The following is a 57671-nucleotide window of genomic DNA, read 5'->3' as shown; positions in this document are numbered from 1 at the left end:
GACACCGATGTGCGGGGGGCGCTGCGGATCGCGCACCGACGCGAAGTGGTTCGCCCGGCGGGCGGCCTGCGCGACCAGCTCGCGGTAGCTCCACCGGTCATCGCCGATGATCAGGCCGGGGCCGTCGTCCGCGGCCCGCGCCCGCAGCAGCTGTGCGGCTGTCGTCCCTGTTTGCGCACCCTGTGCCAAGGCCGTACTCCCACTTTCCACGTCGACTTCGGATCCGGTCCCACCGTCACGTTGCCTCACCACCAGCCGGCGGCGCCACCAGATACCGGCGGTCTCGACCGTCCGCCCGACCACTGGCGGTCTCACCAGATGCCGGCGATGGCCTCCAGCATGGTGTGGTCGGTCGGCTCGACGATCACGGTGCTCAGCGGGCCCTCCCGCCAGGCGGCGAGCTGGTCGGCGATCCGCGCCGGCGGACCCACCAGGGCCAGGTCGTCGACCAGGTCGTCGGGGACGGCCGCGCACGCCCCGGCCCGGTCACCGCCAAGGAACAGGTCCTGGATCCGGTTCGCCTCCTCCACATAGCCGTAACGGGCGACGAGATTGGCATAGAAGTTCTTCGTCTTCGACCCCATGCCGCCGATGTGCAACGCGATCCGCGGGCGGACCTCGTCGCGGCAGGCCTCGACGTCGTCACCGACGCAGGCGAGCACCGTCGGCGCGATCTGGAAGCCCGCGGGGGCGGCGGCGAGCGCCTCACCCCAGGCGTTCTTCCAGTGCCGCGGGCTCCACAGGTACGGCAGCAGACCATCGGCCTCGGCGACCGTCATCGCGACGTTCTTCGGCCCGAGCGCGGCGATGAGAATCGGCGTCTGCGGCGCACCCGGCAGCTGCGAACGCAGCGCCCGCCCCTGGCCGGTGGACCCGGGGCCGGTGTAGGGCACCTGGTAGACGGATCCCTCGAAGGCGACCTTGGCGGTGCCGGCGAGGGCCTGACGCAGGATGGCCAGGTACTCGCGGGTCATCTGCACCGGCGGGCGGTACGGCACGCCATGCCAGCCCTCCACCACCTGCGGCCCGGACGCGCCAAGGCCGAGGATGAGCCGGCCCCCGGACAGCTGCTGCAGGGTGAGGGCTGTCATCGCGGTGGCGGCCGGGGTCCGGGCCGGCATCTGCGCGATCGCGGTGCCCAGTCGCAGCCGGGTGGTGATGCCGGCGATGAAGGCGAGCGGTGTGAAGGCGTCGGCACCCCAGGCCTCGCCGGTCCACACCGAGTCATAGCCGGCCTGTTCGGCCCGGCGTGCCACCTCGGCGAGCGAGGCGCCCTTACCGCGGATTCCAGCCAGGCTCAGGCCAAGCGTTACTTCTGTCACGTATTTGACGCTAGCCCGACGCAAAACTCGATGTCAATGTCAACGTCTGGCACCGGAGCATGCCTGCCCACCTCCGCTGCCCACGAACGCTGCCCACGAGGACCTGCCGCACCGCGGCCGGCTCGGCGGCGGTGCGGGCGCCGTGGCGGGCGGGCGCCGTGGCGGCCGGGCGGACGCCGCGTCCGTTGTCCCGCCAGGACCGGACCCGTTATGGTCACGCTGTCCATGATGGCCTGGGTTCGCGGCCGGGATTGGACTTCCGCGGTCGCCCCTACCGGCGGCTGCCCACAGCAGGCAGGGCATGGGTCCCGATTTCGGGACACGCACGGACGCGGGTTCCCGGCTGGGAACGGCGTCCCGGGGCAGGAGGACACTGTGGATCTGACAGGACGTTCGGCGATCGTCACCGGCGGGGCCGGCGGTCTCGGCGCCGCGACCGTGCGGCATCTCGTCGGCCTCGGCGTGAAGACCGTGGTCTTCGACCTGCACGACGGCGGTACCAAGGAGGTCGCCGACAGCATCGGGCCGGACGCCCTCGCGGTCAGCGGTGACATCAACGACGACGACGTGGTGCAGTCCGCGATCAGCGCGGCCCAGTCGCTGGGCACCTTCTCGATCGTCGTGAACGTCGCCGGCGGCGGCATCGCCGCCCGCACCCTCAACCGCGACGGAACGCCGCACGACAAGGACTCGTTCGTCCGCGTCCTGCAGCTCAACGCGGTCGGCACGTTCAACGTCACCCGGCTGTCCGCCGCGGCGATAGCCCACAACACCCCGACCGAGGACGGCGAACGGGGCGTGATCGTCAACACCGCCTCCATCGCCGGCCTGGAGGGCCAGGTCGGTCAGCTGGCCTACGCCGCGGCCAAGGCCGCCATCCTCGGCATGTCGCTGCCGTTGGCTCGTGACCTCGCCCCGTCCGGCATCCGGGTGAACGCGATCGCGCCCGGCACCATGGGCACCCCGATCATGCTCTCCGCGCCCGAGGGGTTGAAGGAGAAGCTGACCTCCAGCATCCAGTTCCCCAAGCGGATGGGCCGGCCGGAGGAGTTCGCCCTGCTGGTCGAGTCGATCGTGCGCAACCCCTATCTCAACGGCGAGAACATCCGTCTCGACGGCGCGCTGCGCTTCCCCCCGAAGTAGGACCTCCCCCGGCCCGGGGCTGTCCTCGCTGCCGCCGGTCTCCCCGTGCGGACGTGGAGACCGGCGCGGACGGCCCGACGCGGACGACCCGGCGACAGCTGGACCTGCGGCGTTACGGGAACGCCCGGGGTCGGCCGCGGGTCGGTTGCGGGTGGCAGGGGCGCTGGCTACTGTCGATATCAATATCGACATCTGCGCGGATGGGCGGCGTGTCGCGCCGCGGCGGTGCCGTCGGCGGGCGCGTGGCCGGTTCCCCCAGGGAGGATCCCCGTGACCGAAGCAGTGATCGTTTCGACCGGCCGCACGGCCATCGGCCGAACCCGCAAGGGCACCCTCGTCGGCCTCGACGCCTTCGACCTCGCCGAGGCGGTCATCCCGGTTGTGCTTGAGCGCAGCGGGATCCCGGCGCAGGACGTCGACGACATCGTCCTCGCCGAGTCGATGCAGGGCGGCGGGGTGATCGCCCGCAACGTCGCCGTCCGGCTCGGTCTGAACGACGTGCCGGGCCTGGCCGACAACCGGCACTGCGCGGCCGGCCTGTCCGCGGTCTCGATCGCCGCCGGCAGCATCCGCGCCGGGATGGACCAGGTCGTCATCGCCGGCGGCACCGAAAGCCTCACCAACGCCGCTCCCAGCGTGAAGTTCGACGCCGAGGGCAACCAGACGCTGTGGCGCCCCCCGTCGCACCCCGAAACCCCCGAGGCCCCCGCGTTCGACATGTCCATCACCGTCGGCGAGAACACCGCCCGCGAGATGGGCCTGACCCGTACCGACGTCGACGAGTGGGCGGTCTACAGCCACGCCCGCGCGATCGCCTCCATCGACGCGGGCGCGTTCACCGAAGAGATCATCCCGTTGGACGTCACCCGGCCCGACGGCAGCGTCGTGCGCTTCGACACCGACGAGCACCCGCGGCGTGGCACGACGCTGGAGCGGCTCGCCTCGCTCAAGCTCATCCACCCGGAGCTCGGCGACGCCGGCACCGTCACCGCGGGTAACGCCGCCGGTCTCAACGACGCCGCCGCGGCTGTCACCGTGACCAGTGACTCCTACGCCGCCGCTCACGGCATCACCCCGCTGGCCCGGATCCGCTCGTGGTCCGCCGTCGGCATCGAGCCCGCCCGCACCGGCATGTCCCCCACCCTGGCCATCCCGAAGGCACTCGACCGGGCCGGTCTCACCCTCGCCGACATCGACCTGTTCGAGATCAACGAGGCGTTCTGCTCGGTGCCGGTCGCGGCGGTGCGCAAGCTCGGGATCAACCCGGAGATCGTCAACGTCAACGGCAGCGGCGCGAGCCTCGGCCATCCGATCGCCGCCACCGGCGCCCGGATGGTCGTCACCATGCTCGGCGAGCTGCGCCGCCGCGGCGCGACCCTGGGCGTCGTGTCGATGTGCGCCGGCGGCGGCATGGGCGCCGCCATGGTCCTCGAGCTGCTCTGATCCTGGGCCCGCGCCGGCTCCTGTGTGTCGGCGCGGGATTGCCGGTCCTGTTCCGCCGGAGGCGCGATACGCGTTCCGCCTCCGCGGGCAGGCCACACGGGAGGCCGGCCACGAACCGGAAAGGGCGTCCCGCCCTGGGCGGGACGCCCTTTCGCGTCAGGGGGACGTCCCCGTCAGGTGGTGAGGATGGAGACGGCGGCGGTGCCGGGGGCGCCGTAGAGCTGGGCGTAGCCGACCCGGGGGTTGCCGGGGACCTGGCGGTCGCCGGCCTGGCCGCGCAGCTGGCGGACCAGTTCGTGGATCTGGCGCAGGCCGGAGGCGCCGATCGGTTCCCCGTTGGCGATCAGACCACCGTCGGTGTTGACCGGCAGCCGGCCGCCGATCTCGGTGGCGCCTTCGGCGAGCAGCTTCTCCTGCTCACCGTCGGCGCAGAAACCGTTCTCGGCCATGTGGATGATCTCGGCACCGGCGTCGGTGTCCTGCAGCTGGATGACGTCGACGTCCTGCGGGCCGATGCCGGCGGCCTCGTAGGCGGCCCGGCTGGCGTAGACCGTCGGCGCGACGTCCTCCTCCACCGCGGCCCACGAGCTGTGCACCTCGTAGGCGCCGTAGCGCCGGGTGCGCAGCGCGGTGGCCCGCAGGTAGATCGGGTTCGAGGTGTAGCGGTGGGCGATGTCGGCCCGGCACAGCACCACGGCCGCCGCGCCCTCGTCCGGCGAGCAGAACATGTACTGGGTCAGCGGGTAGTTGAGCATCCGCGCCCCGAGGATGGTCTCCTCGTCCAGCGGCTTGCGGCGGAACGCGTTGGGGTTGAGCACCCCGTTGCGCAGGCTCTTGTTCACGACCTTGGCCAGGGTCGCGTGTGAGATGCCGTGGTCGTGCATGTAGCGGTTGATCTTGATGCCGAAGAACTTCGTGGTGAGGAACTGGCCGGCCTCGCCGTACCAGGACGGCGCGCTGTAGTACTCCGGGTCGGCGGTGAACGCGCCCGGCAGGTGCTTGTCCATGCCGACGGCGACACCGAGCTCGTACTTGCCGTAGCGGATCGCGTCGGCGGTGAGCTCGAGGGCGGTGCCGGCGGTGGCGCAGCCGTTGTAGACATCCATGAACGGGATGCCGGTGAGGCCGAGCAGGCTGATCACCGCGTCCGGGTTGTCCACCTCGTTGCTGCCACCGAACGCGAACTGCACATCCGACCAGCTGATTCCGGCATCGGCGCAGGCGGCCCGCACCGCCTGCGCACCCATCTCGATCGCCGACTTCGGCCCGAACCGGCCGAACGGGTGAATGCCCACCCCGACGATGGCGACGTCGTGCATGTCAATCTCCTCGATCCAGGGCTGGGACGACTCGTGCGCTGGGACGGTTCTTGGGTCAGGACTCGGTCGGCGCGAAGGCGTGGATCACGACCTCGGTACCGTCCGCGTCCGTACGGAACGGCACGACCACCAGTTCCAGCTCCATGCCGAAACGCAGCTTCTCCGGGTCGGCCTCGGTCAGCCGCGTCTCGACCCGGACCTCGTCGCCGAGCTGGACGAGCCCCACCCCGTAGGGTCGGAACGTCTCCTCGGTCTCCCCGCCCGCGTACGGCGCCTTGGGCAGGAAACCCTGGATGGTCCAGGCCACCAGGGTCCCGCGCCGGGGCAGCAGACGCTCGGCCATGTCGGGGTTGCCACAGCGCGGGCACGACGGCTTGCGCGGAAACGTCACCGCCTGGCAGACCGGGCAGCGGCTGCCGATCAGCTGCGGCTCGTCGGCCGGCCAGGTGAACACGTCGGGGGCGAACGCTACCTTGGTCACGCCATTCTCTCCTCGCCTCGGCGACCGTCCGGCTCCCGCCGTGGCGCCGTTCGCCTGTCCTACAGTTCGGACTTGACCTTGGTCTTCATCTGGTCGAGGTTCACCAGGATCGGGTAACCGGAGACGCTGAGCGCGTTGCCGTGGCCGGTCTGGTGGACGTCGAACACCGACTGGATCGCCGCGTAGAAGCCCTGCACGTCCAAGGTCTGGTTGACCGCGCGCTTGGCCTGGCGCAGGCCGAAGGGCGGCATCTTCGCGATGCTGGCGGCCAGCTCCCGGGTCGCGGTGTCCAGCTCGGCGCGGGGCACGACCCGGTTGACCATGCCGACCTTCTCCGCCTCCTCGGCGGTGATCGCCCGGCCGGTGAACAGGATCTCCTTGGCCTTGCGCGGCCCGAGCTCCCAGGTGTGCCCGTGGTACTCGACCCCGCCGATGCCCATCGCCACCACCGGGTCGGAGAACTTCGCGTCGTCCGCGGCGATGATGAGGTCACACGGCCAGCACAGCAGCAGCCCGCCCGCGATGCAGCGGCCCTGCACGGCCGCGATCGACGGCTTCGGGGTGTTGCGCCAGCGCAGCGTGTACTCCAGGTAGCGGCGCGACTCGTACTGGATGATCTCCTCGAGGGTCATCTTCCCGTGCCCGTTCGCACTGCCCGCGCCCTTGATGTCGTGCCCGGAGGAGAAGTGCTTGCCCTCCCCGCGCAGGATGATGACGGCGACGTCGTCGTCGGCGGCGGCGGCACGCCACGCCTCGTCGAGCTCGTCGAGCAGCTCGGGATTCTGGGCGTTGGCGACCTCAGGCCGGTTGAGCGAGATGGTCGCGATCTTGTCGGCGACCTCGTAGCGAATGAACACCTGCAGCTCCTCAGCCGCGCGTCGGGCCGACCAGCTCGATACCCGCATCGCGATGTTGCCCCTGGTAGGCACTGCCCGTAGCGGACGTTGCCCCTTGTGATGTTCTACTGGTCCGTGTCCGTGGCTCTACTGTTCTTCATAGCGTGCCCGTAGCACCCGACGCAGCACCTTCCCGGACGGTAACCGGGGGATCTCGTCGGTGAACATGACGCGGCGGGGCCGCTTGTACGACGCGAGCCGCCCGCCCACCAGCGCGATCAGCTCGTCCGCGGTGACCGGCGCCCGGGTGCTGACGGCGGCGATGACCGCCTCCCCGTCGGCGGCGTCCGGGACGCCGAACACGGCGCAGTCGGCCACGGCGGGGTGTCGGTGCAGCACCGCCTCCACCTCGGCCGGCGCCACCTGGAACGCCCGCACCTTGATCATCTCCTTGCGCCGGTCGGTGAGCCGCACCCAGCCGTCCGCGTCCACCTGGCCGAGGTCGCCGGTGCGGTACCAGCCGTCCACCATGACGTCCGCGGTCGCCGCGGCCGGCAGATAGCCGGCCATCACCGACGCCGACCGGGCCTGCAGCTCGCCGGTGGCGCCGACGGGCAGCACGACGCCGCTGTCGGGGTCCACCACCCGCAGTTCGACGCCGTCCACCGCCTGGCCGACGCTGTCCAGCGGCGCGCCGGTGAGCGACGTGCGCCCCGGCGGGGTGCAGGTGAACAGCGGCACCTCGCTGGCCCCGTAGGCCGTCACCCACCCGACCCCGGTGCGCGCCGTCACCGACTCGGCGACACTCGGGGTGACCGGGGTGGCGCACCACATGATGTAGCGCAGCGACGACAGGTCGAACGACTCCAGTGTCGGATGTCCGGCGATCGCCAGGGCGATCGGCGCCACCGCCATCTCGATGGTGACCCGGTCCGCCTCGATGGCACGCAGGACCCGGTCGAGGTCGAACCGGCGGTGCAGACGCATCCAGGCACCGGCCGCCCACACCGTGGCGATGTTGAGGATGCCAAGGATGTGCGACGGCGGCGTGGCGATCTGCATCCGGTCGGCGCCGGTCATTCCCAGCGCACGCCGCCAGTGCCCGACCGCCGCGTCGAAGGACGCGTGGGTGTGCCGCACCGCCTTGGGCAGCCCGGTCGTCCCGGAGCTGAACACCAGCAGCGCCTCGGCGTCCGGGCGCGGCACCGGCCAACGGGGCGAACCCGTGGCCGACCCGGCCGCCGGCCGACTCGGTGTGACCGCCTCGATCGGCTCGTCCAGGTGCAGCATCGGCATGGCGGCAGCGAGCCCGGGGTGGTCGCCCACGGCGTGGCGCGGTTCGGTGAGAGCGAGGGCGTCCTCGACCTCACCGGCCCGCCACGTCGGGCTGAACAGCACCGCCGCCGCACCGACCCGCCACAGCGCCCGCACCGCGACGACGAACTCGGGCCGGTTCGACGACATCAACGCCACCCGGTCACCGGGGCGCACCCCGCGGGCGACCAGGCGACGGGCCAGCCCCTCGGTCAGCGCCTCGAGCTCGGCCCGGCCGTAGCCGCGCTCGCCGAAGGCAAGGACCACGCGATCTGTCACCAGATCCCCCTTCGCCTGCGCGCCAGGGCGCCGGCCGGGTGGCCCGTCGACCCACCGGGCCGACGGGCCAAAGCCCCTGTCAGACCGGGATGAGCCGGGACATGTTCCCGCCGAGGATCTTGGCCTTGACCTCCTCGCTGACATTGGTCAGCTCGGCGGCGAAGCTCGCGGGCTCCGCCAGGCCCTCGGGGTGCGGGTAGTCGGAGCCGTAGAGCACCCGGTCCTCACCGAGCAGCTCCACCAACTTCGACATGTCGTCCTCCCAGAACGGGCTGATGTGGATGTTGCGGCGAAGGACCGTGATCGGGTCCTCCTCGAACATCTGCGGGCCCTTCTTGTACACGTTCTTCAGGCTCGCGATCAGCGGCTCGACCCAGGAGGCGCCGTTCTCGACGAAGGCGATCTTGAGCTGGGGGAACCGGGTCAGCGTGCCGTGGCAGATCAGTGAGGAGACGGTGTCCTCGATCGGGCGCCACTGGTTGACCATCCGGAACGCCTCCGGCTTGAAGGGCAGGTACTCCTTGTTCGCGCCCTCCCAGTCGTCGGTGTAACGGTTGTAGCCGCTGTCCGACGAGTGGAACCCGACCAGGATGTCGGCCTCGACGACCTTCTTCCAGAACGGGTCGAACTCGGGCAGACCGAAGGAGCGCGAGTAGCCGTAGGTCGGCACCGGCGCCGGGCGGATGAGGATGGCGCGGGCTCCGCGCTCCACCACCCATTCCAGCTCCTCGATCGCCTTGTCGACGATCGGCAGGGTGATGACCGGGGTGGCGAAGATCCGGTTCTCGTAGTTGAACGACCAGGTCTCGTGCATCCACTGGTTCAGCGCGTGGATGACGACGTGGGTCAGTTGCGGGTCGTCCCGCATGCGCTCCTCGAGCAGGCTCGCGAGCGTCGGGAACATCAGGGTGCGCTCGACGCCCTGCTCGTCGAGCAGCTTCAGGCGCGCCTCGGGCTCGCGGAACGCCGGGATCGAGCGCATCGGCTTGCCGATGATCTCCCGGTAGGACTTGCCCTCCGGGTTGCCGATGCGGAAGTACTCCTCCTGCGCGCCGGGGCGTGCCACGACGCTGAACGTCGGGTTCGGGATGTACTCGCTGATCTGACCCTTGATAGCGATCTTGGTACGACCGTCGACCTCGACGTAGCGCACCGCGCTGCGGTACTGCTCCGGCAGGAACTTGGTGAACGCCTCCTCGGTCTCGTACATGTGGTTGTCGGCGTCAAAGATCGGATAGGGCGACGGACTCGACGTCATGTGGGCCTCTCCTTGCTGATCAGATGGTGGACGTGGGAACCGCGGACGCTGTCACGAGCCGGTTGCGGCCAGCAGGGCGCGCGCGGATGCGCTGGGGTCGGCGCGGGACTCGCGCCACCACGCGCCGAGCGTGTGGGTCAGCTCCGCGGACGTGCCGAGCAGCGCGTCGAGGGCCAGCACCCGGCTGTGGAAGTGATGGTGGTCGTGTTCGGCGGTGAATCCGATGCCGCCGAACACCTGCATGGCCCGTTCGCAGATGCGCCGGCCGTTGCGCCCCGCCAGCGCCTTGACGACCTCGTCGTGACGCTCCGGTGCCGCGGCGTCGAGCGCCACGGCGGTCGTCACGACGCTTTCCAGGGCCACGCTGTCGGTCTGTGCCCAGGCCAGCAGATGACGGACCGCCTGGAACGTGCCGATCGGCCGGCCGAACTGCTCTCGGGAGGCGGCGTAGGCCACGGCGAGCGCGAGGGTCCCCTCGGCGGCGCCGAGGATCTCCAGCGACGTGCCGATCCGGCCGAGACAGACCGCCCGGGCCCGCACGGCCGCGGCCTCGGCCTCGGCTATCGCCGGGGTGAGCGCCGCGTCGTCCACCCGGACCTCGTGCAGGGTGAGGCGACCGGGCACGGTCACCGGCACGAGCTCGGTCTTCTCGGCGGCGATGACCGACGCGCCCTGACCCGGCCGGTCGACGAGCAGCGTGCGCCCGGCGACATCACCGACGGCGAGCAGCCGCTCGCCACGGGCCGAACGGCGGACGATCACGGCGACGAGGGTGCCGGGTTCCGCCCCGGCCGCCGCCAGATACGGCTGGGCGATCAGGGCACCGAGCGCCGCGGTGTCCGCGAGCTCGCGGCCCTGGGCGCGAAACAGCGCCAGGGCGGCCCCGCGGGCGTCGCGGTCGTCGAACTCGGCCAGCAGATCCCACCAGCCGAGCGCCTCGAGCGGATCCTCACCGGGCCCGGTGCCGCGCAGCGCGGCACCGGCCGCCTCGAGGAACTCGCGGTCCGGTGACTCCACGACCGACGTCATGGCAGCCGCAGAATCTGCTTGGCGATGGTGTCGAGCTGCATCTGCTGCGACCCTCCGTAGACGGTGACGATGCGCGAGAACAGATAGTCCTGGCGGTTCACCGCCACATGGTCGTCCTGCACGCCAACAGCAAGATCCGGGTCGCTGGCGAGCACCCAGTCGTTCACGGCCTGCTCGCTGGCGGCCAGCATCAGCTTCACGAACGCGGCCCGAGGACCGAGCACCGTGTCCGCCGCGTGCGCCCGCACACCACCGAAACTGCTGGCGCGGACGGCGGCCAGATCAAGCAGAGCGTTGCCCAGCAGCGTATCGCCCGCCGGTCCGCCCAGCGAGAGATTGTCAAGCACCTCCCGCGTCAGGAAGTTGTGCCGGAACCAGCCGAACGTCCCGCGCTCGTGGGCGAGGATGTGCATCGCCACCCGCCAGCCGCCGCCGATCTCCCCGACCAGGCGCTCCGGGCCGACCAGCACCTCGTCGAAGGTCACCTCGGCGAGTTCGTCGGTGCCGTTGGCCTGTTCGATCGCCCGCACCTCGACGCCGGGATCCTCGAGGTCGACGATGAAGGCGGACAGCCCGCGGTGGCGTGACTCGGTCGTCCCGGTCCGGGCGAGCACCAGACACCACCGGGCGTAGCGGGCCCAGCTCGTCCAGATCTTGCGCCCGGTGATGGCGTACCCACCGCCGTCGCGTTCGACGGCCCGGGTGCGGGCGCTGGCCAGGTCCGAACCCGCCTCGGGTTCGGAGAAACCCTGGGACCAGACCTGTTCGCCGCGCAGGAACCGGGGCAGCGCCTCGGCCATGAAGGTCGGGTTACCGAGTGCCACGAGCGTGGGCAGAAGCACCTCGAGATGCTCGTAGAGCGCCATCGCCGGCAGCCCGTGCCGCGCCAGCGCGTCCCACATGACGGCTCGGTGCACGATGTCACCACCGAAGCCGCCCAGCTGCTCGGGCCACCCGTAACGGGCCCAACCCTCGTCGTACAGAACACCCATGAGCGCGGAAGTCACGGCCACCCGCTGGTCGTACGCGGCGATCGGACGCGAAGCAGCCTCCAACGCCGCCGGCCGGGTGGCCAGCCAGTCGTCGAGGGCAGCGGCGTACGAGCACGCATCGTCACGAAGCGGACCGCTTCCACTGCTGGCAGTTATATGCAACATTGACGTCAATATAGGAACCCGCGAACCTCGAAGCAACGTCGAAGTTCCCGGGTCGTCTTTCAAGGAGTGACGTGGTCGAGCACGAGGAGCCGGAAGCCCCGGTACTCATTGAGGATCGGGGCCCGGTCCGGGTTGTCACCCTGAACCGTCCTGCCACCCTGAACGCCTCCGACGAGGGGCTGCACACCGCTCTCGCCGAGGTGTGGCCGGCCATCGACGCGGCGAGCGAGGTGCGGGCCGTCGTCCTCACCGGCGCTGGCAAGGCGTTCTCCGCCGGTGGTGATCTCGCCCTGCTTGACCGGATGGTCACCGACCCCCGGCTGCGCGCCAAGGTGATGGCCGAGGCCGCGGCGATCGTGCGCGGGATGACCTCGGTGCGGGTGCCGATCATCGCTGCCGTCAACGGCCCGGCCGTGGGCCTGGGCTGCAGCCTGGCCGCGATGAGCGACCTGGTCGTGATCGAGGAACAGGCTTTCCTCGCCGACCCGCACGTCCTGCTCGGCCTCACCGCGGCCGACGGCGGCGCACTGGTCTGGCCGCTGCTGATCAGCCTGCAGCGGGCCAAGGAGTACATCCTGCTCGGCGACCGGATTCCCGCGGCCGAGGCGCTGAACCTGGGCCTGGTCAACCGGGTGGTGCCCCGCGGCGAGTCGGTGACCACCGCGGTCGAGCTCGCCAACCGCCTCGCCGCCCTGCCGCCCCAGGCGGTCGTCGAGTCGAAAAAGCTCATCAACAGCGGCTTGCGCCAAGCAGTGGCATCCTTGTTGTCCGGTGGGCTCGACAGCGAATCGGAGTCCTTCGACGAGCCGGCCTTCCAGAAGAACCTGGCCCGGATGTTGAGCAGGACGGGAGCAGCCTGATCGTGGCGGACGGCAACGACAACGGCTCTGACGACAGCACGGGGACGGGCACCGGCGGCAGTGGTGGTGCCCGCACCGCGCGCTACCCGCGGTTGTCGGGGGTGCGGGCCGAGCTCGGTGAGCGTTACCGGGCCGAGGGCCAGTGGGACGAGCGCCGCCTCGCCGACGGCATCGAGGCCGCGGCGGCCAGCACTCCGGACGCACTCGCCGTCGTCGACAACGAGGTGCGCCTGAGCTACGCCCAGCTCGCCGCCGCGGTCGCCGGCGGGGTGTCCACGCTGGCCGCCCGCGGGGTCCGCCCCGGCGACGCCGCGATCCTGGTCACCGGCAACACCCATCAGGGTGTCATCGCCTACCAGTCCCTGCTGCGGGCCAGGACGACCGTGGTCGGGCTGGACCGGCGCAGCGGTGCGGCGGAGGTGCGCTTCGCGCTGGAGGCACTCCCGACCGATCCGTGGATCCTCGTGCCCGACCGGGAGGCCGAACGACTCGGCGAGGCCCTGGCCCTGGCCGGGGACCGGGTGCTGTCGCTGGAGCTGTTCGGCGCCGAGGTCGACCCGTCGGTGCCGGCGGCCACCTGGACCGAACCGAACCGCGACCGCGCCACGATCATCATGTTCAGTTCGGGCACCACCGGCCGGCCCAAGGGCGTCGTCCACTCGTTGAACACCCTCACCGCGGGCCTGTTCAACCTCGAGCGGTCCGTCGCCCACGACCACGTGGCGACGTTCCTGGTCAGCCCGCTGACCAGCATCACCGGCCTGATGCAGCTGCAGCTCGCGGCCGATCGGCACGGCACCCTGCTGCTGGAGGACCGCTTCAGTCCGACGGCCACCCTGGCGCGGATCAACGCCGAGGAACCGACGCTGCTCGGCGGCGCCCCGGTCATCCCCCAGCGGCTGCTGACCGCCGCGGCCGAGGCCGGGCCCGACGTGCCGGTGCGGCTGCGCCGGCTCACCCTCGGCGGCTCGATGCTGCCCCGCCCGCTGCTCGAGCTCGCCACCGACCGCTATGGCATCGAGATCGTGCGCATGTACGGCTCGTCCGAGGCACCGGTGTTCTCCGGCAGTCTGCCCGACGACCCGCGTGAGCGGCGGCTGGCCGACGACGGCGTGCCCATCCGCGGCGGTGAGGTGCGCATCGGCTCGTCGGAGCACCCGCAGGAGGGCCTGCTGCGTGGTCCGAACCTGTTCCTGGGCTACCTCGACCCGGCCGATGACAAGGGCGCCTTCGAGGACGACTGGTACCGCACCGGCGACCAGATCGACGTCACCGACGGCCGGCTGACCGTCGTCGGGCGGCTCAAGGAGATCGTCAACCGCAACGGGTTGAAGATCTCGCTGAGCGAGCTCGACGAGGCGTTGCTCGGGCTGCCGGGCTCGACCGAACACGCCACGTTCGGCCTGCCGGACCCGGCCACCGGCGAACGCCTCGTGGTCGCCGTCGCGGTCGCCGACGGCGCGAACGTCACCCTGCAGGACGCGATCTCGCATCTGCTGGAGCTGGGTATCGCCAAGCGCAAGCTGCCCGAGCAGCTGGTGCGCTGGAAGGGTCCGCTGCCCCGCACCGCCTCAGGCAAGATCGTCCGTTCCCGTCTGGTGATGGACGCCCCGGCGATGGACAGCGATCTGGCCGAACGTCTGCGCGAGGCCTGACCCGCGCGGGATCCGACCCACCCGTGGCCCGGATCACCGGGGTCACGGGTCACACGGGTCTCGGGATCACGGGGTCGCCGTCCGTCATGGCGCCACCATGACCGGTCGGCGGCGCGGGCCGTAGGGCGGCGGGTGGCCCGGTCGCGGGCGCCGCCGCTGGGGGGCGGCGGCGCCGGCCGCTCTTCGCCGCGTACATCGCCCGATCGGCACGCCGCAGCAGCTCCTCCGGGCTCTCCAGCGGACCGGCCGCGGCCACCACCGCGAGCCCGACACTCACGGACACCCGACGGTCGTGCCCGTGGACCCGCAGCGGGGTGTACATGGCCTCGCGGACCCGCTGTGCCGTGAGCTCCCCGACCGCCCGTGGGTCGTTTCCGAGATCGCGCAGCAGCACGGCGAACTCGTCCCCACCGATGCGGGCGGCGAGATCCCCCCGGCGCACCGCGCCGCGTATCCGGCCGGCGACCGCGCGCAGCAGTTCGTCACCGGCGGCATGGCCCAGGGTGTCGTTGACCGCCTTGAAGTCGTCCAGGTCGCAGTACAGCAGCCCCACCGGCGTTCCGTGCGCCCGGTGGTCCTGGACCGCGTCGGCGACCTCCGCGTCGAACAGCATCCGGTTTCCCAGACCCGTCAGCGGGTCGTGCAGCACCTGGTAATGCAGCTCCTGCTGGGCGACGCGCACACTGACCAGGAGCCGGGTGTTCTGGGCGACGGTCACCATCTGCCGGATCAGCACGAGCCCCACCAGCGCGATGAACAGCGCCAGGGTGACTCCGCGCAGGGCGTCGCCGCGCGCCGCGGTCGCCACCACCAGCCCGGCGACGGCGCTCAGCGGCAGGTACGGCAGGTAGACGTGCGCCCACACCGCGAGCTGGTCGCCCCATGACCGGCCGGGCGTGCCCGGCGCGGACGTCAGGCCCGGGCCGGGCCGCCTGCGCCCGGGCGGGACCAGCATGGCGAGCCCGAGCAGCGGCGGACCGAGCGCCAGCCCCACCCAGGCACTCGCGGTCTGGTTGATCTCCACCCGCTGGATCAGCGCCCACTGGACGCTCGCGCCGGTGGCGACCGTGATGCACAGCGCGCCGGCCGCGTACATCACGACCGCCCGGGGACTGCGGGGACGGCCGAAGGTGAGCAGCAGCAGCAGGGCGAACAGCTGGGCGGCGCTGCCGAGGATGGTCCCGAGCCCCAGCCAGTACCTGGCGGCGGACAGTCCGCTGCCGTGCAGGTCGCCGAGCACCTCCACCCACAGCAGCAGAAGGACGGACCCGGCGATGAGCAGTCCGTCGAGGAGCATCAGCAGGTAGCGACCCAGGTCGGGCTTCGCCCGGCGCGGGTCGGCCGCGTCGCGCCGGGGCTCTCCCGGCAGTGCCAGCACCGCCAGGAACGCCAGCCCCACCGGCACCAGGTGCACCGCGTTCAGGCTGGTGTAGTGCACCCGCCGGTCGTGGTCCACGCCGAAGACCACGATCCACTGGATCGCCCCGACCACGACGAAGACCAGCGCTCCGGTCAGCAGCGCCCGCCAGCGCCGCTCCTCCCGGCGTGTGCGCAGCACCGCGACCACGCCCAGCAGCAGCGACCATCCGCTCAGGACCAGCGGCCCGAAGATCTCGAAGGGACGCCGACTCCCGCCGTCGAGCGCGGCCTGGGGGACGAGGACGGCGGCGACCAGCACCGCGGTGGCGCACGCGAGCAGGACGAAGGCCCGACCGCCCAGTGGCGCCGCGGGCGGGAGAGCCAGCGCGACCCCTGACGTGGACGGCGCGCCGGGCGAGGCCTCCGGGTCGGTCGCGAGCGGAACACCAGCACGACGCATGGACGGCGTCCTCCCTCCCCGCCCAGCATCACCCGGCACAACGGCCCGCGCACGCCAAAACCCTACGATACGCGATCACATGGTGACGCCCTGACGCCAGACGCCCGGCCCGCCATCGATGATCAGTCTGGCCGCCCGCTCACATCGCCGTCCGATGGTCGCCGGTGCCGGGGCGCACGGGCATCGGCCGGACCATCGCGTCCACCGTGAACGACGCGACCAGCGCCCCGTCCTCGGTGTACACCCGGCACTCGCTGTGGGTCATTCCCCCGTTGGCGACAGTCGAGTGATGGTGATAGCGCAGCCACTGGTCGGCGTGGATATCGGCGTGCAGCGACAGTGCGATCGCGTTGATACCGGTGGACAGGCTGCGGTGGGCCTGCCACTGGCCGACTCCGGCGTGCGGGCGCATCGCCGCCGAGATCGAGATGTGCCCGGTGAACTGGGCGAGCAGTGCCGCGTGCAGCGGCTGGTCGGCCGGCACCGCGCGAAAGCGCACCCAGGTGTCGATGGTCGGCGGCCCGACCGGCGCCGCCGGATCGTCGTCGTACTCCCCGGCCGGGATCCGCAGATCCCGGCCGGTGACCGCCATGTCGAGCGGCTCGGACTCGTAGGGCCCCGGGGCCGGCGGTGCCGGCGCCGCGTGGCGGAACACGTCCTCTCCGGTGACGTCGAGCAGCAGCGTCCCGGACGCGCGCCGCCGGCCACCCTGGTCGACGTGCGCGATGACGGAGGTGAAGCTGCGACCGTTGTTGAGCTCCTCGAGCTCGAACGCCAACGGCTCGCGGGCGTCGGCGGCCCGGTAGAACACCATGTGCGCCGACACGACGCGGCGGCCCGGCGCATGCCGGCTCGCGGCGACGATCGCCTGGCCGAGCATCTGGCTGGCCTCGACCACGGGCCGCCCCGGGCTCGACAGGAACCCGCTGACGTACCGGCGCTCGCCGTCCGGGCGCACGTCCAGAATGTCGACCAGATCCGCGACGTCACCCCAGATCGGGAACTGCTTGACGGTGACGTCGCGCGGATCGTCCCCGTCGACCCCGTCGACGATCTCGACGAGCGCCCGGTCATGGTCGAACGTGACCAGCCCCGCGAGCCACTCCAGGCCGGCGGCCGGCTCGGTGGACAGCCACGCCACGTCCTGCCCGTCGACGACCGCGCCCGGCACCGGCGGCGCGCCCCAGCCGCGCAGCGCCGGCGGCACCTTGCCGTCGATCGACCAGGTCTGGGCGCCGCCCCGGACCGGGCAGGTGGCCGGCGTCGACGTCGGGGTGAACAGGTCGAGCCGCACATCCTCGCGCGGGAAGTACAGCGCGGACGTCCCGTCCGGCTGCCGTCCCCGCACCGTCGCGGTCGACTCGGCGATCAGCTGGTCCCCCCACCAGGCCCGGGCCCGCAACGGGATGGGGACGGCGACGAGGGCCGGTGCGCCGGCCTCGGCCGGTTCGGAGGCCGCCTGCTCTGGAGCTGTCATGATCTCACTCTCCGTCGACGTGGACAGATGGACCTGCGTGAACGGCTGGACCTGCGTGAACGGCTGGACCTGCGTGAACGGCCGGGCCGGGGTGGACGGCCGGGCCGGGGTGGACGGCCGGGCCGGGGTGGACGGCCGGGCCAGCAGGAAGAAACGGACTGGTCTCGGAGGAAGGATCGGAGACGCCCCGGGCGGTCGGCAGGTGCGGGCGGGCCGGGAACGTGCGGGCCGTCGCGAGGATGGCCAGGACATCGGTGGCCTCGTCCCGCACCTCGATCGTGGCGACCACGCCCCGCGCCACGGCCGACCCGTTCCCGCCGGTCGCTGCCCCGGCCGCTTCTTCCCCGGCCACGCTGGCCGTCGCGACGGCGGGGCCGCGGCGGACCGGACGCAGGTACCGGATCCCCAACGACGCCAGCGTCGTGCCCGGCGGGGACACCCGCGGCGGCAACGAGAACAGCGCCTCCTCCATGAGCACCGGCACCAGCCCGCCGTTGAGCGTGCCGGCGGCGTTGGACATGTCCGGTCCCACCCGCATCGACACCACACCGGGCACGACCGGCTCGCAGCGCAGTCGGGTGGCGATCGGCTCGCGCAGCCGGCCCCGGAGGTGACGCATCGAGTCCAGGGCCCACCCGCCGGGCGGCATCCGCAGTGCCGGGTCGGGCGCCGGGACGAAGATGCTGCTGCCGATACCGAGCAGGCGGCCGTCCTCGCCGACGAAGTCGATCGCGGACACCAGGACCGTCTGGCCCGACTTGACGGTCCGGCCGATTCCCCGCACCGTCTGGCCGCCCGCCGGGATCTCCTGGAACAGGTGCACGTCGAGCGCGAGGGTGACGGGGACCCGTGGGGCGATCTCGCGCACCCCCAGCAGGCCGAGCACCACGTCCGCGAGAGCGGCCAGCGCCGAGGCCCGCAGCCATGGCGTGCCCGGCACGGCGAGCTCGGGGACCGCGGGCAGCAGACCGTGCAGCTCGTCGCCGACCTCCTCGACCGTCAGAGCGAGTTCGCCGATCACGTTCGAGGTCCCCTTGCCGGCGCCGGCCGTGCCCCGGCTCACCGTCGCACTCACCGCTGTGTCGTCACTGTCGGCCGTCCCGTCATCGCCATGTCGCCGCCGCTCGGCGGTCGCCCGCCTGCTCCCCGCCGCGCGGTCGCTCTGGTCCCCGCCGCGCGGTCGCTGCTGTGTCGTCCTCGTCGGGCCGTCGTCGGGTGCGCGCGGCGCAGGCGCGCGGCAGGCCGATCCGACGGGGCCGAACCCGTTCGACTCTAAGGTCAGGGATGAGGTCGATGTCGAGTTTGCCGCCTGCGGCGGGCCCGGCCAGGTGGCGACCCGTGGGTTACCCGGACCCCGGAGCGGGGAACTCCCACGACCACCGGGCGACAGGGTTGTCGCACCGGGCCAGCCCGGCGGGCTGACCATCACGCCGGATCGGCCAGGTCATCGCGCGGGATCGGCCGACCTCCCCATCGGCGTTGACATCGCTCGTCGCGGTGCGATGTCATAGGCGCGACGACCGGGGATCATGATTCGGCCGGAGCGACACCGTCCAGAACCCGCCGCAGCAGCGGTTGCCGCCCGTCCCCTTCGGCGCCGGAGACCCCCTGTCCGCGGTGGTCCGCGGACAGGCCGCACCGCCCGGGTCGCGACGAACCGGATACCGCCGGCACCTGATGTCAGGTGTCATCCGGACGTCGCCGCATCCGATCTGACTGAAGAGCCGGCCGACGCGTGGCCGGGCCGCGCCGGTCGCTGTGACGGCCGACGGTCACAGCAGGCGTCGAACGAACTGGAGGGTCTCCCATGGGCAAGCTTGATGGCAGGGTCGCATTCATCACCGGAGCCGCCCGCGGCCAGGGCCGCAGCCACGCGGTGCGCCTCGCCCAGGAGGGCGCGGACATCGTCGCGGTCGACATCTGTGAGCAGATCGAGACCGTCACCTACCCGCTGGCCACGCCGGAGGACCTCGCCCAGACCGTCAAGGAGGTGGAGGCGCTCGGGCGCAGCATCGTCGCGGTCAGGGCCGACGTCCGCGAGCGCTCGCAGCTGCAGGCCGCCCTGGCCGAGGGGATCGCCCGCTTCGGCCGGCTCGACATCGTCCTCGCCAACGCCGGCATCTGCCCGTGGAAGGACATCACCCTGCTCAGCGGGTTCGTCGACGGCACCGACGTCGACCTGATCGGTGCGATGAACACCGTCGCGGTCAGCCTGCCGCATCTGAAGTCCGGCGCGTCGATCGTCATCACCGGCTCCACCGCCGGGATGATGAAGGGGACCACGGAGAACCTGGGCAACAGCGGTGGCGTCGGGTACGCGTGGGCCAAGCGGGTCATCTTCCAGTACACCCAGACCCTCGCGCTGCAGCTCGCGGCCAGCAGCATCCGGCTCAACGCCGTGCACCCCACCAACACCAACACCCACCTGCTGCAGAACGACGACATCTACAAGGCGTTCCGGCCCGACCTGGAGAACCCGACCCGCGAGGACGCGGAGCTGGCGTTCCCGGCCATGCAGGCGATGCCGATCCCCTACATCGAGCCGAGCGACGTCAGCGACCTGGTGCTCTTCCTCGTCTCCGACGAGTCGAAGTACATCACCGGGCAGAACTTCCGCATCGACGCCGGCGCCATGCTCAAGGGCGAGTCGGCGATCTGACCGGGCCAGCCATGACCACACCATCGTCCACCGGCAGCACGCCCGCGACCGCCAGCCCCACGCCCGCCGTGGAGCTCGACGGCCGGGTCGTGCTGGTCACCGGTGCCGCCCGCGGGCAGGGCCGGGCGATCAGCGAGCGGGTGGTGGCGGCCGGGGGCCGTGTCATCGCCGGTGACGTCCTGCCCGACGTGCACGAGCTTGCCGACGCCCGGCCGGACGCGGTTCATGCCGTCTCCCTCGACGTCACCGACGCGGCGGCCTGGGCGCAGGCCGTCCAGGGCGGCCTGGATCGCTTCGGACGTCTCGACGGTCTGGTGAACAACGCCGGTGTGCTGCGCCGCGAGTCCCTGGAGCGGGAGAACCCGGCCGACTTCGAGCGGGTGTGGCGGATCAACTGCCTCGGGCCGTTCCTCGGCCTGCAGGCGGTCGCCCCGCACCTGCGGGCCGCGGGCGCCGGCGCGATCGTGAACACCGTGTCGGCCGCGGCGGCCACCGCCTGGACGTTGCACAGCGCCTACTCGTCGTCGAAATGGGCGCTGCGCGGCCTCACCAAGGTCGCGGCCCTCGAGCTCGCCCCGTACGGCATCCGGGTCAACGCCGTGCTCCCCGGGCCGGTGCTGACCCCGATGGTCATCGGCGATGGCGACCCGGTGGCCGAGAAGCGGCTGGCCGCCACACCGCTGGGCCGCGCCGGCCTGCCCACGGACATCGCGGAGCTCGTCGTCTTCCTGCTCTCCGACAGGGCCGCCTTCATCGCCGGCGCCGAGATCGCCATCGACGGCGGCCAGACCGCGGGCGTCGTCCTCACCCTGCCCGACCAGCAGTAGGCCGCTGACCGGCCAGAACACCTCGCCGGCCAGAACTGTCCGGACCGGCCGGAGCGCCTGACCACCAGGAGCGCTCCGGCCGGCTGCTGTGTTACCTCGCGGGCCGGGTGAGCTCGCTGGCGTTGTCGTGCATGATGCGCCGCTGGTCATCTGCCGAGAACGAACCGAGGCCGCCGAGGAAGTCCTTCGGCTCGGCGAGTCCCTCGGCGTGCGGCCAGTCGGAGCCGAACAGGATCCGCTCGACCGGCAGGTGCACGGCGAGCTCCGCCACGTCGTCCTCGACGAACGGGGCGACCCAGCAGTGCTCGATGAACTGGTCGACCAGCGAGCCGGTGAACATCCCGGGGTTCTGGCCCTGCATCACCCGCAGACCGTGCAGCAGTGAGCCGACCCAGGTGCCGCCGTTCTCGATGAACGCGATCCGCAGGTCGCCGAACCGCTCGAACAGGCCGTGGGCGACCAGGGCCGCGGCGAAGTCGTGCACGAGTCGGTGCTTCATCAGCATCTTCAGGAACGGCTCGTCGCGCGTGATCGCGTTCGTGTCGCCGCCGCGGCTGGTCTGGTGGTAGCCCCAGCTCCGCGCGATCGCGGCCTCGACCTCCCGGTAGCCGTCGTCGAACCCGGCGTGCGGGGCGACGACGATCCCGGCCTCCTGGACCCGGGCCCAGAACGGGTCGAACCGCGGATCGGCGGGTGACCGGTAGCCCTCGGGGGTGAACACCGGCCCGTTGCGGATGCTCACCACCCGCGCGCCCCGCCCGACGCACCACTCCAGTTCGGTGACCGCCCGGTCCAGGTCGGACAGGGTCAGGAACGGCACGCCGAAGATCCGGTTCTGGTAGGCGAAGCCCCAGTCCTCCTCGAGCCACCGGTTGAACGCCCGCAGCACCTCGATGGACGCCTCGATGTCGGGCTGCATCGGACCTTCCACGCACACCGCGTGGGACGGGAACATCCAGACGGCGGCCAGGCCCTGTTCGTCCATGCGGCGCAGTCGGGCGTCCCGCTGGAACCAGTCGGGATGGTCCGCCGGTGCCTCGCAGGCCAGTTCCGCGCCGACCGAACCCTTGTCGCCGCGTCCACCGAAGTAGTCGTAGAGCGCGCCGGGACGGGGACGGGGATGCACGTCGCCCGGCCCGGGCAGGATCGGATGGGCCCGATCACCGAGGAGGTAGCGAATCTCGCCGTCTCGCTCGACGACCCGCAGTCCACGGTCGAGAAAAGCCGGATCGCGATGCCGGGTGAAGGCGTCGCTGGATTCCCAGTAGTGGTTGTCGGCGTCGAAAACTGCGGCTAATCCGGAAATGTCGGTCACGTCAAAATCCTTCTGCTGTCTGGTCGAACCGGATCGGTCGGATCTGCCGGATCGGTCGGACGGTCATTCGGTGCCGTGTCGCAGCAGCCGACCGGGAGTGGTCTGTGTGCATTCACCGTCGACAAAGGTGGTCGTGCCGTTCACCACGATCCGGTCATAGCCGGTGGCCTTCTGGATGAGCCGCCATTCACCGGCGGGATAGTCCCAGACCCGCTCGGCGGGAAGGCTGTCCACCGTGTCCGGGTCGTAGACGATGACGTCGGCGGGCGCGTCCTCGGCGAGGAAACCGCGGCCCTTGAGGCCCGCGGCCTGCGCCGGGTAGGCGGACAGCCGCCAGTGCGCCTGCTCCAGCGACATGATCTCGTGCTCGCGCACCCACAGGCCGAGCAGCTCACTCGGGTAGCGGGCGGTGGTGACGAACTTGGTGTGCGCGCCGCCGTCGCTGACCCCGGGCAGCGAGACCGACCCGGTGGCGATCTCCTTCATGGCCTGCGGCGGCGTGCGCAGCAGCGGCGTGGCGAAGCCGACCCGCAGCTCACCGGCGACGGCCAGGTCGAGCATCGCGTCGATCGGGTGCTTGTTCTCCCGCGCGGCGATCTCGCCGATGGTGTAGCCCTCGTAGGTGTCCTTGAGCGTGCGGGCGTCCGCGACGTCGCTGGAGATCCAGTGGCACTTGATGTCGGCGAGCACGTAGCCGGCGCCGAACAGACCACCGCGCTCGGCGTGCACCTGCTTCATCTGCGCCCGGCGCCGCGGGTCGGCGAGCTTCACCCGCTTCTCGGCGACCGTGCCGATCAGCGCCTCCTTCCAGCAGGGAATCGCATCCGCCAGGTTGTAGTCCTCCAGGGTGAACTCGGAGGCGAAGTTGGTCGTGAGCGCCTGGGCGAAGACCCGCAGGCCCTCCTGCTCGTTGAGCTCGGTGAGACGGGTCAGGGCGTCGCGGTGCGACATCTGCTGGCCACCGTGCTGGTTGAGCGCGCCGTCGGCGAGCAGGGCGTTCCAGATGATCGGCCGCCCGCTCTCGCGGGCCATGAACGCCGCGGTCTCCAGCGGCGAGGTCACCTGCGCCACCCCGCGCCCGAGCGCGCCCAGGGCCTGGCTGAACGCCCGCAGGTCCCGTTCGCTCATCAGGTCGGTCACCATGGGGGTGCCGTCGTAGTCGAGCTGCACGTTGCCGACGTCCCCGAGGATCTGCGCCGACAGACCGCAGCCACCGACCTCCATCCCCTCGATCAGCAGCTTGCACATGAGCTGCAGCTCCTCGTCGGTGACGGGCCGGCCCTTGGCCACGTCCAGACCGACGACATAGCCGTAGAGCGGGGCCAGCGGCACGAAGGACATCACGTTCACGCCCTTGGGCGTGCGCTCGACGCTGTCGAGGAACTCGGGGAAGGTCTCCCAGTCCCACGGCATGCCCTGGCGCATCGTCTCCATCGGGACGGCCTCGTTGCGCGACAGGCTGAGCATCGCCCGCTCACGGTCGACCGGCTTACAGGGGGCGAAGCCGAACCCGCAGTTGCCGATGACGACGCTGGTGACGCCGTGCCAGCCCGACATCGTGCACCACGGATCCCAGAACAGCTGGCTGTCGTAGTGGGTGTGCAGGTCCACCACGCCCGGTGCCACGACCCGGCCGGTGGCGTCGACGACCTCCGCGGCGTCGGAGGAACGCACCTTTCCGATGTGGACGATCTTCCCGTCGGCGATGGCGACATCCGCCCGATACCGCGGCGTCTGTAACCCGTCGATGACGGTTCCACCCTTGATGACCAGATCGTAGATCGCCATTACACGGTCCTCCCTCAGGCCGTCGTGCAGGCCGTTATGACTTCGGTCTCACCATGGAGATTGCCTTGATAGTGAGTCCCGAAAATCATCCCGTCAAGGGAGTTCCCACGTTTCTCTGTCGAACCGGTCGAACACACTGGGGATCAATTCGACAACAGACCAGAACAGCCGCCGACAGGAGGAAGGGAATAGCGAAAAGCCGCCCTCGAAAACAGCGGAAAAAATACCCGGAGAAACCGGGAGGACACGGTGCCGGACCAACCGAAAGCCCGCCCGGCCCGTACCCGCGGGTCGGCTTCGGAAAAGCCACCCGGTCAGCTCACGGCATGGTCCTCCGGTTTCAGCCGAGCGGTCATCGCCCAGTAGTCGACAAGTCGCCAGGGGCACAGGACGTACACCCGGCCGTCGGCGGCCTTGTACCAGGAGTGCTCGATCGAGGGGTGGCCCCACATCAGCGTGCCGATCTCGGCCTGGAGATCCTCGGCGTAACGGGCGTAGGCCGTCGGTGTCGGTTCGATCGACCGCCGACCGCCGGCCAGCAGCGCCAGCGCGTCCCCGACGTAGCGCATCTGGCATTCGGTGAGGAAGATGACGCTGCCGGCGTGGGCGAGGCTGGTCGCCGGACCGCCGAGGATGAACAGGTTCGGGAAGTCCGGAACCGTGATGTTGAGGTAGCCCGCGGGTCGCCCCTGCCAGACGTCGGTCAGCGACACCCCACCCCGGCCGACGATCTCCATCGGCCAGAGCACCTCACTGGCCCGGAACCCGGTCGCCATGACGATGACATCGACCTCGTGGCGTCCGGCGGTGGTGACGACGGCATCCGGTTCGACCCGCAGGATCCGGTCGTTGACCAGGTCGACGTGAGGGCGTCGCAGGCAGCGCAGCCAGCTGCCGTTGTCCTGCAGCATGCGCTTGGCCATCGGCGGGTAGTCGGGCGTGACCTTGCGGGCGAGGTCGGGATCGTCACCGACCTGCTCGTCGATCCAGCGGACGAAGGCCTCGCGGCGGGTGGCGCTGAACGCGTTGGCGGTGCGCGGGAAGTCGGGCCACTCGGGGTCCACCCGGACCAGCTCCAGCAGCCGATCGCTGGACTGCCACATCAGCATGAACCGGTACCACCGGCCGTAGCCGGGCAGGTGGCGCATCGCCCACCGCTCCCCCGGCCGGATCTGGTCGTGGTAGCGCGGGTTCGGCGCCATCCACTGCGGGGTCCGCTGGAAGACGGTGAGCCGCTCGACCTCGTCGACGACCGCCGGCCCGAGCTGGAACCCGCTGGCCCCGGCGCCGATCAGCGCCACCCGCCGGCCGCCCAGGTCGACCCGCTCATCCCACTGCGCCGAGTGGAACGCCGGGCCGGCGAAGTCTGCGAGCCCGGGGATGTCGGGGATCAGCGGTCGACTCAGCAGGCCGACCCCGCTGATCAGCGCACTCGCGGACGCCGTGTGCGTGGTGCCGTCCGCGGTGCGGTAGGTGACCTGCCAGCGCGCGCCGTCGTCGTCCCAGACGGCCCGCTCGACCTCACAACGCCAGCGGACGTGCTCACCGATGCCGTGCTCGTCGAAGCGGGCGCGGAAGTAGCGGTAAAGCTCGGGTTGGCGGGCGTAGTACTCGCTGAAGCTGTCGTTCGGACCGAACGAGTAGTTGTAGTAGTGGCTGGCGACGTCGACCCGGGCGCCCGGGTACCGGTTCTCGTACCAGGTTCCGCCGACGTCGGCGTTCTTCTCGAGGATCGTGAACGGGATACCGGCCTCCTTGAGCCGGATGCCGGCGAGCAGGCCGGACTCGCCGCAGCCGATGACGAGAACGCCGAACCCCGGGTCGAGCGGAACCCGCTCGGGGTCGGGCAGCCGGATCGCCCGTGGGTTGCGCCCCTCGAGATCCATCTCGTCGCGGTACATCGCCACGTAGTCGTCGGGCACCGGCTCGCAGGCGATCCAGTTCATGATCTCGTGTACCAGGGCGGGGTCGAGCTCCTTCGCCGGGGGGCAGCCGGCGTCCCGCCAGGACCGGATGACCGCCAGCGCGTCGCGGCGCAGCAGCGCCTTCTCGTCCTCGGTGAGCGCGCCCTGGAACTCGTTGTGCACCCACTGCCGGGGCCGGATCGGCCCGCGCACAGGGGCGGGGTCACCGGTGAGCCCGACGAGGACGGCGGTGAGCGCCGGAACCGAGACGTCCTCGAGCGCCGCCGCGATCTCGTCGTCTCCGTCAGTGACAGGTTCGACGTGCAGATGACCGTGCGCCATGAATGTCCTTCCACGCCAACCCGCAGATCCTTCGCTTGTGCACCGCACAGCGTCGTACGTGGCACTAATGGGTGTCAACGGCTACCGTGGCCCCATGCCGGTGACCACCCGACCCCTCGCGGAGGTGAAGCGGCAGGCGGCACTCGAGCATGTGCTCACCGCTGCTCGCCGGTACGTGATCGAGAACAGCGTCGACGCGACCATGGACCAGCTCGCCGAGGCGTCCGGGGTGAGCCGGCGCACGCTGTTCCGGCTCTTCGGTACGCGCGAGAAGCTCATCGCCAGCGCCTTCCAGGCCGCGATGACGCACTACCTGCGGTCACTGCCGCCTTTTCGCGGCGACGTCGACCAGTGGCTGCGGGCGACCTGTGAGACGGCCCACCGGATGAACGCCTCCATCGGCCCCGGCTACTGGGAGATGGCCGCCCGCACCGATCTGCCGCCGGACCTCGCCACGTTCCAGCGGTCCACCCGGCGCGACTGGAACGACCGGATCCTCGAGATCGCCGCGACCCTGTGGCACGAACAGGGCCACCGCGGCCCTCCGCCCGACGCGCTGCTCACCACCGTGGGAGCCCATCTGAGCTCCCATTTCACCGCCGCCGTCATCATCGACGCCGGCCGCGACTGGCAGACCGCCAGCGCCCTGGCCCATGCCGCCATCACGGGAACCATCGGTTTCCTCTCGGCCCCGGGCCAGGTCACACAGCTCGACAGCCCGGCAACGGCGGAGCAGGTTTCGGGGGGGTGCGCGCACCCATGACTGACTCCGGTCGCCTGGCTGACTCCGGTCGCCAGGACGCGACGTCCGGGCCGGCGGCGGCCGACCGCAGCGCGGGATGGGTGGCGTCGTGGTCGACGTCGATCGCCGGCCCGTTCGGCCCGCTCGCCCCGCCCGGCGCCGCGGTGGCGGCGTACATGCCGCAGCCCGATCTCTCCTTCGCCCTCACCTGCCCCGTCACCGACGGCGCCCGCGACCAGACCATCCGCATGATCGTCAAGCCGGACGTGTGGGGCACCGTCGCCCGGGTGCGGCTGTCCAACGCGTTCGGCCCGAACGCCGTGACCTTCGGCGCCGCGTCGGTGGCATTACGGGAGTACCAGGCGAACCTGGTCGAGGGCACCTCGGTCGCCCTGACCTTCGAGGGCCGACCGGAGGTGACGATCCCGCCCGGCGAGCGCAGGTTCAGCGACCCGGTCGCCCTGCCGTTCGTCGACCGGATCACCCCACGCTGGCTGGCCGGTCGCGAGCTCGCGGTCAGCCTCGCGGTGCGCGGCGCGTCCGGGCCGATCAGTGCCCACTCCGACGGCCTGGTCACCGGCTATCTGAGCCCGCCGGGTTCGGGCGACCAGACCGGCGCGCCGGATGACCACGCCTACCCCTACACGATCAACTCGGTGCTGTTCGTCGAGGCCGTCGACATGTGGCTACCGGATGCCACCCTGGTGGTCTGTGCGTTCGGTGACTCCCTGACCGACGGCACGTTCTCCACCCACGGCGGGTACGACCGCTGGTCGAACGCGATGTCGCGCCGGTTGCACGCCGCGCTCGGCGACCGGGTGAGCGTGGTCAACCAGGGGATCGGTGGCAACGCGGTGGCCGCGGCGATGATCGGGCAGCCGGCGACGGTGCGGGTCCACCGGGACGTGCTCGGCCTGTCCGGGCTCGACGTGGTGGTCTGGCTCGAGGGGATCAACGATCTGGGGATCGGCCGGGGCACCCCGGGGCCCGTGCTGGCCGGCTACCGGCAGGTGGTCGACGTGCTGCACGACGCCGGGGTGCGGGTGGTCGGCGCGACGATCCCCCCCGCGCTGGCCCCCGGTGGCACGCCGCCGGCGGACAGCCCGCTGCGGTCGGTTGGCGCGGAGCTGGTCGCCCACATCGGCGGCCGTCAGGTGGACCGGTACCGCCGGGAACTCAACGAGTTCATCCTCACCAGCGGTGTCTTCGATGCCACCGCCGACCTGGCCGCCGCCGTGACCGACCCGGCCACCGGGACGCTGCCGGCGCCGTTCGTGCCCAGCAGCGCCGGTAGCGCCGGCGACTACCTGCATCCCAACCGGGCGGCCTACCAGGTCATGGGTCGGGTGGCCGCGGACGCGGTGCTCACCCTGGCGGCCGTCAGGCGGTGAGCACCGCGCACGGACAGCGCCAACCCACGCTGGCCGCAACCACAACCCCAGCAGGAGAATCCATGCAGCCTGACCTGATCGAGACCCAGCGCCGCGGCCGGAAGATCGCGCTGACCGGCGCGGAGGTCGACACGCTGCTGACCGAGGAACGCGTCTGCCGCGTCGCGACGCTGACCTCCTCGGGTGCCCCACATCTGAGCCCGCTGTGGTTCGTCTGGGACGGCACGTCCCTGTGGCTCTACTCGATCGTGCGCAGCCAGCGCTGGACGGACGTGCGGCGCGACCCCCGGACGGCCGTCGTCGTCGACGGTGGCGGCGGGTTCACCGAGCTGCACGGCGTGGAGCTGCGCGGCCGCTTCGAGCCGGTCGGCCCGGTCCCCCGCACCGGCGACGAGGACGCCCCCGAACTCGCCACACCCGAGCGGCTGTTCGCCGCCAAGTACGGCGGCCGCCCCGACGGCTCGATGTTCCACGACGGCCGGCACGGCTGGCTGCGCCTGACCCCCGAGAAGGCGGCCTCCTGGGACCACCGCAAGCTCGGCCGATGACGATCCCCGCCACCCCGGTCGACTCCGCCCGTCCAACCGGGGTGGACGGGCCCCAGCCGGTCACCACGCACCGGCACGGCCGGACCCTGGTGATCCGGATCGACCGGGAGGCCAAACGCAACGCGCTCAACCCCGCCATCGCCGCGGGCATCGACCAGGCGATGAACGAGGTCGAGGATGATCCCGAGCTGTGGTGCGCCATCCTCACCGGCGGGCCGCGGATGTTCTCCGCCGGCGCCGATCTGAGGACCGGCGCCGGCGAACCGACCGAACGCGGTGGCCTGGTGGGGCTCATCCACCGGCAGCGGACCAAACCGCTGATCGCCGCGGTCGAGGGTTTCGCGCTCGGCGGCGGGGTCGAACTCGTGCTGTGCTGCGATCTGGTGGTCGCCGCCCGCGACGCACGGTTCGGCCTGCCCGAGGTCAAGCGGGGCCTGATGCCCGACTTCGGCGGTGCCTTCCGGATCTCCCGGGTGCTGCCGCGCAACGTCGCCTTCGAGCTGCTCGCCACCGGGGACGACCTGTCCGCCGAACGGGCCGAACGTCTCGGCCTGGTCAACGTCCTCACCGAGCCCGGTGGGGCCCTCGAGGGCGCGCTCGCACTGGCCGAGCGGGTCAACGCCAACGCACCGTTGGCCGTGCGCGCGGCCCTGGGCATCGCCCGTCACGAGATCGCTCCCGACGAGACGGAGATCTGGGCCCGCAGCGACGCCGCCCACGCCGACCTCATGGGAACCGCCGATTTCCGCGAGGGCATCGACGCCTTCTTCGCACGCCGTCCCCCGGTCTGGAAGGCCCGCTGAGCCGACGGACAGGACCGACTTGCCCGCTGACCCGCTGACCCGCTGACCCGGCAGGGCCAGCGGGTCAGCTCAGGTCAGCAGGTCAGGGTTCCGCGGCGCAGGGCGTGGCCGCCATCGTTGCTGTCATCGGACCAGACGACCTGACGGGATCCGCCGGAGCAGCTCGCCGCGGGTGCGAGCGCGAATCCCTCGTTGTTGTAGTTGCTCATTCCGCTGGGACGCGCGTACACGGCGGTGCCGGCGAAGACTCCCGACGCGTTGATGTCGAGGACCGCCGTCCGACCCTGGCAGGTGTCGTCGCATTCCGCCCACAGGTGACCGGTACTCGGATCGAATTCCAGGTCCATGACGGCGGAGAACCCGCTCGCGAACGTGGCGACCCGGGTGTAGGTGGTGCCGGCCTGGTTGAGCGCGTAGGCGTAGACGGAGCCGTTCGCCTCCAGCCCGGCGAAGTACAGGCCGGTGCCGTGCCCGGGGTAACTCGCCGGGTTGTAGGCGGCGCCGGTGTGGTCGTCATGGAAGCCGTGCGCGGTCAGGTAGGAGTCGGGAATCCACGAGATGGCTTCCAGTCCGCTGTTCGCGGCCACCGCCGGCAGGTCGGCGGTGAGGTTCCACTCCCCCGTCGCGGTCAGCGCGGACGCGCTGGAGGTGGCGTCGAACCGGAGGATCTCCGGGCGGCTCACGCCGCTGTTGGCGTTGTTGCGCTCGGTGGCGACGAACAGTCCGTCCGGGGTGGTGACGACGCCCTCGGCGTCCGGGTCACCGGTGCCGCCGGGGTAGTGCAGGGCCTTGCCGGACGTCCAGCCACCGGTGGTGTCCGGCGTCCAGTTCGACCCGCTGGGCACCAGCCGGTAGAGGGTGCCGGGGCCGTTCTTCACCGCCCACAGCTGGCTTGCGTTCTCGAACGACAGGCCGCTGAGGTTCTCCCCGAACACGTTCGCCGCGTCGGCGACGGACACGGCGCTGCCGCCCGGCCAGGTCGCCGGCGGGCAGGAGTTCGTCGCCCCGCGGGTGGACGCCGCGGTGGTCGTGAACGCCCCGGTGGCGTCGGGGCAGCGCCCGTAGGTCGTCGACGCGTGCGACGTCCAGGTGTAGGAGTCGACCGGGGTGGTGACGCCGGCCTGGTAGAGCCGCACCGAGTCGGCGGCGCCGAGCCCGAACACGGGGTCCACGTCGAGGACCAGGTGGCCGCCAACGGCCACGGAGGTGCCGGCCGGGATCGTGAACACGTGGGTGTCGTCGTTGTCCCGCACGCTCCAGCCGGAGACGTCCACCGCGGTCGTGCCGGTGTTCGCGAGCTCCACCCAGTCACCCGGGCTGCCGCCGCTGGACTCGATCTCGTTGATCCGCACCGTCGTCGCCGCCTGCGCCGCCTGGGGCAGCGCCACCAGGCCGGCGACACTCGCCAGGCCCAGCACCAGCGCTGTCCCCGCCGCGGCGACCGCGGGCCGGCGGCGCGACCCCGAGCGCGACCGTGACCACACCGACGGGCAAGCTGCCGGCCGGGTGGCTGCCGACGGGACGGGTGTCGGCAGGGGAGGTAGGGAACCACGTGACCATCGGCGCACGGAGCGGACTCCTGTTCCACGGACCAGGCAGGGGGGAAACCCCGCTCCCTGCCGTGGCGAAGCCTTCCGCACACCGGCGACGACCCGCTGAACGCGCCACCAACAACATGGGCAGCACTGATGACCACTGTGCGCAGCCACCCGGCCGCGCTACGCCCAGGATCGCACTACTGCCACGCCGTGGCGGCCTGCCCGGTGCGGGGACACCCCAGCCGGCCAGGCCGCCCGCCGGACTAGGAGATCCCGAGCAGTTCGACCTCGAAGAGCAGGTCGGACTTCGGCGGGATGACCGGTGGGAAGCCGGCCTCACCGTAGGCGTAGTCCCAGGTGATGGTGAGGACGGCCTTCTGGCCGAGGGAGAGCTGGGGCACGCCCTCGTCCCAGCCCTGGATGACCCGGCCGATCCCGATCTCGGTCGTGAACGGTGTGCCCCGGTCACGGGACGAGTCGAAGACCTTGCCACTGCGCAAGGTGCCGACGTAGTGGATCGTCACCGTGTCGCCCTTCTTCGGGAACGTCCTGCCATCCCCCGGCGACAGCGTCTCGATCGAAACACCCATGCGAAATGCCTCTCCTACCTCGATGGAGGCAAGCAGGCCGGCCGCCGGACGACACCCGCCCGCGGAACCCGGCCCGCCGCCCGGCTCCCTCGACCCTAACGGTCCTTCGTGCCAGCCATGCCCCCACGTGGTAGGGCCCTCGCCGACACGGAATCCGTCAAGCTTTTTGAGGCAGGTTCCTCGGGAAACTACTGACCTTTAATGTGCGAGGTCGGCTGGCTGATCATGGGGTGGTGTCAAGGTCAGCCCGGTGCCCGCCAGGCATCCCTCGAGCAGATCAGGACAGCGCCCGACCCGGCCCATGCCCCGGCGGACCAGACCGGTGAGATGGTCGACGTCGACCAGGACCCGGTTGGCGATCTCCCCGCGTTTCAGCAGCGACCACACGCCTTCCACCGGGTTCAGCTCCGGACTGTACGACGGCAGTCGGATCACGGTCAGCCACCGGGAGTTCGCCGCGATGAACGCGAGCATCTGCGCACACCGATGGGTACCCAGATTGTCCCAGACCAGCACGAGCGGCCGGCCCAGCCGGCGGTGCGCCGCCACGACCAGATCCCGGTACTCCGTCCACCCAAACCCCATCGGTTCACCACGGCCCCGATGCTCGCGCAGCCGGTAAAACCAGCGCGTCACCTGCCCAGGCCGGTAGCAGGCCAGCCCCGCGATCGACACCCGCCCCGACCCGCCCCCACGCACCCGCACCACCGGCGACCGTCCCCGCCGACCCCCACTGGTCACCCGAGGCGGCCGCAACGTCTGCCCCGCCTCATCCTCGAACACCACCCAGCCCCCGGTGACCGCCGCTATTTTCTTGCCCGCTCCCACACCTGCTCCCGCCACACCCCCACCGCACCCTCGTCCCGTTCCACCGCCCGGCGCACCGGCACCTGACACGACCAGCCCCGCCGGTCCAACAGCAACCACACCCCCGCCAGCGTGTACTCCACCCCGAACATCCTGACGATCACCTCCCGGATCCGGGCCAACGTCCACCGCTCATCCACCCAGCCCGACGCCGCTGGCCCCCGATCCAACACCGCCTCCAACGCCCGCAACTGCTCTTCGTCCAACCGGCAGCGTGACGTCGGCCCCCGCGAACGCAACGCCGCCACCCCACCGACCTTCCACCGCCGACGCCACCGCTCCACCGACCGCTCGCTCACCCGCAAACCCGCAGCAACCTCCCGATTCAACGCACCGTTCTCGAACAGATCCGCAGCCTCCCGCCGTACCCGCTCCCGACGATCCCGATCCTCGGCGGTCAACCCACCACCCGTCGCATACCTCATACCAACCCACTACCCAACCCCCAACGATCACCCCGACGATCACCACCGGACCAACCCGACCCGGAACATTAAAGATCAGTAGTTGCGTCTGACCGCTGTGCTCTACTTGCAAACCCGCAAATGATCTTTGTTTGCGCTGGTAGACACGGTTTTGTGGGCGCGGCAGGGATCGAACCTGCGACCACTCGCTTGTAAGGCGAGCGCTCTCCCGCTGAGCTACGCGCCCGGGAGTAGCCAGAGTTCCAGAAGTAGCCGGAGCCACAGCCCGCCAAGCTTACGCCTGTGCGCCATGAGGACGACGCCACAACCGTAGCGCGGCGGAGGGGGAGCCGGTGGCGGCAGTGCTCGCGGATGGCGGCACCTGGGCCCCGAGGGCCCGGCAACGCGCACCGACTCCCGTACCCACAGTCTAGAGGGCGGCGAGGGCCTTGAGGTACTCGGCCTGGTCGCGCGCGTCGGGAATGTTGTTGACGACCTTCCAGCGCACGACGCCCTCCTTGTCGATCACGAAGGTGCCGCGCACGGAGATGCCCCGCTCCTCGTTGAAAACGCCGTAGGAGGACGCGACGGCGCCGTGCGGCCAGAAGTCGGCCAGCAGCGGGAACTCGTAGCCCTGCTGGTCGGCCCAGACCTTGTGGGCGAACGGCGAGTCGACGGAAACGGCGAGGACCTGCACGTTGTCGTTCTGGAAGGAACCGAGGTCGTCCCGCACGGAGCACAGCTCGCCCTGGCAGACACCGGTGAAGGTCAACGGGTAGAACAGCAGCACGACGTTCCGCCTGCCGCGGAAGTCGGCCAGGGTGATGACCTCGTTGTTCTGGTCCTTCAGCGAGAAGTCCGGGGCGACGGAGCCAACTTCGACAGTCACGAGCGCTTCCTCTCCACAACGATGGGGATGATCACGGTGACGCCAACTCCGATCAGGCCGACATCCGTCCAGGACACCACCACGACCGGGCCCGCCGTCCCCTACTGCCAGCATGCCAGTTTCCGCCGGCCGGGAACCGATCGGTGCGGCGCGGTGTGGCCCACAACGGGCGGCGTGGATGTTTCAGGGGCCGCGCCGCCGGCAAGTTTCACGCTCCCGAGACACACAGGCGGCGAGTGTTGAGGTGTCATCGGCCAGACTGGCCTAGTCTGGCCGATCGACGCGGGAGCCATCGACCAGACGTGCGGTACCAGGGTGCACGATCCGCGTACGCCACCGGCATGGACACCGATGAGGGCAGGACCAACGTTGACCGACCAGAGCGCGACCCCCCACGGCTTCCCTGAGCCGCATGGCCAACCAGATGTCCACGACCGCCGTGGCTGGTCATCCGATCGTGCCTACCAGACGGGTCTTCCCCCGGAGCCGCCCTACCCCGCCGAGCAGCCGCGTCCGGGCGGCCAGCCGGCCAGGGAGCCGCACCCGATCGACGGGCCGGGCACGTCCACCGGGGGCTTCCCGATCTACGCGTTCCGTGAGTCGCTGTCCGGGCCGGAACCGGAGCAGGGCTACCCGGCGACCCCCGACTACGGCTTCCCCGGGCCGGACGGGCCCGCTGGCCCGGTCCGCGACCTCGGCGGCGCCGGCATGCTCGGCAGGCATCGCAACCCGTTCGCCGCCTGGCTCGGCCTGCCGCTGCTCACCCTCGGTGTCTACCCGTTCGTCTGGGTCTACAAGACGAACCGGGAACTGGCCGAGTACGACCGACGCATCCAGGTCAACCCGACGTTGTCAGTGCTGGCCTTCCTGATCGGCTGGCTGGTGATCGTGCCACCGTTCGTCGCGGCCTGGCGGCTCGGTACCCGCACCCGCGCCGCCCAGCATGCCGCGGGCGTGCCGGAGACCAACCCGGTGCTCGCGTTCGTCCTGTTCCTGATCGGTTTCGGACCGCTGTTCCTGCAGCTCGAGCTCAACCGCCTCTGGGATCGCTACCCGGGTGCCGTCGAAGGCCAGCAGGTCCCGCTGTACCGCTGACCCAACCCATCACCGCTGACCCAACCCCTCCGGCCCGTGCCCGGGTGTCGCCCGCGGGCAGGCGAGAACCGCGGACGTGGTCGGACCACGCCCGCGCGCGCCCGCGGCGCCGACGGTGGCACACCACCACCGGGACGCCGCCGCGCGGCGGACTCCGGCCACGCTCCGCTCGGCCGACCGGAAGCCGCCCACCCCCAAGGCGGGCTCCGGCCACGCCGATCCCCCGGGCCGGCCTGGCACCCGGGGACGACGCCGACGCGCTACTCAGCGATGGCGCGTGCGCTGCGACTTGGGGGCCGCGAGCCGCTGACCGGACCACTCCTGGGCCGCGCTGAGCGTGCTGGTCTGCACCAGGCCGGCGGTGGGCACCGCGTCCAGCACGTCGCTGGGAGCAACGTGACCGTCCCGTCCCGCCTTGGGTGTCAGCAGCCAGATCACACCATCGTCGGAGAGCTGGCGGCGCGCGTCGATAAGCGCGTTCGCCAGATCACCGTCGTCGTCGCGCCACCACAGCAGCACGATGTCGACGACGTCGTCGGAGCCCTCGGGGACTAGCTCGGTACCGCTGGCACTGGTCACCGCGTCCAGCAGGTCCTGGGCGATGTCATCGTCCTCGTTGAGCGACTGCACCTGGGTCCCGGCGGAGACTCCCAGCCGCTCCGCCCGGCGCTGACCCTCGGCGTTCGCCGCGGTCGGACTCACCCTGCGCTACCTCCTGTTCGTTGTTGACGCTCCGCGGTGGGCGCGGAGACGTCCTGTTCGTGTGTCGACACAGCCCGCGATGGTGTCCATCACGCGACGCGTCTCGACCTAGTCCACCGGACCTGCCGGTGGCTGCGCAAGTGCCACGCCGTCAATCGTGGACCGACCAGGGCATCCATTGATGATGGAGGTGGGTGGCAGGTACCCGGCTGCGAGTCGTTTCATCCCGGCGACGCGGACCTTCATCCTCGCCCGGCCCCGTCTCACCCCGCCATGAGGGACAGCCTGACCGTACGGTCGGGGTTGTCCACGTTGAGGTCCACCAGGGCGATGGACTGCCAGGTACCCAGGGCGAGCCGACCGGCCAGCACCGGGACGGTCAGGGACGGCGGGATGAACGCGGGCAGCACATGGGACCGACCGTGACCCCGCGAACCATGGGCGTGACGCCAGCGATCGTCGGCGGGCAGCAGCTCGGCCAGGGCCGCGAGCAGGTCGGCGTCGCTACCGGAGCCCAGCTCCAGGATGGCGAGGCCGGCCGTGGCGTGCGGCACGAACACGGACAACAGGCCGTCACCGGAATCGGCGACGAACCGCGCCGCACTCGCCGTGAGATCCACCACACACTCACGATGGCCGGTGTGCACGGTCACCGTGGTGGTCTTCATCCGGGTGTCCATCACGGTGATTGTGCCGCAGAAAGTGCCGTGAGCGCGGCATCGACGCGGACGACATGTCAACAACGCCACGCCCATCGCCCGATTCACTACTCAAAAGTAACCGAGACGTACGTGACGACGTCCCGACGACGGAGCACGATGGAACCAAGGCGCATGCCCGAGCGGTGGCCGGCCGCCCCCACATCCGGGGCGCCGCCGGCCTGGACGAGGTCAGACCACGAGGCATGACACATGGGCCGCCGCCCACGCGGGGAGGATCTTCCCGCGTGGTCCGACGGCCCCGGAAGCTTGAGGAGCAGGAGAAGGCGTGGCGCAGGACACGAACCGGAGTTTCTCGATCATCACCGATGGTCTGCCGAGCCAGCTGCCCGACATCGACCCCGCGGAGACCGGCGAGTGGCTGGAGTCCCTCGACGCGGTCATCGAGGAGTCCGGCCGCGGCCGGGCCCGGTTCCTCATGCTGAAGCTGCTCGAGCGAGCCCGGGAGAAGGCGGTCGGCGTTCCCGGCCTGACCAGTACGGATTACATCAACACCATTCCCCCGGAGCGGGAGCCCTGGTTCCCCGGGGACGAACACATCGAACGCCGTATCCGCGCCTACATCCGGTGGAACGCGGCCATCATGGTCAGCCGGGCGAACCGCCCGGAGTTCAACGTCGGTGGTCACATCGCCACCTACGCCTCGAGTGCCAGTCTCTACGAAGTGGGATTCAACCACTTCTTCCGGGGCAAGGACCATCTGTCGCACTCCCCCGGCAGCGACTCCGGCGACCAGATCTTCATTCAGGGTCACGCCTCGCCGGGTATCTACGCGCGGGCCTTTCTGGAGGGCCGGCTCACCGAGCGCCAGCTGGACGCGTTCCGACGCGAGAGCGAGTCGGGCGGCCTGTCGTCCTACCCGCATCCGCGCCTCATGCCGGACTTCTGGGAGTTCCCCACGGTCTCGATGGGGCTCGGCCCGATCGACGCCATCTACCAGGCACGCTTCAACCGTTACCTGCTCAACCGCCAGATCAAGGACACCTCCGGTAGCCGGGTGTGGGCGTTCCTGGGCGACGGCGAGATGGACGAACCGGAGTCGATCGGCGCCCTTGGCGTCGCGGCCCGCGAGGAGCTCGACAACCTCATCTTCGTGGTGAACTGCAACCTGCAGCGCCTCGACGGTCCGGTCCGCGGCAACGGCAAGATCATGCAGGAGCTGGAGTCGCTGTTCCGCGGCGCCGGCTGGAACGTGATCAAGGTTGTCTGGGGTCGTGACTGGGACCCGCTGCTGGCCAAGGACACCGACGGTGTCCTGGTCAACCGGATGAACACCACCCCGGACGGGCAGTTCCAGACGTACTCCACCTCGTCCGGCGACTACATCCGTGAGCACTTCTTCGGCTCGGACGCGCGGCTGCGCCGGATGGTCGGGGACCTTTCCGACGACGAGCTGCGCAAGCTCTCCCGCGGTGGCCACGACTACCGCAAGCTGTACGCGGCGTACAAGGCGGCCACCGAGCACACCGGCCAGCCCACCGTCATCCTGGCGCACACCATCAAGGGCTGGACGCTGGGCAAGGACTTCGAGGCCCGCAACGCCACCCACCAGATGAAGAAGCTGACCAAGACGGAGCTCAAGGAGTTCCGCGACCGGCTCTACCTGGAGATCCCGGACTCGGCGCTGACCGGCGACCTGCCGCCCTATTACCACCCGGGGCAGGATTCCGAGGAGATCCAGTACATGCGGGAGCGTCGGGCCGGCCTCGGCGGTTCGATGCCCAAGCGGGTCGTGCGGGCCAAGCCGCTCCCCCAGCCGCCCGCGAAGATCTTCGACGAGCTGCGCCGGGGTTCGGGCAAGCAGCCGGTGGCCACGACGATGGCGTTCGTCCGGCTGCTCAAGGACCTCATGAAGACCAAGGACCTCGGGCCGCGCTTCGTCCCCGTCATCCCGGACGAGGCCCGCACCTTCGGTATGGACGCGATGTTCCCGACGGCGAAGATCTACTCGCCGCACGGGCAGCGCTACGAGGCCGTCGACCGCGAACTGCTGCTGTCCTACCAGGAGTCCGAGTCCGGGCAGATGCTGCACGAGGGCATCAGCGAGGCCGGCAGCATGGGCTCGGTCATGGCGGCCGCGACGTCCTACTCGACCCACGCGCAGTTCATGATCCCCGTCTACGTCTTCTACTCGATGTTCGGGTTCCAGCGCACCGGTGACCAGATGTGGGCTCTGGGTGACCAGCTCGGCCGGGGCTTCCTGCTCGGCGCCACCGCCGGGCGCACCACGCTCAACGGCGAGGGGCTCCAGCACCAGGACGGCCACTCGCTGCTGCTGGCCAGCACCAACCCGGCCTGCATCTCCTACGACCCGGCGTTCGCGTTCGAGGTGTCGCACATCGTGCGCGACGCCCTCGACCGGATGTACGGCGAGCGCGACGAGAACGTCTTCTACTACCTGACCGTCTACAACGAGCCGGTGCCGCAGCCGGCCGAGCCCGAGGGTCTCGACCCGGCCCAGATCCTCGCCGGCCTGTACCTGTTCCGTCGGGCCACCACGCTGACCGGCGGCGGACCCGACGGCGGCACCGACGGCGGCACCGCGCCGCGGGCGCAGCTGCTGGCCAGCGGCACGTCCATCCACTGGGCGCTGGCCGCGCAGGAGCTGCTCGCCAGCGACTACGGTGTCGCCGCCGACGTCTGGTCGGCGACGTCCTGGAACGAGCTGCGGCGCGAGGCGCTCGAGCGTGAGCAGGACAACCTGCTCAACCCCGAGGCCGACGGCCCCGCTCCGTACATCACCCGTGTCCTGGACGGCGCCCCCGGCCCGGTCGTCGCCGTCTCCGACTGGATGCGTGCCGTCCCCGACCAGATCTCCCGCTGGGTACCGCAGCCCTTCACCTCACTGGGCACGGACGGCTACGGCCGTTCCGACACCCGGGCCGCTCTGCGCCGCCACTTCAAGGTCGACGCCGAGTCCATCGTCGTCGCCACCCTCGAATCCCTGGTGCGGGGCGGCGAGATCAAGGCCAGCACGGTCGAGGACGCGATCCGCCGCTTCGGCCTGCGCGACACCCCCGACGCCTGACCGACCCCGGTCGCACGCATCGTCTCGGGCCCGCATCGGCAGCCGTCATGGCTTCCGGTGCGGGCCCGACCCGCGTCGGCGTCCGTCCCCACCGCTCGTCCGGCGGATCCTTACGACTTCGAAAGTGGCGACGCGAGACCCACGGGGGCCGCGGGCACCATCCGGCTACCCGATGTGCCGGGCGTGGCGGCCACGAACGCGGGAACGGCATCGGCCGGGACGTCTCGGAACCCACGCGCGTGTGTGCGGCCCACGGACGTCCACCGGCGCCGGCCGCCCGTGGGCGCCCCGGCCGCACACCGGAACCCCGCTGGGCCTCCCGGGTGGACCACGGAGCCCGCCGGGGCGACGCGGCCACCCGGACGTCGACCGCCGGGCGCCGGCGGGGAGCCGTGGGGGAGCCCGTTCGGACCGGCACGGTCGGGGGGAGGCGCCCACGCGGGCGGCGCGGCGGGCCGGGTGAGGGTGAACCGGGGAAAAATTTCTCCGCCAGCGGTCCGGTACGCCGCGCACCGGATGGGCGAGACGGCTCGGCATCCAGCCGGGCACAGCGGGTGGCGCAGGTGAGGCGGGGTGCGGACGGGCCAACGCACGCCGGCACCATCGTCGCAGTCAGTGACGAACACCGCAGGGCGCTGCGCGGGCGAGGCGGCGCGGGCCAGCTGCGCAGGGCGGCCCGTCCAACGCGGAGCTACCCCCGGACCAGCACTGTCATGCCCCACCGAATGGCACGACGAGTTCCACATCGGGTCGCCAATCATTAGTCTCACGAGCGTGGCATCCGGAGATCGGCGACGTGGAGTAGGCAGCCACGGACCGACTGTGTGTGGCACTTCCCTCATCAGCCACCACACGCCGCTACGGTGTCCGAGAACAACGGTGCGTGGTCTTCGCGACATCGCGGGCCACGTGGGGATCCGGTCCGGCCGGCTGATCAACGCCGGCCCCCGGTTCACCGGCACAGCGCGCAAGGATGTGGACGACGGCTGCCCGGTGCACGCCGTGACGGTCGAGGAGGACCACGCCGTGACGGTCGAGGAGGACAAGTTGAACGGGGTCCCGACAGCCGCCTGGTGGGCGGCATGATCTTGCGGGCGCGTCGGATCGAACGGCTGGAGGAGCATCCCAACCTGCGGGGCATCCTCGGCATCCTCGCCCAGCTTGTGCACACCAGCGATACCGAACTGGGCGCGCTGGCCGGTGCCTGGCGCAACTCCGGTTATCTGGCCGCGGCGCGGGACAAGGCGCTGTCACCGGATTCGCCGCTGATCGTCGAGGTGCTCGCCGCCTTCGACGCACTCAGCGCGATCTACGCCGACGACCTGGCCGGCGCCCAGTACGTGACGGTCGAGCCGTCGGTGGCGGCCACCGCGCTGCGGGCGATGCGCGACGCGGTCGCCGCCTCCTACTCGCGGCCGATCCTGGGCCGGGCCGAGTACGCGGCGCTGATGCGGCCATGGCGGACGGTCTACCCGCGCGCTCGTTCACACGAGCCTGACCTCGGCCCCGCCGCGGCGGACGTCAAACGGGTCCTGGCGGCCCTGCCGGTACTCGCCGGTCGCTGCCACAACCCGGACAGCCTCGAGGTCTACGACGGCCTGCTGGTCAGCGCGCTCACCCGGGACGACACCGCTCACCAGCAGGCCATGGATGCGGCGTTCGCCAGCGCCGTGGTCACCGGCCGGCGCCGGGTCTGGACGTTGGTACGCCGCAGCGCCGCCGAGGGATTCTGGCGGCTGTGCCCGGACTGCCGTGGGCGACGGGCCGGCCTCGACTCCGGTGAGGATCACCGGGTGATGGAGCTGTGCGCGGATCTCGCCTGCGCCCTGCTCGTCGAGGACCTCCTCGACACCGACCAGTTCACCCAGCTCACCCGGCCACTGCACACCCTCGTCCCGCTGCAGCACCGCGGTAGCTGACCCGGCGGGATCACCGGACCGGCGGGCCGGCGGGGCGTGACGGAACGGTCGTCAGGCCTCGCCGGCCCGGCGGGGACGATAGACGATCAGACGGGCCGAGCTGGGGGCGATCACGATGCGGTCGACGCCCTCGGTCACCTCGCCGTCGCAGGCGAAGGGCAGCGGGCTGGCCGCACTGGACGCGATCAGCACCCGTTCGACGGTGCGCTGCTCGTAGACCCGGCTGCGGCCGAGCCGACCGGTGAGCACCGCGCCGATCAGGCGGGCCCGGGCCAGCGGCGCCGCGGCGTCGACGACCCTCAGGTCGAGTCTGCTCTCGTCGAGGCGGCTGCGGTAGGTCGGCGCGAAGCCGTCGGGATGGTAGACGCCGTTGCCGACGAAGATCAGCCAGACCCGCCGCCGCTCGCCGTCGATCTCGACCTCGAACGGGGTCTCGTGGCGTAGCACCCAGCTCAACGCGATGATCATCGATGGCCATTTGCCGAGCCGACGTTCATACCGTTCGCGCAGGGCGACCATGTCGGGATAGCCGCCGAGGCTCGCCGTGTTGACGAAGATGCGGGAGATCCGGTCGAACTTCGCCGAGATGCCATCCGCGTACCCAAGATCGACGGCGACCGCCGAGCCCGTCCGGATGGCCTGCACCGTGTCACCCGCGCCGTTGAGGCCGAGGTCGGCGGCGAAGTGGTTGAGCGTGCCGGCCGGGAAGACTGCCAGGGGGGTGCCCTGGGCGACCGCGAGCTGCGCGGCCGAGTTGATGCTGCCGTCGCCACCGGCGATCCCGAGTACTCGACACGACGCCGCCGCCTTCGCCAGCGCGTCGCCCATGTCCTCGGTCGGGCCGACCTCGACGACACGGGCCCGCGGCAGATCCGCGCGCAACACCGCCACCAGGTCGTCGTGATGCCCCTGGCCCGAACGGGAGTTGACGACCACCGTGAGACCTTCACCGTCGGGCAGGGCCGGCGCCCACGCCGACGCCGGACTCGCCCGGGCCGGAGCCCAGGGTCGGCGTGGCATCACCTTGGTCGTCAGCAGCCCCGCACCAACACCCAGCGCCACACCGGCCAGCACGTCCCCGGGGTAGTGCACACCGACATACACCCGGGAGAACGCGACCGCCGCGGCGAGCGCGGCCACCGGCACCGCGGCGGCCGGGGCGTCCAGGGCGACACCGGTGGCGAACGCGGCCGCCGACGCCGCATGTCCGGACGGAAAGGAGAACGTGGACATGTCGCGGGAGAGCCGACGCAGCGGCGGGATGCCGTGGGTCGGCGGACGGTCGCGACGGAACACGAACTTGGCCGGGCCGTTCGCGATCACACTGGCCACACCGAGGCCGAGCAGACCCCGGGCCGCCGCCGGCCGGCGCCGCCCCTTGGTCGTGCCCAGCGCGGCGGCCACACCCCACCAGAGCAGGCCGTGGTCGGCCGCGTGGGACAGCCTGGGCAGCAGCGGGTCGATCAGTGGCCGCCCGCCGGCCAGCGCGGTGAACAGCGACCGGTCCGCCCGCGAGAACGCCGCGGCGAACGTCTGACCGGCCGCGATGTCACGCCGCATCAGGAGTCGGGCCCGCCGCAGCCCCGGCCCCTCGCCACCCCCCGCCAGCCCCGGCAGTCCTGACCAGCCTGGTGGTCCGCAGCGATCCGCCCCGCGCCGGAACACCGTTCCAGCGCGGGCGACCGCTGCCACTGCCCGCGAGTCCTTCGATCTCACCGCCACGACCGCACCGTACCCAGCCGGGCCACCGTCCGATCATCAGGGGCGAACGTCACAGGCCCCGGGTCGGTTCAGACGGGCAGAGCGGTGTGACCGGCCCGGCGCGGTGCCGGCGTGAAAGGAAAGGACGCCGCTCGAGGCGGGGTGCGTCGAGGCTCCACCGTGCGGCCGGTCGGCAGGATCTCCCCGGTGTCCTCGAAACGGATCACGCCGTTGCACAGCAGGCACCAGCCCTGGTCCCAGTGCTCGCTGGCGAGCCGGGCCGCGTCGCGGTCGACGTCGTCGGCGGCGGGGCAGGGTGGCGAGTGCGGGCAGTCGCAGGGCGGTGGACCGGCCCCGTGCGGGGTCGGGCCCCCGGCTCTGGCCGAACCGGCCGAGCCGGCCGAACCGGCGAGCGCGCCCGCGTTGGCCGAGGCGACCACGGCGCCGGCCGAGGCGGGCACGACAGCAACCGAGGGGGCCGCGGCGCCGGTGGAGGTAGAAGAGGGATCCGGGTCGTCGCCAAGCACCCGGGGCGCCTGCGACTCGTCTGAAACACGAACACCTTGCACGAGCACCAGACGTTACGCCTCCTCGTAAGAAGCGTCACACCGAGGCGCATGTGAAGGGCCTGGCGTGTCTGTCCGCTGCCCGGTCCGTGGACGGACCAGTGGGGACCGCCCTCGCCAGCCACCCACACTGACCTGCGATGACGCAAGTAGGCCCACATCCGGGCATCCCTGTACAGGTCACGGCGTGTCCGTCTTCGGATACCGGTATCCGAACCTGGTGGGCAGATCGGTAGGTTACGGGGCTGCGGCCCGGCGAACGCTGGCGTCGGCGGCCACAATGACTCGCGTCGGTCCCGCCGTGTTCCGCGGCCCGCCCGCCCATGGAGGGGGTACGCACGATGGAGGGTGCACAGGCTGACGTGCTGGCGCCCGCACGGCCGATCGAGGTGTCGGTGGTGATGCCGTGCCTCAACGAGCAGGGTTCGGTCGGCGTGTGCGTGCGCAAGGCGGTGGCCGGTCTCGCGGCGGCTGGCGCCTCCGGTGAGGTGGTCGTCGTCGACAACGGGTCGACGGACGACTCCGCCGAGGTCGCGCGTGCGGCCGGCGCCCGGGTGGTGCCGGAGTCCCGACGCGGCTACGGCAACGCCTACCTGGCCGGGTTCGCCGCCGCCCGCGGCCGGCTGATCGTGATGGGCGACTCGGACGACTCCTACGACTTCTCCGATCTGTCCGCGCTGCTCGCCCCGCTGCGCGCCGGTCGCGCCGACTACGTGCTCGGCTCCCGGTTCGCCGGGAGCATCCTGCCCGGGGCGATGCCCTGGCTGCACCGCTATGTCGGCAACCCGGCGCTCACCGGCGTCCTGAACCGCCTGTTCGACGTCCGCTCGTCCGACGCCCATTCGGGGATGCGCGCGTTCAGCCGCGAGGCGTACCTGCGGATGCGGCTGCGCTGCGAGGGGATGGAGCTGGCCAGCGAGCTGGTGATCGCCGCGGGCCGGGCCGAACTGCGGATCGAAGAGGTCCCGATCACCTACCACCCGCGGGTGGGCGACTCGAAGCTGCACTCGCTGCGCGACGGCTGGCGCCACCTGCGGTTCATGCTGCTGCTCGCCCCGCGCCACCTGTTCGTGCTGCCCGGGCTCGTCCTGCTGGTGCTGGGCCTGCTCGGCCAGGCCGTGCTGCTGCCCGGCGCCCTCGATCTCGGCTTCCACCGGCTGGATCTGCACTTCAGCGTCCTGTTCGCCCTGACAGCGCTGCTGGGCTGGCAGGTGGTGCTGCTCGGTGTCTGCGCGGATGTGCACAACCACACCGCTGGCTGGCCCGAACGGCGCCGCTGGCCGCTGCCGCAGATCCACCGGTCCTTCACCCTGGAGCGTGGCCTGGCACTCGGCGGGCTGCTGTTCGGCCTCGGCTTCGTGGTCGATGTCGTGGTCCTCATCCGCTGGCTCGCGAACGATCTTGGCCCGTTGGACGAGATGCGCCCCGCGCTGCTGGCGATGACGCTGATGGTGCTCGGCGCCCAGACCGCCTTCGGTTCGTTCTTCCTTCGCCTGCTCACAGCCGGGCCCAGCGGCGAACACCAGCGCGCCACCGCCCGTCCGACGCCGCCACCGGCGGACCGTCCGCTTGGCGGCGGCTCGTCCGGCGGCCCTTCGGATGGCCCGACGCCGCTGGCCAGCGGGACGCCACCGGCCAGCGGAGCGCTGCCAGCCGGCGGGACGCTGCCAGCCGGCGGGACGCCACCGGCCCGGTCAACCTCGTCCGCCGAGGCGTCAGCACTCGACGGACCTGCCCGGGAGACGGCCCGGTCCGCCCCTGGGACCTTCGGCTTCTGACGCCATTCCACCCACGGAACCCCGGACGGCTCCCCCACCATGGTCACCTCGCCGGACCGCCCGGCTCCCCGCACCGACCCCACCCACCAGACAGCCGACCCCACCCTCCCCCACGAGGCAGCCGAGCCGGCCCACGAGGCGTCCGAGGCGTCCCGCCGTCAACTGGCGGTCGGGCCGGCCCACGGGGCCCACGAGGCAGCCGAGTCAGGCCATGAGGCGGCGTCGGTCGCGCCGGTCCGGCTGGGCGGTGTGGACGCCGCTGGGGGTGAGACGCGGCCATGGCACGGCCGCCGGCTGGTACGGCATCTGCCGTTCGCGGTGCTGTTCGCCGCAGGTGTGGTGCTGCGGACCCTGGTCGCCTACGCGTACCGTCCCGCCTTCGAGTTCAACGGCGACTCGTACGCCTACCTGCGTCTGTCGACGTTGCGCTCCCCCGACCCGATGCGTCCCGCGGGCTATCCCGCCTTCCTGCGGCTGATGTCGCACACCGGCGACCTGTGGTGGGTCACCGTCATCCAGCACGGCGCCGGGCTCGCGATCGGCGTGGCGTTGTACGCGCTGCTCGTCCACCGTCGGGTGGCGGCGCCGATCGCCGCGCTCGCCGCCGCACCCGTCCTGCTCGACGCCTACGAACTCGTCCTCGAGCACTACGTGATGGCCGAGAGTCTCTACCTGGCTCTGCTGGTCGGGGCGCTGGTCGCTCTGCTGTGGTCGCCCCGCCCCGCCCTGTGGACGTGCGGCCTGGCCGGGTTGCTGCTGGCCGGGGCCGGACTGGTACGCACGATCGGGGTCGGGGTCGCCGTCCTGGTGCTCGGCTGGCTGCTGTTGCGCCGGGTGGGCTGGCTGCGGCTGGGGACCTTCGTGGTGGCCCTGGCCGTCCCGCTCGCGGGCTACGCGACCTGGTTCCGTTCCGCCCATGGCACGTACTCGCTGACCGGTGGGGACGCCGTCTGGATGTACGGGCGGGTCGCCCCGATCGCCGAATGCGACAAGCTGCATCTGCCGGTGCAGGCACTCGTGCTGTGCTCGCCGCATCCCGTCGCCGAACGGCCCGACCCGAGCTTCTACGTGTGGAGTGGCTCCAGCCCGCACTGGCGTCTGCCCGGCACACCGGACGAGCAGGAAGCCCTGATGCGCGAGTTCACCCATCAGGTGATCCGCTACCAGTTCGTCGACTACACCCGGATGGTCGCCGGCGAGGTCCTGCACTACTTCCGCCCCGGCCACCCCGTCGGCCACCGCGACTGGCCCATCGAGACCTGGCGTTTCCCCACCGCCGACGAACCCCGCTACCTGCACAACGCCGAGCCGCTGCTGGGCTTCGACGGGCAGCACCCGACCCGGACCATCCGCGAACCGATCGCCGGCCACCTGCGCGGTTACGGTCGGTACGGCTACACCCCCGGCCCGCTGCTCGCCGGCCTGCTCGCCCTGGCCGTGCTCGCGATCGTCATCCCCGGACGGCGGCGCGCCCCCCGCCTGGGGTCGCGCGGCGGCTCCGCCCGCCGTCGTTTCCGCGTCCGGACGGTGGAACAGGCCCGGCTGCGTGCCGACATCGCCCTGCTCGCCGCCGCCGGCCTCGCCTTCCTCGTCGTCCCCGCCGCCACGGTCTGCTTCGACTACCGCTACATGCTGCCGGTGCTCGTCCTGTTCCCCCCGGCCGCCGCGCTGGGTGCCCGCCGACTCACCCTCGTCCACCGATCCCGGCGCGCCCCCGACGAGATCACCAGCACCGACCTGTGGGCCCCCGACCCCCTCGCTCCCCGCCCCACCAGCACCACCAGCACCAATGTCGACACCGATACCGAGATCCAGCCCGACGCCGATCACCGACTCGAAGCCAACCACCGAGCGGACGCCGACCGGCACGTCGAGGCCGACCGGCACGTCGAGGCCGACCGGCACGTGGGCGCCGATGGCCGGAACGGCGCCGAGATCCGTCCGACTGTTCCGAGCGGTCCCGCCGCCACGGCTTCGACGGGATCGGTCGCCGCGTCGGTGGGGGAGTCTGCGGTCGGGGAGTCTGCGGTCGGGGAGTCTGCGGTCGGGGCCGACGATGCCGGGTTCGATACCGCGCCCGTCCGACTCGGCGATCACCTGGATGACGTTGGTCCACGGCGTCGCCGTCGCCGCTGACGGTCGGTCGATCCGAACCAGAACGTCACTGTCCGACTGTCCTATATAGGAAGAAATAGGCTACTTTCCGATGTCGGTGCTCGGATGTCGGGCGCGCTGGCGCGTCCAGATCGCGGCCGAGATCATGCTCTGCCGAGGGTTGTTCGGATTTCCGGGGGTCGATTTTCCCTACAACCCTCGGCATGTGGCCGCACACCCCTCGGCAACCGACCGTGCCTGGCTGCGGTCAGGGGCCGGAGCGATCCCAGAGGCGAATGGTGCCGTCGGCGCTGCTGGTGGCGAGGGTGAGGCCGTCCGGGGCAAAGGCCACCGCGAAGACGAGCGGGTCGGTGTGCCCGGTGCGGCTCCCGCCGATCGGGCGGACCGGGTCCAGCGGATGGGCGGGGTCGAGGCCCGAAGGGTGAGCGGGGCCCGAAGGGTGAGCGGGGTCTGGTGGGCGGGTGAGGTCCCACAGGCGTAGTGCGCCGTCGGCGCTGGTGGCGGCCAGGGCTCGGCCGTCCGGGGCGAAGGCCACCGACAGGACGCGGGCGGCGCTCCCGGTGGGGATGCTGGTCAGGGGCTTGGTCTGCGCGGCTGTCCGGCCGAGCGCCCACCGGCGGATGGCTCCGTCGCCGCTGGCCGCCAGGGTGCGGCCGTCGGGGGCGAAGGCGAGGGACCAGATCTGGCCGGCCTGGCCGTCCGCGCGCGGAGGCCGGGGGCCGGGTGTGGTCGAGGCGGCCGGCGGGGAGGGGCGCAGGGTGACGTGCGGATGGGCGGGGAGGCGGTCGAAGATGTCCCACAGTCGGACCGTCCCGTCGGCGCCACCGGCGGCGAGCAGGTGTCCGTCCGGCGAACAGGCGACGGAGAGTACGCGGTCGGGGTGGCCGGGCAGGGACACGTGCGAGGTGAGGGCGTCGCCGCGGGGTGGGCGTCCCGTCGCCGTGTGCCAGCTGGTGTCCCAGCGGCGTACCCGACCGTCGTGGCAGCCGGCGACGAGGCTGTGGCCGTCCGGGGCGAAGGTCACGGACCAGACCGGCGAGGGCGCCCTGGCGGAGCCGGCGCGCAGGACGGCGACCAGGCTCGGATGGCGTCGGTTGGTGACCTGCCAGAGGCGGACCGTTCCGTCGGTGCTGCCGGCGGCGAGCAGTGTGCCGTCGGGGGCGAAGGCGACGCAGAGGACCCGGTCGGCAGGTCCGGTCAGGGGGGCTGCCACCGTCGGGGCGTGTCGCGCGGCGGTGACGTCCCACAGCCGGACGGTGCGATCGTGGCTGCCGCTGGCGAGGGTGCGGCCGTCCGGTGCGAACGCGATCGATCGCACCCAGCTGGCGTGGCCGGTGAGACGTCCGCTGATCGGTCGGGGGCCGCGTTGCTGGCCTACCGCCACCGTCGGGGGCTTCTGGGCGGTGCGGTCCGCGGGGAGAGTGCGGTCCGCGGTCGGGTTCAGGTCGGCCGCGGGGACGGGGACGGTTGCCATGGCGGGATGGTCCTGCGCGACCGGGAGGGTCGCCGCGGAGGCGTCCACCGGGACCGTCTCGGCGAAGGATGACGGCGGGGTGGTCGGGAAGGACGGCGGGGTGGTCGGATCCACGGACGGGGGGACGGGCTGGGGTAGTCCGTTCGAGGGGGGCAGGGTGACATCGTCGCTGCCGGCGCCCGGGCTACCCGCATCGATCGTGGGGTCCTCGACGTCCGCGGTGGGGCTGGTGGGTGTGCCGGGGCGGCGCTGTGAGGAGCGTCGGGGATACAGCGGGAACTCGGGCTCGACGGTCGGTTTCTCCCGGCCCAGCAGCGCGGCCCGCACCGCGGTGAGCAGACGGTCGCGGGCGGTGATGGCGGTGAGGCCGAACAGGTCGACCGACACCACGGTGTGCAGCTCGTCGGGCAGGTCGCACTCCTCGACACGCATCGGCAGGAGGCGACGTTGCAGGCCCTCGGGGTCCGCGGCCCGGGCGGCGCGCCACTCCTCACCGCCGTAGACGGAGATCAGGTACGCCGCGGACACGACCGCGATGGTGCGGGTGGCGTGGGCTACACCCTGGTCCATCTTGCGTCGCCAGTCCACACCGGGCACGAAGTCCCAGGCCTGGACAAGCACCTGGTAGCCGTTCTCCTCCAACTGCCAGGCGATCCATTCCGACCAGGGCCGATCCATCGCGGTGTAGGAGACGAAGAAGTCCCACCCTGGCGTTGCGTCACGATCCCCCGACATGACGCATCATTTTGTCCTGTGGACGCCCCGGGCCATAGCGATAGCCCCGATGTCAGCGTGGCGGCGGCCGCCATGGCCTCACCACCGCGGCGTGGATGGTGATGTCAGCGGGGCGGCCAGGACAGGGCGAGGCGGGGGGCCTCGATCGCCGGGCAGGTGTCCATCACGATGGGGACACCGGCGTCCTCGGCGCGTCGCGCGGCGGCCTCGTCACGCACACCGAGCTGCAACCAGACGGCCTTCGCGCCGACCTTGATCGCCTCATCGACGACCGGACCGGCGAGTTCCGAGCGGACGAAGACGTCGACGACATCCACAGGGAACGGAATGTCACCGAGTGTGGCGTAGCCACGCTCCCCCGCGATCGTCGGCGCCGTGGGATGCACCGGGATGACCCGTTTGCCGCCGCGGCGCAGGTACTCGCCGATCGCGTAGGCCGTTCGGGCGGTGTTGGTGGACAGGCCGACGACCGCCCACACCTCGGTGTCGGTCAGCAGATGCCGGATCGTCTCGTCGTCTCCGTGGCGCATGACCACTGACAACACCGGGCCCCCTCCAGGTCATCCGGGATTCGACGCGGTCGACCCCCGCTGGCCCGGACGGGCCAGGCGTATCGTCCGGCTGGGATAGCCGCCGGAACCGACACCGGCTGTGCGAAACCGGAGCTGGTCTCCGGGCGAGAACCGGAAGAGGTGCGATGGGCGGCGGCACCAACCCGGTCGCGGCGGTGGTGTTCGATCTCGATGGCGTGCTGATCGACTCCGAGCAGGTGTGGGACGAGGTGCGTCAGGCGTATGTCGCCGAGCGAGGCGGGCGCTGGGAGCCGGACAGCACCGCCCGCATGATGGGCATGAGCACCGCCGAATGGTCGACGTACCTCACCAGCCTCGGCATCGCCGGGACGCCGCGGCGGATCGCCGCCGAGGTGATCGACCTGGTGGCCGCCCGGTACGGCGCGGCACCGCCGCTGTTGCCCGGTGCGGTCGAGGCGGTCCAGGCGATCGCGGCGCACCACCTGTTGGGGCTGGCCAGCTCGTCTCCGCGGGCGCTGATCGAGCTGGTGCTCGACCGGTCCGGGCTCCGCGCGTCGTTCGCCGTGGCGGTGTCCTCGGAGGAGGTGTCGCGCGGCAAGCCCGCGCCGGAGGTGTACCTCGAGGCCGCCCGTCGCCTCGGTGTGCCGGCGGCGGCGTGTGTCGCGGTCGAGGACTCCAGCAACGGGCTGCGTGCCGCGTCGGCCGCGGGCATGGCGGTGGTGGCCGTCCCGAACGCCCATTTCCCACCCGCCGCGGACGCCCTGGCCCTGGCCGCGGCGACCGTCCCCGTCACCGCCGACCTCACCGTCGACGTCATCCGCGCCGCGGCGGCCCGTCCCCGGTGATCCGGCCCTGCGCCACGTCCCGTCGCCCGATGCGGCAAGGAGGCGAGGGGGCGAGGAGGCGAGGGGGCGAACGGGCGGCTTGTCGGCGGTCGGACGCATAGGATCATCTGGTGATGAACGTGGGCGGTCGGCGGTGAGCGACAAGCACGAGGTGACCCTGTCCGCCTCGGCCGAACGGGATCTGGCCAAGCTGGCCGAGCTCACCCGCGCCGAGGTCCGCAGCTTCCTCGACGGCAAGCTGCGCGACGACCCGCGCAAGGCCGGCACACCCATCCCCGGCGAGCAGGTCGGCATGTTCGAGGCGACCACCCGCACCTGGCGGGTGCTCTACCGGGTGGACGCGAACACCCAGACCGTGCGGGTCATGGTGATCGGCCCCCGCGGCGCCCGCACCCGGGTCGTCCCGACGGTCGGCCGCACCGGCACCGCCGCCGGCTGGCGCCGCATCTGAGCGCCGGCCCGTCACAGGTCGGTTGACCTACGCGGCGGCGGCCCGCCCACCCTGACAGTGGGATGCGGACCGTGGTGGTTCTCGTCCATGACAACGTCACGATGATCGACGTTGCCGGGCCGGCGGACGCGTTCCATCACGCCAACGCCTTCAGCACCACCACCACCGTCGTGGTCTCCGCACCAGCGTCGCCCGCGCATCCCGGCATCCGTATCGGCAGACAGGGTGCTTGTGGCAGACTCGCTCGATCCGCGCCGGCCCGTCACCGGCATCGAGGTCAAGTCTTGACTCTCCGCCCAGCGCCATGCCCCGCCGAACCGGTCACGCTGTCCACAGAACGCGCCAGGCACCCGTTCAATCCGAACATCCTGACGGCGCTGCGCCAGCAACTCGCGGGGAGTCCATGCCTTCGTTGCCAAGGTTGCGGCCGAGTTCGTAGACGAGTGGTGACTCTCAGAAAGCCTGTGGTCCATCTCGACGTGACGGACCCGTTACCGTCATGATATTCGAGATGTTCTCTCATGTCGCTGGACGGCGTCCGGTCGGCCAGCGGAAGGTCCGAAGGGACAGGTATGAGTAGGCCGAGCCTGCGGGTCGAACAAGATGAGCTACGGGCGCGCATGCACGCGGTCGACATGTCCCACGACAAGATCGCAGTCGAGTTCGCCCGCCGCTACACGTATCGCCCCCGCACCGCGCACCGGGCCGCGCACGGTTGGACTCAGCAGCAGGCCGCGAACCACATCAACGCTCACACCGCCGGTACTGGCCTCGACCTGCAAGGCAGCGCCTCCATGACCGCCCCACGGCTCAGCGAACTCGAGAACTGGCCGCTGCCCAACAACCGCCGCCCTACCCCCCAGCTACTCGCCCTGCTCGCCGAGGTATACGACACCAGCATCCACAACCTGATCGACCTCGACGACCGCGAGCACCTCCCCCCGACCGATCTGCTCCTCATCATCGCCATGCGCCAAGGCCATGCGACGCACGCGGACGGCCTCTCAGCTTCGCGGGTGGTCCTCGCATCCATGAGGGAGACCGGACACAGCTGAATCACCCGTGCCGCTGGTCGACAACGGGGGTTCGCTGACAGTCTCATGCCGGCGGCACGCTTATGGCCCTTCGGGGCTGTCGGTCGCCTGCCTGGCCGGTTGGCGTAGGAGGGCGAAGAGCGTTTCGGTCTCGTTGGGCGGGGTGTCGCGGCAGGCCGCCCAGGCGTCGAAGACCTCCTGAGCTCCGCGGATCATGGTGCTGGGCAGGCCGGCGGCGTGCAGGGCCTGCGCGGCTTCTGCCATCTCTGGTGACCATCGCCAGGCGCGGGCGGCGACGGTGGGGAGAAAGTCGGGTTCGGCGAGGATGGGGCGCTGGTAGCGGTTCCCTTCGGCGGTCAGGACGTCGGCAACGCCGTAGTGATCGGCGAGGGCGTGGGCCAGCCCCGCGAGGGCGCGGCTGGCCTTTTGGAACACCGCCTGCGCGGTCTTCAGCGCCGATGCGGCTCCGATCTGGTTGGAGATCGGTGCGACGTCCAGATTGGAGCCGGCGAACAGGTCCGCCACCGCGGCGGTGCTGTCGGGCGTGCCCGCAAGGTAGAGGCGGGTGGTTCCCGGCCCGGTGGGTGGTGGTCCGATGATCGAGCCGTCGACGACCCGCACCGTGGTGTCCGTGAACAGGGCTGCGACCGCGGACATCCGCTCGGGGGTGAGGGCGTTCGCGTCGAGGTAGAGACCATGGCGGAAGCCTGCGGCCAGCACGGACTTCGCGATCTGGTCAGCGAACTGCGGGGGACACAGCGAGATGACGGCGTCGGCGTCCTGGACGAGGGTGGTCAGGTCCGGCGTGGGCTGTAGCCCGGCAGAGTCGGCGCGGGCCGTGGTCGTGGCGCTGCGGCCTTCCGGCAGCCACAGCACCCGTGCCCTCGCGGTGGCCTGCCGGCCGACCGCGGCTCCCATCGCTCCGGGGTGCAGCAGCGCCACTGTCGGTGGTGTCCGGCTCATGCGGTGTCGGTGTGAGGGTTATGGGAGGGATCTGCGGTCCCTGTGGCGGTCGTGCAGACGGCGAGGATCTGCTCGCGTAGGTGCTGGGCGGGCCGGAGAGCTCGGTACTGGGGGCGATCGGTGATGGTGGCGAGCTGGTGAAGGCGGCGCAGCACACTGTCAGTGGGTCGCCGTGTCGTGCTGCCCAGAACGATCTGGATTGTTTCCGCGGCGCCGTCGAGCTCGGAACGCTCCAGGTGGACGGCGGCCAGATCGAGGCGGGCCAACGACAGTTCCCCGAGTCGTTGTTCACCGGCAGGGGCGGTCTCGTAGAGGTCGATCGCGGTTCTGGCGGCCTGTTCGGCGCGGGCAGCCCAGTTGTCCGGGGACAGGGTTTCGGTCCGGCCGTGCAGACCCAGGTAGGCGGACGCCGTGTAGAAGTACTGCTTGGATTCGGGAAAGGCCAACATCCCGCCGGGTGTGTCCTCGCCGGTGGTCGCGTCGCGGGCCGCCTCAGCGCGCCGTAGTGCGTCCCGTACTGCTGCCTCGTCGCCCAACTGGCCCGCGGCGCGTGCCTCCAACGCCGCCACCCGAATCCGCGCGGTGCCATGCTCGGGAACGAACTCCCATCCCTCGCGGGCGAGTGTGACAGCCTCGCGCAGCTCACCCTGCCAGTAGGCGATCAGGCTCTGCATCCCGCGGACCCAGCAACGCAGGCCGTTGTGGCCGGCCAGCTCCCCGCACAGGAATGCCGTCCGAGCCTGGGTCGTCGCCGCAGGAAGACAGCCGAGGTCGAAGGACGCGTTGGCGAGCATCCCGCACAACACGCCTGCGATCGCATACAGATCCCGGGCCGTGTCCGGACGTGGCCCGTCTTCCAGGAGTTCGAACGCGTGGTTGCGCAACTCGACGATTTCGGCGAACGAAGGAGCGACCGATTGATGCGGGTAGCGCAGAGCCAGCCATGCCACATCGTCGTGGAACTGCTCGATGGCCAGCGGATCCACGTTGCCACGACCAGCAGCCCGACTGAAGTCGGCGGACTCTCGAGCTGCCATGATGACCAGCCTCTCCAGGCGCCGTCCTGCGAGCGGCTCCTCCCGATGTGACCCGTCACTCCTGACGGCTGCCAGGTGCGTTTCCGCATCCTCGGCGATGACACGGGTGCGGCCCCGCCGCCGATGGTTCATGGAGGCGGGAACGGTCAGTTCTGACAATGCTGTCAGGTCGTTCGATGGGAGGCTGTTCGCGACGAGCGCGCTCTCCGCACCGACCGGCATGAGAGATCGTGACGGCAAGGGCGGGCGCACGCGGTTGATGAGGAGTATGTCCTCGCCCTCGAGGTGTTCCCGGTCGTCGAGGTCGAGCAGGCTGTGGATATCCGTGCCGTAGACCGTGGCGAGCACGGCGAGCAGCTGCGGGGTGAGGCGCCGACGGGCCGGGACCGGCCAGTTCTCCAGCTCGGACAACCACGGGGCACTCATCGAGGCAGCGTCGTCCCGTTCCAACCCGACGCCCGCGAGGTTGCCGTTGATGCGGTCGGCTGCCTGCTGCTGGGTCCAGCCATGCGCCATCCGGTGGGCGACGCGCGGCCGTAGTCGGTACCGACGGGCGAACTCGACGGCGATCTCGTCGTGCGCCATGCCCACCGCACGCATCCGAGCGCGCAGCGCCTCCTGCTCGACCCGCTGGCTGGTCCTGGCCATTGCGCGGTGCCCCTCCCAGCCTGGACGCCGATCGACCGCGGGGCACTCCGCCACCAGCCGAACCACCACAAGCGTAGCTGCCCGCTCACGGTCAGAGCAGAGGGGCTGGGCAGATCGAAGAGACCGCAGCGCCCGCACCGTCGCATACGACTCGGAGTACAGCCGGGCCGCGGGGTTCGCGGGATGAACCGAGCGCAGCCGCTGTTCCGCCCAGGCTGCCCCGCGGGTGGCGAGCGAGATCGCCTGCACCGGCCCAGCCGAACGAATCGACATGATCGCGCCGAACAAGAACGCTCTTACGCAGCTCTTTGCGCAGGTCAACCGCCTCTCGGGGGCCGAAGAAAAGGTTCGCGACGGGGGGAATGACTCGCCTCCCGACTTCGGCCATCGTAGTGACGCGCCACACACAGCATTAATACGATCTTGCTTGTTGCTCGGGTCGTGGCGCCAAAGAAAAAGATGATCATGTGTTGGCCGGCCTCGTCAGCGCGACAGCCGGGATGAACACGGAGGAGGCCTCCATATCGATCCACCCACGCTAGAAAGATCGCCAACATCAGACGGAGCCGCCGCGCTGCGGCGGTCCGCACGCATCGAGAGAGGACACCGCCATGAGCGTCGATGCCCCCATGCGCGCCGAGGATCTTCGCGATGCCCTCGTTGACAAAATCGTCAAAGGGCATGTGCGGCAGGGGCTCGTGATGCGCGCCGACGTGGAGCGGGCGCTGAGGACGGTTCCGCGCGAAGTGTTCATTCCAGGCGCCTCGCTGGAGGAGGCATACAAGGACACCGCGATCGTCACCAAACGCCGCGAGGACGGGGTGAGTATCAGTTCGGTGTCCGCGCCGTATCTGATCGCGGAGATGCTGGGCCAGGCCCGTGGCCGGCACGTCCTCGAGGTGGGCAGCGGCGGGTACAACGCCGCGTTGCTGCGGGAGATCGCCGGGCCGGACGGGTCGGTGACGACCGTCGACATCGACCCGGAGGTCACCGACCGGGCCCGCTCCTGTCTGGACGCGGCGGGCTACACCGACGTCAAGGTCGTGTGCGCCGACGCCGAGTTCGAGATCGAACCCGGCCGCACCTATGACCTGATCATCGTCACGGTCGGCGCGTGGGACGTTCCGCCGGCCTGGATCAGCCAGCTCGCCGACGGCGGCATCCTCGTGGTTCCGCTTCGGACGTTGGGCATGACCCGGTCCTGGGCGCTGCGGCGCACCGGAAATCACCTGGTCAGCCGCAGCAGCCTGCTGTGCGGATTCGTTCCGATGCAGGGCGCCGGGGCCAGCAACAGCTGGAACGTCGCCCTCGGCGACGGCGTGACCCTGTGGCTCACCGAACCGCGGCAGGACATCGATGGCGGCGCTGTCGCCGGCGTGTTCTCCCAGGAACGTCGCCAGGCGCGCTCGGGGGTGACCGTGCCAGGCGGGCGCCTTTCCGCCGACCTCGACCTGTGGCTGGCCACCCATCTGCCCGACTTCGGCTCGATGATCGTTGCGCAGGAGGCGATCGACAGCGGTCTCGTCGTTCCGTCATGGCGCTGGGGCACCCCGGCGTTCGTCGACGGTGCGACTCTGGCCTACCGAGGAAAGCTGCGTCAGGTCGACGAGGCCGGGACCGAATTCGAGTACGTCGCCTACGCCCACGGACCCAACGCGGACAGAGCCGCAGGGCACCTGGCCGACCAGATCCGCGCATGGGACGCGGTCGGCCGTTCTGCTCCGACGCTGTGCGTCTTTCCGATTGATACTCCCGACGCCGACCTTCCGGATGGACTGGTGCTGGACAAGAGACACAGCCGCGTCGTTTTCACCTGGCCGCCCTCGAAGTGACAGCCCTCCCGGAAACGAACCCCGTCTCTCCACAGCAGGGAGATGGTTTTCCAGATCCAGAAAGGATTCTTGTCGATGGACACCTCGGAGTTCCGCCTCAGTCTCCGGCTCGTCGACGCCGGGCCCGCCCCGGCGACCAGTTCGGAGGACTGCACCTCCGACACGTGCGGATCGGGAGAAACCGGCAGCGACGCCTGCACCACCAACGGCTGACACAGTGCGGGCCCGACCTTCTCCGTCGGGGGAGGTCGGACCCGCCTTCCACGGCACACGGGCGGAGGTGCGGGTGCGCACATACGAGGCTGTGGACGCGGGGCTGATCAGGACCACCACGATCCCCGCGGATCTGGTACTACCACCGTGGCCGGATCTGACCGGCGACGATGTCTGTGGTTGGCGGCGGTGGCTGCGCCAGGTCTGGGCGTTGAGCGGGTTCGCCGACGCGGTACGCACCGCGGTCTCGTATACACATATACGAGCCCACGAGACTAGCCCGC

At 71.1% G+C, this 57671-nt stretch carries 49 protein-coding genes, 1 tRNA gene and 1 pseudogene (1 of these 51 running past the window's edge); 22 read left to right on the top strand and 29 right to left on the bottom strand.

Annotated elements, in window-relative coordinates; all coding sequences use genetic code 11:
- A protein-coding gene (locus MXD61_RS18045; protein WP_248814647.1) for an AMP-binding protein crosses the window boundary here: on the bottom strand, positions 1–189 show its 5' end (the start). The gene continues 1449 nt to the left of window position 1, outside the view; 189 of the gene's 1638 nt are visible here — the first part of the coding sequence; the start codon lies at positions 187–189; its stop codon lies beyond the left edge, outside the window.
- Positions 190–311: 122 nt separating this feature from the next.
- Entirely contained in the window at positions 312–1322 is a 1011-nt protein-coding gene (locus tag MXD61_RS18040; RefSeq protein WP_248814646.1) for an LLM class F420-dependent oxidoreductase, read from the bottom strand.
- Positions 1323–1697: 375 nt separating this feature from the next.
- Between MXD61_RS18040 and MXD61_RS18035 the strand changes: the two genes are divergently transcribed.
- Positions 1698–2465, top strand: coding sequence for an SDR family NAD(P)-dependent oxidoreductase (locus MXD61_RS18035; protein WP_248814645.1), 768 nt, complete (start codon positions 1698–1700; stop codon positions 2463–2465).
- Positions 2466–2735: 270 nt separating this feature from the next.
- Positions 2736–3908, top strand: a complete 1173-nt coding sequence (locus MXD61_RS18030; protein WP_248814644.1) for a thiolase family protein — start codon at positions 2736–2738, stop codon at positions 3906–3908.
- A 173-nt stretch (positions 3909–4081) separates the two neighbouring features.
- Here MXD61_RS18030 and MXD61_RS18025 read toward each other — a convergent pair whose 3' ends face one another.
- The 7 genes from MXD61_RS18025 to MXD61_RS17995 form a co-directional block, all read right to left on the bottom strand.
- Positions 4082–5227 (bottom strand): thiolase family protein, encoded by a 1146-nt coding sequence (locus tag MXD61_RS18025; RefSeq protein WP_248814643.1) that lies wholly within the window; start codon positions 5225–5227, stop codon positions 4082–4084.
- Positions 5228–5282: 55 nt separating this feature from the next.
- Entirely contained in the window at positions 5283–5708 is a 426-nt protein-coding gene (locus MXD61_RS18020) for an OB-fold domain-containing protein (RefSeq protein WP_248814642.1), read from the bottom strand.
- A 59-nt stretch (positions 5709–5767) separates the two neighbouring features.
- On the bottom strand, positions 5768–6565 hold the full coding sequence (locus tag MXD61_RS18015; protein ID WP_248814641.1) for an enoyl-CoA hydratase: 798 nt from the start codon (positions 6563–6565) through the stop codon (positions 5768–5770).
- 126 nt (positions 6566–6691) lie between these two features.
- Complete coding sequence (locus tag MXD61_RS18010) at positions 6692–8137, bottom strand: class I adenylate-forming enzyme family protein (protein ID WP_248814640.1); 1446 nt, start codon at positions 8135–8137, stop codon at positions 6692–6694.
- 79 nt (positions 8138–8216) lie between these two features.
- Positions 8217–9395 carry an amidohydrolase family protein gene (locus MXD61_RS18005; RefSeq protein ID WP_248814639.1) on the bottom strand — a complete coding sequence of 393 codons (1179 nt, stop codon included), beginning with the start codon at positions 9393–9395 and terminating at the stop codon, positions 8217–8219.
- Positions 9396–9446: 51 nt separating this feature from the next.
- Positions 9447–10424 carry an acyl-CoA dehydrogenase family protein gene (locus MXD61_RS18000; protein ID WP_248814638.1) on the bottom strand — a complete coding sequence of 326 codons (978 nt, stop codon included), beginning with the start codon at positions 10422–10424 and terminating at the stop codon, positions 9447–9449.
- On the bottom strand, positions 10421–11581 hold the full coding sequence (locus MXD61_RS17995) for an acyl-CoA dehydrogenase family protein (RefSeq protein WP_285223311.1): 1161 nt from the start codon (positions 11579–11581) through the stop codon (positions 10421–10423). Before MXD61_RS17995 ends, MXD61_RS18000 begins: the two co-directional genes overlap by 4 nt.
- A gap of 71 nt (positions 11582–11652) precedes the next feature.
- Between MXD61_RS17995 and MXD61_RS17990 the strand changes: the two genes are divergently transcribed.
- Entirely contained in the window at positions 11653–12441 is a 789-nt protein-coding gene (locus tag MXD61_RS17990; protein ID WP_248814636.1) for an enoyl-CoA hydratase/isomerase family protein, read from the top strand.
- Positions 12442–12443: 2 nt separating this feature from the next.
- Complete coding sequence (locus MXD61_RS17985) at positions 12444–14096, top strand: class I adenylate-forming enzyme family protein (RefSeq protein WP_248814635.1); 1653 nt, start codon at positions 12444–12446, stop codon at positions 14094–14096.
- Between the two features lie 49 nt (positions 14097–14145).
- On the opposite strand, the gene MXD61_RS17980 is transcribed toward MXD61_RS17985, so the two are convergent.
- From MXD61_RS17980 to MXD61_RS17970, 3 genes are all read right to left on the bottom strand, one after another.
- Positions 14146–15915 (bottom strand): GGDEF domain-containing protein, encoded by a 1770-nt coding sequence (locus MXD61_RS17980; RefSeq protein ID WP_248814634.1) that lies wholly within the window; start codon positions 15913–15915, stop codon positions 14146–14148.
- Positions 15916–16054: 139 nt separating this feature from the next.
- Positions 16055–17392, bottom strand: a complete 1338-nt coding sequence (locus MXD61_RS17975; RefSeq protein WP_248814633.1) for a DUF427 domain-containing protein — start codon at positions 17390–17392, stop codon at positions 16055–16057.
- A 4-nt stretch (positions 17393–17396) separates the two neighbouring features.
- The gene (locus MXD61_RS17970; RefSeq protein WP_248814632.1) at positions 17397–18467 is read right to left on the bottom strand and encodes a hotdog domain-containing protein; all 1071 of its coding nucleotides are present in this window, start codon (positions 18465–18467) and stop codon (positions 17397–17399) included.
- A 732-nt stretch (positions 18468–19199) separates the two neighbouring features.
- Between MXD61_RS17970 and MXD61_RS17965 the strand changes: the two genes are divergently transcribed.
- Both MXD61_RS17965 and MXD61_RS17960 read left to right on the top strand, forming a co-directional pair.
- Positions 19200–20051 (top strand): mycofactocin-coupled SDR family oxidoreductase, encoded by an 852-nt coding sequence (locus tag MXD61_RS17965; RefSeq protein ID WP_248814631.1) that lies wholly within the window; start codon positions 19200–19202, stop codon positions 20049–20051.
- 11 nt (positions 20052–20062) lie between these two features.
- Positions 20063–20878 (top strand): SDR family NAD(P)-dependent oxidoreductase, encoded by an 816-nt coding sequence (locus MXD61_RS17960; RefSeq protein WP_248814630.1) that lies wholly within the window; start codon positions 20063–20065, stop codon positions 20876–20878.
- A 91-nt stretch (positions 20879–20969) separates the two neighbouring features.
- Here the strand turns inward: MXD61_RS17960 and MXD61_RS17955 are convergent, their stop codons facing one another.
- The 3 genes from MXD61_RS17955 to MXD61_RS17945 all read right to left on the bottom strand — a co-directional run bounded on the left by MXD61_RS17955 (position 20970) and on the right by MXD61_RS17945 (position 26227).
- Positions 20970–22193, bottom strand: coding sequence for an amidohydrolase family protein (locus MXD61_RS17955; RefSeq protein WP_248814629.1), 1224 nt, complete (start codon positions 22191–22193; stop codon positions 20970–20972).
- 63 nt (positions 22194–22256) lie between these two features.
- Complete coding sequence (locus MXD61_RS17950) at positions 22257–23981, bottom strand: amidohydrolase family protein (protein WP_248814628.1); 1725 nt, start codon at positions 23979–23981, stop codon at positions 22257–22259.
- Positions 23982–24295: 314 nt separating this feature from the next.
- Positions 24296–26227 carry an NAD(P)/FAD-dependent oxidoreductase gene (locus MXD61_RS17945; RefSeq protein WP_248814627.1) on the bottom strand — a complete coding sequence of 644 codons (1932 nt, stop codon included), beginning with the start codon at positions 26225–26227 and terminating at the stop codon, positions 24296–24298.
- Positions 26228–26321: 94 nt separating this feature from the next.
- On the opposite strand from MXD61_RS17945, the gene MXD61_RS17940 reads away from it, so the two are divergent.
- The 4 genes from MXD61_RS17940 to MXD61_RS17925 all read left to right on the top strand — a co-directional run bounded on the left by MXD61_RS17940 (position 26322) and on the right by MXD61_RS17925 (position 29711).
- Entirely contained in the window at positions 26322–26990 is a 669-nt protein-coding gene (locus tag MXD61_RS17940) for a TetR/AcrR family transcriptional regulator (RefSeq protein ID WP_248814626.1), read from the top strand.
- A complete protein-coding gene (locus MXD61_RS17935; protein ID WP_248814625.1) occupies positions 26987–28360 on the top strand; it encodes a GDSL-type esterase/lipase family protein in 1374 nt (457 codons plus the stop codon). Before MXD61_RS17940 ends, MXD61_RS17935 begins: the two co-directional genes overlap by 4 nt.
- A 77-nt stretch (positions 28361–28437) precedes the next feature.
- Positions 28438–28908, top strand: a complete 471-nt coding sequence (locus MXD61_RS17930) for a pyridoxamine 5'-phosphate oxidase family protein (RefSeq protein WP_248814699.1) — start codon at positions 28438–28440, stop codon at positions 28906–28908.
- Positions 28905–29711 carry an enoyl-CoA hydratase-related protein gene (locus tag MXD61_RS17925; protein ID WP_248814624.1) on the top strand — a complete coding sequence of 269 codons (807 nt, stop codon included), beginning with the start codon at positions 28905–28907 and terminating at the stop codon, positions 29709–29711. The genes MXD61_RS17930 and MXD61_RS17925 overlap by 4 nt, the downstream gene beginning before the upstream one ends.
- 74 nt (positions 29712–29785) lie before the next feature.
- Here the strand turns inward: MXD61_RS17925 and MXD61_RS17920 are convergent, their stop codons facing one another.
- The 6 genes from MXD61_RS17920 to MXD61_RS17890 form a co-directional block, all read right to left on the bottom strand.
- Complete coding sequence (locus MXD61_RS17920; protein WP_248814623.1) at positions 29786–31195, bottom strand: lamin tail domain-containing protein; 1410 nt, start codon at positions 31193–31195, stop codon at positions 29786–29788.
- A gap of 317 nt (positions 31196–31512) precedes the next feature.
- Positions 31513–31839 (bottom strand): FKBP-type peptidyl-prolyl cis-trans isomerase, encoded by a 327-nt coding sequence (locus tag MXD61_RS17915; RefSeq protein WP_163549922.1) that lies wholly within the window; start codon positions 31837–31839, stop codon positions 31513–31515.
- A gap of 198 nt (positions 31840–32037) precedes the next feature.
- Positions 32038–32682: a transposase gene (locus tag MXD61_RS17910; protein ID WP_248814622.1), complete on the bottom strand. Its 645-nt coding sequence runs from the start codon at positions 32680–32682 to the stop codon at positions 32038–32040.
- Entirely contained in the window at positions 32646–33131 is a 486-nt protein-coding gene (locus MXD61_RS17900) for a winged helix-turn-helix domain-containing protein (protein ID WP_285223310.1), read from the bottom strand. Before MXD61_RS17900 ends, MXD61_RS17910 begins: the two co-directional genes overlap by 37 nt.
- A 154-nt stretch (positions 33132–33285) precedes the next feature.
- A tRNA-Val gene (locus MXD61_RS17895) sits at positions 33286–33357 on the bottom strand.
- 183 nt (positions 33358–33540) lie between these two features.
- Complete coding sequence (locus MXD61_RS17890; RefSeq protein ID WP_248814621.1) at positions 33541–33999, bottom strand: peroxiredoxin; 459 nt, start codon at positions 33997–33999, stop codon at positions 33541–33543.
- Positions 34000–34368: 369 nt separating this feature from the next.
- Here MXD61_RS17890 and MXD61_RS17885 point away from each other — a divergent pair, with 369 nt between their 5' ends.
- Positions 34369–35094 (top strand): DUF4234 domain-containing protein, encoded by a 726-nt coding sequence (locus MXD61_RS17885; RefSeq protein ID WP_248814620.1) that lies wholly within the window; start codon positions 34369–34371, stop codon positions 35092–35094.
- Positions 35095–35358: 264 nt separating this feature from the next.
- On the opposite strand, the gene MXD61_RS17880 is transcribed toward MXD61_RS17885, so the two are convergent.
- Positions 35359–35796, bottom strand: a complete 438-nt coding sequence (locus MXD61_RS17880) for a DUF3052 domain-containing protein (protein WP_163549925.1) — start codon at positions 35794–35796, stop codon at positions 35359–35361.
- A 263-nt stretch (positions 35797–36059) separates the two neighbouring features.
- Positions 36060–36464: a secondary thiamine-phosphate synthase enzyme YjbQ gene (locus tag MXD61_RS17875; RefSeq protein WP_248814619.1), complete on the bottom strand. Its 405-nt coding sequence runs from the start codon at positions 36462–36464 to the stop codon at positions 36060–36062.
- A gap of 319 nt (positions 36465–36783) precedes the next feature.
- On the opposite strand from MXD61_RS17875, the gene aceE reads away from it, so the two are divergent.
- The 3 genes from aceE to MXD61_RS17860 all read left to right on the top strand — a co-directional run bounded on the left by aceE (position 36784) and on the right by MXD61_RS17860 (position 41462).
- The gene (gene aceE / locus MXD61_RS17870; protein WP_308222781.1) at positions 36784–39543 is read left to right on the top strand and encodes a pyruvate dehydrogenase (acetyl-transferring), homodimeric type; all 2760 of its coding nucleotides are present in this window, start codon (positions 36784–36786) and stop codon (positions 39541–39543) included.
- Positions 39544–40422: 879 nt separating this feature from the next.
- Positions 40423–40629, top strand: coding sequence for a hypothetical protein (locus MXD61_RS17865; RefSeq protein WP_248814618.1), 207 nt, complete (start codon positions 40423–40425; stop codon positions 40627–40629).
- The gene (locus tag MXD61_RS17860; RefSeq protein ID WP_163549856.1) at positions 40626–41462 is read left to right on the top strand and encodes a hypothetical protein; all 837 of its coding nucleotides are present in this window, start codon (positions 40626–40628) and stop codon (positions 41460–41462) included. The genes MXD61_RS17865 and MXD61_RS17860 overlap by 4 nt, the downstream gene beginning before the upstream one ends.
- Positions 41463–41513: 51 nt before the next feature.
- Here the strand turns inward: MXD61_RS17860 and MXD61_RS17855 are convergent, their stop codons facing one another.
- Together MXD61_RS17855 and MXD61_RS17850 are read right to left on the bottom strand one after the other, a co-directional pair.
- Positions 41514–43022, bottom strand: coding sequence for a bifunctional phosphatase PAP2/diacylglycerol kinase family protein (locus MXD61_RS17855; RefSeq protein ID WP_248814697.1), 1509 nt, complete (start codon positions 43020–43022; stop codon positions 41514–41516).
- A gap of 230 nt (positions 43023–43252) precedes the next feature.
- The gene (locus MXD61_RS17850) at positions 43253–43624 is read right to left on the bottom strand and encodes a DUF5999 family protein (protein WP_248814617.1); all 372 of its coding nucleotides are present in this window, start codon (positions 43622–43624) and stop codon (positions 43253–43255) included.
- A gap of 446 nt (positions 43625–44070) precedes the next feature.
- Between MXD61_RS17850 and MXD61_RS17845 the strand changes: the two genes are divergently transcribed.
- Positions 44071–45507: a glycosyltransferase family 2 protein gene (locus tag MXD61_RS17845; RefSeq protein ID WP_248814616.1), complete on the top strand. Its 1437-nt coding sequence runs from the start codon at positions 44071–44073 to the stop codon at positions 45505–45507.
- Positions 45508–45546: 39 nt separating this feature from the next.
- Complete coding sequence (locus MXD61_RS17840) at positions 45547–47643, top strand: hypothetical protein (protein ID WP_248814615.1); 2097 nt, start codon at positions 45547–45549, stop codon at positions 47641–47643.
- A 226-nt stretch (positions 47644–47869) separates the two neighbouring features.
- On the opposite strand, the gene MXD61_RS17835 is transcribed toward MXD61_RS17840, so the two are convergent.
- Both MXD61_RS17835 and MXD61_RS17830 read right to left on the bottom strand, forming a co-directional pair.
- Positions 47870–49831, bottom strand: coding sequence for a TIR domain-containing protein (locus MXD61_RS17835; protein WP_248814614.1), 1962 nt, complete (start codon positions 49829–49831; stop codon positions 47870–47872).
- Between the two features lie 104 nt (positions 49832–49935).
- Positions 49936–50361 carry a CoA-binding protein gene (locus tag MXD61_RS17830; RefSeq protein ID WP_248814696.1) on the bottom strand — a complete coding sequence of 142 codons (426 nt, stop codon included), beginning with the start codon at positions 50359–50361 and terminating at the stop codon, positions 49936–49938.
- Between the two features lie 167 nt (positions 50362–50528).
- Here MXD61_RS17830 and MXD61_RS17825 point away from each other — a divergent pair, with 167 nt between their 5' ends.
- The 3 genes and pseudogenes from MXD61_RS17825 to MXD61_RS17815 all read left to right on the top strand — a co-directional run.
- On the top strand, positions 50529–51209 hold the full coding sequence (locus tag MXD61_RS17825) for an HAD family phosphatase (protein ID WP_248814613.1): 681 nt from the start codon (positions 50529–50531) through the stop codon (positions 51207–51209).
- A 133-nt stretch (positions 51210–51342) separates the two neighbouring features.
- Positions 51343–51660 (top strand): type II toxin-antitoxin system RelE/ParE family toxin, encoded by a 318-nt coding sequence (locus tag MXD61_RS17820; RefSeq protein ID WP_163550603.1) that lies wholly within the window; start codon positions 51343–51345, stop codon positions 51658–51660.
- A gap of 572 nt (positions 51661–52232) precedes the next feature.
- Positions 52233–52637: pseudogene (locus MXD61_RS17815) on the top strand (hypothetical protein); the annotation flags it as partial.
- Between the two features lie 138 nt (positions 52638–52775).
- Here the strand turns inward: MXD61_RS17815 and MXD61_RS17810 are convergent.
- A complete protein-coding gene (locus MXD61_RS17810) occupies positions 52776–53657 on the bottom strand; it encodes a DUF1932 domain-containing protein (RefSeq protein ID WP_248814612.1) in 882 nt (293 codons plus the stop codon).
- Positions 53654–55342 (bottom strand): helix-turn-helix domain-containing protein, encoded by a 1689-nt coding sequence (locus MXD61_RS17805; RefSeq protein WP_248814611.1) that lies wholly within the window; start codon positions 55340–55342, stop codon positions 53654–53656. The genes MXD61_RS17810 and MXD61_RS17805 overlap by 4 nt, the downstream gene beginning before the upstream one ends.
- A gap of 611 nt (positions 55343–55953) precedes the next feature.
- Between MXD61_RS17805 and fxlM the strand changes: the two genes are divergently transcribed.
- The 3 genes from fxlM to MXD61_RS17790 form a co-directional block, all read left to right on the top strand.
- The gene (gene fxlM, locus MXD61_RS17800) at positions 55954–57174 is read left to right on the top strand and encodes a methyltransferase, FxLD system (RefSeq protein ID WP_248814610.1); all 1221 of its coding nucleotides are present in this window, start codon (positions 55954–55956) and stop codon (positions 57172–57174) included.
- A 75-nt stretch (positions 57175–57249) separates the two neighbouring features.
- Positions 57250–57387, top strand: a complete 138-nt coding sequence (locus MXD61_RS17795; RefSeq protein WP_248814609.1) for an FxLD family lantipeptide — start codon at positions 57250–57252, stop codon at positions 57385–57387.
- 73 nt (positions 57388–57460) lie between these two features.
- On the top strand, positions 57461–57671 hold a 211-nt coding region (locus MXD61_RS17790), incomplete at its 3' end, for a hypothetical protein (RefSeq protein WP_248814608.1).

This window comes from Frankia sp. AgPm24 (assembly GCF_023243055.1).
Taxonomy (GTDB): Bacteria; Actinomycetota; Actinomycetes; order Frankiales; family Frankiaceae; genus Frankia; species Frankia umida.
The sequence above is the reverse complement of the archived record's forward strand: the minus strand, read 5'-3'. Positions and strand labels throughout refer to the sequence as shown.

Bases quoted from the DNA above. Each gene is read 5' to 3' on its own strand.
- MXD61_RS17875 (WP_248814619.1), bottom strand. From the start codon at position 36,464: ATGAAGACCACCACGGTGACCGTGCACACCGGCCATCGTGAGTGTGTG.
- MXD61_RS17945 (WP_248814627.1), bottom strand. From the start codon at position 26,227: ATGGCGCACGGTCATCTGCACGTCGAACCTGTCACTGACGGAGACGAC.
- MXD61_RS18005 (WP_248814639.1), bottom strand. From the start codon at position 9,395: ATGACGTCGAGTCCGTCGCCCTATCCGATCTTTGACGCCGACAACCAC.
- MXD61_RS18025 (WP_248814643.1), bottom strand. From the start codon at position 5,227: ATGCACGACGTCGCCATCGTCGGGGTGGGCATTCACCCGTTCGGCCGG.
- MXD61_RS17830 (WP_248814696.1), bottom strand. From the start codon at position 50,361: ATGCGCCACGGAGACGACGAGACGATCCGGCATCTGCTGACCGACACC.
- MXD61_RS17980 (WP_248814634.1), bottom strand. From the start codon at position 15,915: ATGCGTCGTGCTGGTGTTCCGCTCGCGACCGACCCGGAGGCCTCGCCC.
- MXD61_RS17925 (WP_248814624.1), top strand. From the start codon at position 28,905: ATGACGATCCCCGCCACCCCGGTCGACTCCGCCCGTCCAACCGGGGTG.
- MXD61_RS17825 (WP_248814613.1), top strand. From the start codon at position 50,529: ATGGGCGGCGGCACCAACCCGGTCGCGGCGGTGGTGTTCGATCTCGAT.
- MXD61_RS17900 (WP_285223310.1), bottom strand. From the start codon at position 33,131: ATGAGGTATGCGACGGGTGGTGGGTTGACCGCCGAGGATCGGGATCGT.
- MXD61_RS17835 (WP_248814614.1), bottom strand. From the start codon at position 49,831: ATGTCGGGGGATCGTGACGCAACGCCAGGGTGGGACTTCTTCGTCTCC.
- MXD61_RS17940 (WP_248814626.1), top strand. From the start codon at position 26,322: ATGCCGGTGACCACCCGACCCCTCGCGGAGGTGAAGCGGCAGGCGGCA.
- MXD61_RS17975 (WP_248814633.1), bottom strand. From the start codon at position 17,392: ATGACAGCTCCAGAGCAGGCGGCCTCCGAACCGGCCGAGGCCGGCGCA.
- MXD61_RS17995 (WP_285223311.1), bottom strand. From the start codon at position 11,581: ATGTTGCATATAACTGCCAGCAGTGGAAGCGGTCCGCTTCGTGACGAT.
- MXD61_RS17845 (WP_248814616.1), top strand. From the start codon at position 44,071: ATGGAGGGTGCACAGGCTGACGTGCTGGCGCCCGCACGGCCGATCGAG.
- MXD61_RS17965 (WP_248814631.1), top strand. From the start codon at position 19,200: ATGGGCAAGCTTGATGGCAGGGTCGCATTCATCACCGGAGCCGCCCGC.
- fxlM (WP_248814610.1), top strand. From the start codon at position 55,954: ATGAGCGTCGATGCCCCCATGCGCGCCGAGGATCTTCGCGATGCCCTC.
- MXD61_RS17860 (WP_163549856.1), top strand. From the start codon at position 40,626: ATGATCTTGCGGGCGCGTCGGATCGAACGGCTGGAGGAGCATCCCAAC.
- MXD61_RS17960 (WP_248814630.1), top strand. From the start codon at position 20,063: ATGACCACACCATCGTCCACCGGCAGCACGCCCGCGACCGCCAGCCCC.
- MXD61_RS17935 (WP_248814625.1), top strand. From the start codon at position 26,987: ATGACTGACTCCGGTCGCCTGGCTGACTCCGGTCGCCAGGACGCGACG.
- MXD61_RS17810 (WP_248814612.1), bottom strand. From the start codon at position 53,657: ATGAGCCGGACACCACCGACAGTGGCGCTGCTGCACCCCGGAGCGATG.
- MXD61_RS17840 (WP_248814615.1), top strand. From the start codon at position 45,547: ATGGTCACCTCGCCGGACCGCCCGGCTCCCCGCACCGACCCCACCCAC.
- MXD61_RS17805 (WP_248814611.1), bottom strand. From the start codon at position 55,342: ATGGCCAGGACCAGCCAGCGGGTCGAGCAGGAGGCGCTGCGCGCTCGG.
- MXD61_RS17795 (WP_248814609.1), top strand. From the start codon at position 57,250: ATGGACACCTCGGAGTTCCGCCTCAGTCTCCGGCTCGTCGACGCCGGG.
- MXD61_RS17915 (WP_163549922.1), bottom strand. From the start codon at position 31,839: ATGGGTGTTTCGATCGAGACGCTGTCGCCGGGGGATGGCAGGACGTTC.
- MXD61_RS18000 (WP_248814638.1), bottom strand. From the start codon at position 10,424: ATGACGTCGGTCGTGGAGTCACCGGACCGCGAGTTCCTCGAGGCGGCC.
- MXD61_RS17855 (WP_248814697.1), bottom strand. From the start codon at position 43,022: ATGCGGCGTGACATCGCGGCCGGTCAGACGTTCGCCGCGGCGTTCTCG.
- MXD61_RS17950 (WP_248814628.1), bottom strand. From the start codon at position 23,981: ATGGCGATCTACGATCTGGTCATCAAGGGTGGAACCGTCATCGACGGG.